Below are 56,079 nucleotides of genomic sequence, written 5' to 3' on the forward strand. Positions count from 1 at the left end.
CGCACTTCGCGGTCCTGTCCACCGGCGAGAAGATCGACTCCCCCCGGTTCCTGCGCCGGGCGGAGAAGAAGCAGAAGAAGGCCCAGCGCGAGCTGTCCCGCAAACAGAAGGGATCGAAGAACCGCGAGAAGGCCCGCCTGAAGGTCGCCCGCGCCCACGCCAAGGTCACCGACGCCCGCAAAGAGTTCCACCACCAGCTCTCCACCCGCCTGATCTCCGAGAACCAAGGGATCGCCGTGGAGAGCCTGTCGGTGGCGGGACTGGCGCGCGCGAAGCTGGCCAAGAGCGTGCACGACGCCGGCTGGTCGCAGTTCGTGAACATACTGGAGTACAAAGCCGCGCGGTACGGGCGCACCCTGATCAGGATCGGCCGGTTCGAGTCGACCTCCCAGACCTGCTCCACCTGCGGCACCGTGGACGGGCCCAAACCCCTCGACGTCCGGGAGTGGACCTGCACCGCCTGTGGCACCGTCCACGACCGGGACCACAACGCCGCACTCAATATCAAGACGGCCGCCGGACTGGCGGCATCGGCCTGCGGAGCGCCGGTAAGACCAGAACCCGTTCTGGCACAGCACGAAGAAGCAGGAAGCCATGGATTCCAGACCGGAAACCGTGCCGCGTAGCGGCACAGCAACCAGTCGGGAAGGCCAGAATCCTCGGGCTTCAGCCCGAGGTGCAAGTCAAAAGCTCAGCGTCCGCAACATCGCCAGCCCCACCGCGGCCCACATCCACATCGCCCCGAAGGGCGAGGCGGGCCCCGTCGCCGTCCAGCTCAAGACACCGCCCAAGAACGGCTCGGTCAGCGGCTGCATCCAAGCCAAGTGCGACCAGAACCCCGGCAACGCCACGACGGTGCTGACGTTCTGGGAACTCCAGGGCATCAAGCAGAACGCCTTCCTCTTCTACGCCAACGTCCACAACGCGAAGTTCCCCAACGGCGCCATCCGCGGCCAACTCGCCTAGCGAGCCGGAGCCCCCAAGACGGCCCCAGCCCAACACCAAGCCCCCTACCAACGGCGAACCCGCAGGTAGGGGGCTTACTGGTGTCGGCTTACTTCTTCTTGCCCTGGTTCTTGACCGCCTCGATGGCGGCTGCGGCGGCGTCGGGGTCGAGGTAGGTGCCGCCGGGGGTGAGGGGCTTGAAGTTGGCGTCCAGTTCGTAGGAGAGGGGGATGCCTGTGGGGATGTTGAGGCCGGCGATGTCGGCGTCGGAGATGTCGTCGAGGTGCTTGACGAGGGCGCGGAGCGAGTTCCCGTGTGCCGCGATCAGGACCGTGCGGCCGGCGAGGAGGTCGGGGACGATGCCGTCGTACCAGTACGGGAGCATGCGGGCCACGACGTCCTTCAGGCACTCCGTGCGCGGGCGGAGCTCCGGCGGGATGGTCGCGTAGCGCGCGTCGGCCGCCTGGGAGAACTCGGAGTCGTCCGCGAGCGGGGGCGGCGGGGTGTCGTACGAGCGGCGCCACAGCATGAACTGCTCCTCGCCGAACTCGGCGAGCGTCTGCGCCTTGTCCTTGCCCTGGAGGGCGCCGTAGTGGCGCTCGTTCAGGCGCCAGCTGCGGTGGACCGGGATCCAGTGGCGGTCCGCGGCCTCCAGCGCGAGCTGCGCGGTGCGGATGGCGCGCTTCTGGAGGGAGGTGTGCAGCACGTCCGGGAGCAGACCGGCGTCCTTCAGCAGCTCGCCGCCGCGCGTCGCCTCCTTCTCGCCCTTCGGAGTGAGGTTGACGTCCACCCAGCCGGTGAACAGGTTCTTCTCGTTCCACTCGCTCTCGCCGTGGCGGAGGAGGATCAGCTTGTACGGTGCGTCGGCCATGGCCCCGAGCGTAATCGACGCCCGTGAATGATCACCCGCCTGGCCGACAGGCGGACACGTCCCCCTATGTCCGCCCGTCACGGCCACCTCACAGCCACCCTCACGGCCACCCCCGGCCGTCATCACGGCCACCTCACAGCCACCCTCACGGCCACCCCCGGCCGTCATCACGGCCACCTCACGGCCGTCCTCCTGTCCGGCCCATGGCCGCCCTCGTCTCCGTCCTGGTGTCCGGCCCGATGTCGCCCCTGGCAGTTGACCGGTCTGTTAATTGGGTGGTCCGGTCGAGAGGGGGTTCGTAAGTTGTGGTCACTGTCTGAGCCGCTTACTTGCGTACGTCCATGGGGGACCCTTATGCCACTCACCGCTGCCAGACGCGCCGTCCGGGAGTCCGTCTCGGGGCTGCCCCGCGAGTTCTGGTGGCTGTGGACCAGCACGCTCGTCAATCGGCTGGGCGCGTTCGTGGCCACGTTCATGGCGCTGTACCTGACCTTGGACCGCGGGTACTCCGCCTCGTACGCCGGGCTCGTGGCCTCGTTGCACGGGCTCGGCGGCGTGATCTCCTCGCTCGGCGCCGGGGTGATGGCCGACCGGCTCGGGCGGCGGCCCACACTCCTCGTCTCGCAGGCCTCGACCGCCGTCTCCGTCGCGCTGCTCGGCTTCGTACGGGACCCGGTGGCGATCGCCGCGGTGGCGTTCCTCGTGGGGGCGACCAGCAACGCCTCCCGGCCGGCGGTGCAGGCGATGATGGCGGACATCGTGCGCCCGGAGGACCGCGTACGCGCGTTCTCCCTCAACTACTGGGCCATCAACCTCGGCTTCGCCGTCTCCTCCATGGCCGCCGGGTTCATCGCCGAGGTCAGTTATCGCGCCGGGTTCCTGATCGAGGCCGGTATGACGTTCGTCTGCGCGGTCGTCGTCTTCCTGAAGCTGCCCGAGTCACGGCCGGAACGTACGGCCGTGGAGAAGGCCGGGGAATCCGGCGAGGCCGGGGAGCCCGACGAGGTCGGGCTGGGGGCCGTTGTGCGCGACGGGCGGTTCATGGGCGTCGTCGGGTTGTCGTTCCTCGTCGCGCTGATCTTCCAGCAGGGGGCGGTGGGGCTGCCGGTCGCGATGGGCGAGGCAGGGTTCACGCCCGCCGACTACGGTCTGGCCATCGCCGTCAACGGCGTCCTGATCGTCGCCCTCCAGCTCCCCGTCACCCGTTTCATCGAACACCGGGATCCGGGACGGCTCCTCGTCATCTCCTCCATGCTCGCCGGGTACGGCTTCGGCCTCACCGCCTTCGCCGGCTCGCTCGGCGTCTTCGTCCTCACCGTCTGCGTCTGGACCCTCGCCGAGATCATCAACGCGCCGACCCAGACGGGTGTCGTCGTACGTCTTTCTCCCGTGCACGGCCGGGGGCGCTACCAGGGCATGTACACCATGTCCTGGTCCGTCGCCGCGCTCGTCGCTCCGCTCATGTCCGGCGTCGTCATCGACAGCTGGGGCGCGGAGTGGCTGTGGGGGTTGTGCGCGGTGGTGGGGACGTCGGCGGGAGTGGGGTACTGGGTGTTGATGCGGGGGATGCCGGTGGTGGAGGAGACCGCGCGGAAGTCGGTGAAGTCGGTGGAGGACCCGACCGAGGCCGAGACGGAGACGGTGGAGGACCCGACCGAGGCCGAGACGGAGACGGTGGAGGGCCCGACCGAGGCCGAGACGGAGACGAAGACGGAGACGGAGACGGAGACGGAGGCGGAGGCGGAGACGGAGGCGGAGGCGGAGATCGACGCTGAGACAGAGTCTGAGATCGAGCCCGAGGCCGACATCGAGACCAAGGCCGAGATCGAGCCCGAGATCGAGATCGAGATCAAGGCCCGCATGGGCTCGGCCTGAACGCCCCCTAGCGCATCAGTAGAGGCAGGGAGGAGGTCATCCCCGGCCATTTCCCTCCGAGTTGCCGGAGTCGCGCGTCAGGTGGCTGAACGCCTCCAGGTTGCGGGTGGACTCCCCGCGCGACACACGCCACGCGTACTCCTTGCGGATGGCGGTTGCGAAACCCAGTTCGAGGAGGGTGTTGAAGGCGCCGTCCGCTGCCTCCAGGACCTGGCCCAGGAGGGCGTCGACGGCCTCGGGGGTGACGGCGGAGAGGGGCAGCTTGGCCGTGACGTAGATGTCGCCGAGGCGGTCGACGGCGTAACTCACGCCGTACAGCTTGAGGTTGCGCTCCAGGAGCCAGCGGTGGACGCCGGCCTCGTTCTCGTCGGGGTGGCGGATGACGAAGGCGTTGAGGGAGAGGGTGTGCTTGCCGACGATCAGCGAAACGGTCGTCGAGAGTTTGCGGGTGCCGGGGAGTTTGACGACGTAGTTGCCGGGGTCCGGGCTCTCCCACTCCAGTTCGGCCTCGGTGAGGACCTGTTCGATGATCGACGCTGCGTCAGCCATGGGGCGAGGGTACCCGCCGGTAGGCGGTTGTCAGCCGTGGTGGGCGCGGAGGCCGTGGCGGCGGTGGTCGTGGGTGGCGGCCGTATAGACGTCGGCGGTGGCCCTGGCGGCCGTGTCCCAGCCGAAGGACTCGGCGTGGCGGGCGGCGGCCTCGCCCATACGGGCGGGGAGGACGGGGTCGTCGGCGAAATCGCGCAGCACGCGCGCGTACGCGACGGGATCGTGGCCCTGGACCAGGATGCCGGTCTGTCCGTCGCGCACGGCGACCGGGAGGCCGCCGACCGCGGCCGCCAGCACCGGCGTACCCGTCGCCTGCGCCTCGATGGCGACGAGCCCGAAGGACTCGCTGTACGACGGCATGACCAGCACGGACGCCGCCCGGAACCAGTCCGCGAGCTGCTCCTGGCCGACGGGCGGCCGGAAGCGTACGACGTCGGCGATGCCGAGGCGGGCGGCCAGCTTCTGCAGGCCTTCCGGCTTCGCGAGGCCGCTGCCGCTCGGTCCGCCGACCACCGGTACGACGATCCGCGACCGCAGCTCGGGGCGCTCGTCGAGGAGAACGGCCACGGCGCGCAGGAGTACGTCGGGGGCCTTGAGGGGCTGGATACGGCCGGCGAAGAGGGGGATCAGCGCGTCCTGGGGCAGTCCGAGGCGGGCACGGGCCGCCGCACGTCCGTCAGCGGGGCGGAAACGGTCGAGGTTGACGCCCGGGTGGACGACGGCGACCTTGGCACGGTCGGCGTCGTAGTGGCGTACGAGTTCGTCGGCCTCCTCCGCCGTGTTGGCTATGAGGCGGTCGGCGGCGCGTACGACCTGGGTCTCGCCGATGACGCGGGCGGCGGGCTCGGGGGTGTCGTCATCGGCGAGCGAGGCGTTCTTGACCTTGGCCATGGTGTGCATGGCGTGCACCAGGGGCACGCCCCAGCGTTCGGCGGCGAGCCAGCCGACGTGGCCGGAGAGCCAGTAGTGCGAGTGGACCAGGTCGTAGTAGCCCGGGCGGTGGCCCGCCCAGGCCTGCATCACCCCGTGCGTGAACGCGCACAGCTGCGCCGGCAGATCCTCCTTGGCCAGCCCTTCGTACGGTCCCGCGTCGACGTGCCGGACCAGTACGCCGGGGGCCAGCTCGACCGTCGGGGGGAGGGCGCCGGTCGTGGCCCGGGTGAAGATCTCCACCTCGATACCCAGTTCGGCGAGCCGCTGCGCCAGCTCCACGATGTATACGTTCATCCCGCCGGCATCGCCCGTGCCCGGCTGGTGGAGCGGTGAGGTGTGCACCGACAGCATCGCCACGCGACGCGGTTTCCTGTGCAATCTGAGCCGTGACGCGGCGGTCGAAGAGCGTCGCCCGAGCCTGCTGACGTACTGGCTCACGTGGCGTTCCTCCTTGCTCCGGGCATGCCATGGAGAGGGCCTGGGGTCCCTCTGCGGGCGTCAACACCGGAGGAGGCTGTTCCATTTCCCCTTTGCAGAATTATTACGGAGGCTCGCTCAACCGTTCGAGAGATTTCAACCGCTGGAGAGGTTGGGGCGTGAGGGGACGCCCTGTCCTTGAGCACTCACACCAACCGGCGGCCCACACCAACCGGCGGCGTCCCCTGACCCCCGGCCCACTTACCCTCATCCCATGGCCCCCCATCCCGTCGGCACCGTGACGCGCGGCACCACCAACCCCAACCGCCTGCGCCGCATGGACCGCTGGATCGCCGCCACCCATGGCGCGGAACTCCGCCGCGCCACCACACCCCTCGCCGTGGACCTCGGCTACGGCGCCGCCCCCTGGACGGCGGTCGAACTGCTCCGGCGCCTGCGCGCGACAGCGCCCCGTACCGAGGTGGTCGGCGTGGAGATCGACCCCGCGAGGGTCGCGGCGGCGCAACCGTACGAGTGCGAGGGGCTGGCCTTCCGGCACGGCGGCTTCGAGGTGCCGGTACCGGGTCGCCCGACCCTCATCCGAGCGGCGAACGTACTGCGCCAGTACGACGAGGAAGAGGTCGCCGCCGTCTGGGAACGCCTGTGCGCCCGCCTGGCACCGGCCTCGCCCCGGGCGTCCGGCGGCCTGCTGGTGGAGGGCACGTGCGACGAGGTCGGGCGGCGCCATGTCTGGGTGGCTCTCGGCCCGGAGGGCCCCCGTACGGTCACCTTCGCCACCCGGCTCGGTTCCCTGGAACGCCCCTCGGACCTCGCCGAACGTCTCCCGAAGGCCCTCATCCACCGCAATGTCCCCGGCGAACCCGTGCACGCCTTCCTCCGCGACTTCGACCGCGCCTGGGCCTCGGCCGCGCCGTACGCCTCGTACGGCGCCCGCCAGCGGTGGATCCGCACGATCCAGGACCTGACCGCCGACTGGCCGATCCTGGACGGTCCGTCGCGCTGGCGTCAGGGCGAAGTCACGGTGACCTGGGAGGCGTTGGCGCCCCGGCTGTGAGCCGAGGTTGTCTCCACCACTCATTCGCATACGTATTCCCATTCGGTGACGCAGCGCAACATTTCCGTGACGCACGGGAACGATCTCTCTGAGCCGTTCGTCACACAGTCGGTGGCGCTGCCATGCGAGAAGAAGCGAGGGGAAGCCAAGGGGGGCGAAGGGGTGGGAGTTCTTGCCCGCCTCTGTCGCAATGAGCGACGACATGGCACGATCACCCGGACGTCGGAAGTTACTGATGGTTAATCAGTTCTGTTCTGTTGGGTTTGGGGGCAAGGGGCATGGCAACCGGCAAGCGGAGCCTGGCCATGGCGGCCGTGGCCGTGGTCTGCGCGGTGACCGTACTGGGCGCACCGATGACGGCGTACGCGAGCCAGAAGCAACCGACCGAACCCACCACCCCCACGCCGACCACGACACCCTCCCCTTCCGGCACGGGTGACGCGAACGGCACGGGCGGCGAGAGCGGTGCGGACCCGACGTCCACTCCCGTGACGAACGAGGAGTTGGAGGCCGTACGGAAGAAGCTGGAAGACCTCTACCACGACGCGGCGGTCGCCACGGACGCGTACAACGCGGCCGAGGAGAAGGCCGACAAGCAGTCCGCCGAGATCGTCGATCTGGCCCACGAGATCGTCAAGGGCCAGGAGAAGCTGGACAAATTGCAGAACCTGATCGGCGCCGCGGCCCGGGCGCAGTACAGGGGCGCCGCTCTCCCGGCCGAGGTGCAGCTGTGGCTGAGTGAGAACCCCCAGGAGTTCCTGGAGGGCGCGGACCGGCTGCGGCAGGGGCAGTTGGCGACCAAGGGGCTGCTCGCCGAGATGAACAGGACGCAGCAGGACCTGAAGCAGTACTCACAGGACGCGAACGCCCGCTGGGAGAAGTTGGAGGCCAACCGCAAGGCCAAGGAGAAGGCCAAGAAGAAGATCGAGAAGCAGATCGCCGCCGCGGAGCAGTTGGAGGGCGAGCTGGAGGACGAGGAGCGGGAGCGGCTGGCGGAGTTGGAGAAGCAGGCCGCGCAGGAGTCGCAGGCGGCGTGGTTGAGCTCCGGCATCCTCGACGAGATCGACGGCAAGGCGTCCGAGCAGGGCAAGAAGGCCGTGAAGTTCGCCACGGACCAGATGGGCAAGCCGTACGAATGGGGCGCCGAGGGCCCCGACACCTACGACTGCTCCGGCCTCACCAGCCAGGCCTGGGCCGCCGCCGGCGTGACCATACCGCGCACGTCCCAGGAGCAGTGGCGGCAGCTCAAGCACATCGACATCCAGGACACGCGCCCCGGAGACCTCATCATCTACAACTCCGACGCCAGTCACGTCGCCATGTACATGGGCGACGGCTCCGTCATCCACGCCCCCCGCCCGGGACGTACGGTGACGATCGCGGGCGCGGGTTCGATGCCGATCCTCGGGGTTGTACGACCGGACGCGTGAGGCGGGGGTCGGGCGGCACGGGGCGGTGGGCCGAGAACCACGGCCTGGGAGCCGAGGCCACAAGATCGGGACCCAAGGCTGGCGGCCGGGGGCCGAGAGCTGGGGGGCCGGGCGAACCCTGGAGGCCAAAGAGCCAGGGTCCGCGAGGGGAGACCAGAGTTGAGGCGGGGCCGGGGCCGGGGCACGAGTCGGCACTGAGGCCAAGGCCGAGACTGAGGCCAAGGCCAGAGCCGGGACTGAGACCGGGGCCTGGACGAGAGGCGAGGCCGGGGCCGGGGCCAAGACCGGGACCAAAGTCGGCACTGAGGCTGAGGCCGAGGCTGACGGTGCGCCCATGTTGCTGGACGGCGCCCTCCCCCACATCCGGACGGTGGCCTCGGCGCGACGCCCCCACCTGCGGCTTCCTCGAAGGGCACCCGGCGCTTGCCGGACGTGCCGAGCGGCACCCGCGTGAGCCACCCCACGTGACTCTCGACACGTTCCTGCCGCGGCTCAACCCCGGGTGCGTGACATTCGTCATCTCAAGGGAAAGCCCTGCCATGTCCAAGTGCGGTACAGGATGCGGCATATGACGGTGGCCGATTGCCGCCCGGTGCGCTGTCAAGCATTCCGTTGCGGCGGGGCCTGACGCTAAGGTCCCCGCACCGGGCATCCCCTGCTCGACGGAAGGTGAGAGCGCGGGGACGGGTCGAGACCCTCGGCCCGCCGTGCCCTCGGGGGGAGGGAAGGAACCCAAGACGATGCCCGTACCCGTACCGCGGCAGAGACCGGTCCCGGCCGCGGAGAGTGGTCAGGCGCACGCCGTGTCCGCACCCAGCGTCCCGACCGGAGAGGGCGCCGCCATGAACACCTCGGCCAAGGCCCCCGCCCGGAGCTTCAGCAACTCCCCGCTCCCGTCCAACTCCCCAGCCCCGACCGACCCGCCCGGTTCAACCCACTTGACTGGTTCGACCGACTTGACCGACTCCATGGGCTCAGCCGACTCCAGCGACTCGGCCGGCCACACCGAAGCCGCCGACCCCAGCGACACACCCGGGCCGAGCGAACCGAACGGGCAGAACGGCCTCAACGGACTCACCGGACCCACCGGACCCACCGGACCCACCGGACCCACCGGACCCACCGGACCCACCGGACCCAGCGAATCGAACGCGGCGACCGGCCGGGATGAGCACCCCTCCCCCGCCCTCCACCCCGCCCCCACCAACCTCACCGTCCTGCTGATCGAGGACGACCCGGCGGGTGCCCTGAACGTGCCGGAGTTGCTCGACTCCGCGGGCAAGCCGATCCGTGTCCGCGCCGCCCGGAACCTCACCGAGGCCCAGCGGCTGCTGACCGACGACGTCAACTGCATCCTCCTGGACCTGGCGCTGCCGGCCCCGGGCCGCACCCCGGCCGAAGCCACCGGCCCCGGCGCGGACTCCCGCACCGGCGGCGACGAGGAACTGTCCGTCCTCAAGCACGTCCTCGAACTCGCCCCCCGCCACGCCGTACTGGCGCTCACCGACTCCGGTGACGCGGAGCGCGGCGCGGAGGCGGTGCGGGTCGGCGCGCAGGACTATCTGTTCCGCGACGAGTTGGACGGCCGTCTGCTGAGCCGCGCGATCCGCTACGCGGTGGAGCGGAAGCGGTCGGACACGGCCGAGCGCCGACTCACCGAGTCCAAGCTGCGCGCCCAGGAGAACGCCCGCCTCGAACGCGGCCTGCTGCCCACGCCCCTCCTGGAGGGCTCTTCCCTGCGGTTCGCGGCCCGTTACCGCCCGGGCCGTTCGCGCGCACTGCTCGGCGGCGACTTCTACGACACCGTCCGCACCCCCGACGGCACGGTGCACGTCATGATCGGCGACGTCTGCGGGCACGGCCCCGACGAGGCGGCGCTCGGTGTGGAGCTGCGCATCGCCTGGCGGGCACTGACGTTCGCGGGCCTGTGCGGCGACGAACTGCTCTCCACGCTCCAGCGCGTCCTGGAGCACGAGCGCGAGAGCGACGAGATCTTCGCGACGCTCTGCACGGTCGACATCGCCTCCGACGGCCGCAGCGCGGGCCTCTGCCTGGCCGGCCACCCGTCCCCGCTGATCGCCCGCCCCGGTCCGGACGGCACCACTCCGCTGGCCGAGTTGCTGCCGTACGACAACGGCGGTCCCGCCCTCGGCCTGCTTCCGGAGGCTCGTTGGCCCCGTACCCAGATCGAGCTGGGCGCCGTCTGGAGTCTGATGCTCTACACGGACGGCCTGATAGAGGGCCGGATCGGCGGCAACGGCAAGGAACGTCTCGGCCAGGACGGCATGGTGGACGTCGTCCGCCGCCAACTCGCCCGGAATCTGCGCGGCGAGGAACTGCTGTGCGCCACCATGAACGAGGTCCGCGACCTCAACGGCGGCGAACTCACCGACGACGTGGCGGTGCTCCTCCTGGACCGCAACGGCTGACCCGGGTCACATAGGACGGCCCCCGGTCACAAAGAACCTGGCACCGGGTCTCAAAGAACCTGGCACCGGGTCTCAAAGGATCTGGCACCGGGTCACAAGCACCCGGTCTCACCGACCGCCGTTGTACGGACCGTACGGACCGTCGCTGCTCGACCCGCGGCGTCCGCCGCGACCGCCCCCGCCCGAGACCTGCCTGACCGCGGGCCGCACATCCACGATGTACACGATGCTCGCGATGACACCGAGGATCGGCAGGAACGACAGGATCGAGAACAGATAGCTCACGACGAGGGCAAGTCCAAGGATGATCAGCCAGAACACCTTGGTCTGCTTGTCCGCCGCGCGGAACGCGTCCTCACGCCGGATCGCGGCGTCGAACAGCCCGAACGCGGCGAGAGCCATCAGGACGATCTTCAGCAGTCCCAAGAACCCGACGAAGCCCGTCATCAGCATGCCGCCCACCACCACCCGTTCTGTTCGCTGTTGCCGACTTCCGACACTCCTACGCGGCCACCGTACCCGTAGAACGGGCCGGCCACCCCAAAGGTGCCCGGCCCGTCCCCGTACCACGAGGTACTGCGCACTACGCACGGCCGACCGCGAACGGCCGACCACGCTCGGCCAACCGTGCACGGCCAACCGCTCACGAGGCCACCGTCGGCCCGACGGCTTGCCCGCTCGGCCTTACTTGGCCGGCGGCGTGGTCTTCTTCGCGGTGGTCGTCCGCTTCGCCGGAGCCTTCTTCGCCGCCGGCTTCTTGGCGGCGGAGGCCGACGCGTCCTCGGCGGCCGGCTTCGCGGCGGGCTCGTCCTTGACCTCGACCGGCTCGGCCTTCGGCTCGACGGCGATCGCGAGCTCCTCGATCTCCTCCGCGGCCTCGCCACGCCAGGTCTTCACGGTCTGCTCACCGTGCTCGGCGACCCGCTCGTACGTCTCCCGCGCCTTCACCGCGTACTCGGCGGCGACGCCGACACCGCGCAGCGCGAGGTCCTGGGCGGACTCGCCGAGCTTCTTCAGGTCGGTGTCCAGGGTGCCGAGGAACTCGGCGACCTTGGTCTGGATGGTCTCCTGCGTCTCCTTGACCCGAGCGGTCGCCTTCTCCTGGACGGCCTTGGGGTCGGTCTGCCGTACGGCGTCGATCCTGGCCGGCGCCTCGGCGCGCAGCTGCTCGACGAGGCCGGGCACCTTCTTCGCCTGCTGGAGCGCGAGGTCGGCGGTGCCGGCGGCGAAGTAGAGCGGGGTCGGGTCGCTGAGGGTCTTACGCAGGTCGTCAGTGATGGCCATGGTGATGGTCCTCCCGGATGGCTTTCGATTGAGGGTTTTGGGGGTCGGCCCACACTTCTGGGCGCACGGACTTATTCGGCGTACGAGCTCATGGGCCTAACGCGACGAACGGGCTCATGGGCCTTTTCGACGTACGGGCTCATGGGTGTACGGCCTACGCATCGCTGCCGCCGACCTTACGGCTGCCGGGGTCGACGGTGTCCTGAGCGCCGGGGCCGTCGGACGGACCGCTCTCCTCGCCCGCCACCACCACGGCTGCCGTGACCTCGAATCCGTTCTCCTTGCGGAAGGACTCGTAGATCTGGAGCAGCACCTGTTTCTGCCGCTCGTTCAGCGTGGGGTCGGCGAGTATGACCGCGTGGGTCTCGACCTCGTCCCGATCCCGTTCGGCGTCGAGGATGCCGGCGCGTACGTACAGCGTCTCGGCGGAGATCCGCAGCGCCTTGGCGACCTGCTGCAACACCTCCGCGCTCGGCTTGCGCAGCCCGCGCTCGATCTGGCTCAGGTAAGGATTCGACACTCCGGCGGCGTCGGCGAGCTGCCTGAGCGACAGCTGCGCGTTCCGCCGCTGTTCACGCAGGTACTCACCGAGATTGCCGACATTGAGCGATGCCATGCCTCCACCATGCCCCACCCTCGCTAACTTTTGCAAGCACCTGCTTGCAAAAGTGCGCCACGCCACTCTCGGTGAGTCCACCCACGGGCCGGGTGACCTGTCTCGCTGAAGATGGGCCAGTCTCGGTCCGTCTGGGCCATCTGGGCTTGCGTCTCAGTCAACCTTGGCCATCTGCTGATCTGTCTCGCTCTTTCTGAGCCACTGCCGCGCCCAGTTGCCTACGGTCGTTGTACGTGGTCCGCGCCGGGTAGGGGTGGCTGGTGGAGGTTGAGGACTTCTGGCTGGAGTACGTCGACGCTCGCGGTGAGCTGCATGGAGGGCCGCTTGAGGTGATGGGGGCGACGCGTTTCGAGGCGGCCGGGCAGGTGCGGGCGTTTCCGTCCTACCGGGGTCAGCGCAGTTTCCCCGGCTGGTACTGGGCTGCCACGGGTGCCGAGTTGGTGGGTTACGAGTCGTGGGTGGAGCTCGGTCAGCTGATGCGGCTGGACTCCGATCCGGGCGTGGTGGCGATGGCGTCGCAGCCGTTCCGGCTCTCGTGGCGATCTGGCGGCCGGGCGCGGCGGATCAGCCATACGCCGGACTACTTCGTACGCCGTCGGGACGGCACCGGTGTGGTGCTGGACGTGCGTCCCGACGATCGGATCGAGCCTGAGGACGCGGTGAAGTTCGAGGTCACGGCAGCGGTCTGCGCCCGGGTGGGCTGGGGCTTTGAGCGGGTTGGTGTGCTTGATCCGGTGCTGGCGGCGAATCTGCGCTGGTTGTCGGGGTACCGGCATCCGCGGGTGCGGCGAGAGCCGGTGGCGGCGAAGTTGCGGGCGGCATTCGCCCGGCCCCGGGGTCTCTTGGCGGGCGTTGGTGCGGTGGGCGATCCGATCGTCGTGCTGCCGGTGCTCTTCCATCTGCTCTGGTGCCGGGAGCTGACGGTGGATCTGGAGTCCGGTCTGCTGTCGGCGGCCACGTTGGTGCGCCCGGTTCCCGTGGTCGCGGAGGAGGTGGGCAGGGATGCCGACGCGTCCGCGGCTGCTGTCGCTGGGTGACAGGGTCCGCTACGACGGGCGGGAGCACACGGTTGCCGCCCTGCACGGCTCGTCGGTGCGGCTGGTCGATGACGCCCAGGCCGCCAGCGTCGTACTGCTGGGACACCTGCTGGCGTCCGAGGGATTCACCGTGCTCAGCACCGCGCTGAGCCGCCCGCCGCTGCCGGAGGCCGGGGTGCTGGAAGGCCTGCCGGAGGAAGCGGCACAGCGGGCTGAGTGGTGGCGGCGGCACCTGACCGAGTTGCTCACCGGGCGTCCGGACGGCGATGCCAACGTCCCGGTTCGGGCCGAGTATGACCCTGCGGTGCACTCCCTGCGGCAGCGGGAGCTGACCAAGGTGGCCGAACTGCGGAACTCCGGTGAGGAGGTGGGACTGAGCACGCTGCGCCGGATGCGGTCCCGCTTCGAGAGCAAAGGGGTGGCGGGCCTGGTGGACGGCAGGCTGCGCAAGCCCGCTACCGGCATGGGCCGGGCCGATCCCCGGGTGGTCGACGCGATCGCGAAGGTCGCGGGCAGCCGGACCGACGAGCCGACCGTCTCCGCGCAGGTGCTGCGGCGCCAGGTCGAACGGCTCCTGGTCGCCGAGCACGGTGCTGGAACAGTCCAGATGCCGTCCAGGGCAACGTTCTACCGTCTGCTGGAGGCGGTCTCGACCGGACAGCATCTCTTCGGTTCGGCTCGCACCCGCCGCTCGCTGGGCAAGCAGCCGAAGCGGATGTTCGGGCAGCTGACGGCAGCCCGGCCCGGCGAGGTGATGGAGATCGACTCCACGCCACTGGATGTCATGGTCATCCACGATGACGGAACGGTGGACCGCTGCGAGCTAACCGGGCTGATCGACCTGGCCACTCGGACCCTGGCCGCAGTGGTGCTGCGGCCGTCGACGAAGGCGGTGGACGCCGCGCTGCTGCTGGCACGCGCCATGACACCGGAACCGGTTCGTCCCGGATGGTCCGACGCTCTGCGCATGTCGCGCTCCGTGCTGCCCTACGCTTCCTTGCTGTCGCTGGACGAGCGACTGGACAAGGCCGCCGCGATCCCGGTGATCGTTCCTGAGACGGTGGTCAGCGACCACGGCAAGGCGTTTATCTCGGACAACTTCCGCAATGCCTGCCGTCACTTGGGGATCTCTTTCCAGCCCGCACACCCGGATACGCCGACCGACAAGCCGCACATCGAGCGGACTTTGGGCTCGGTGTCGACGATGTTCGCCCAGTACGTGGCCGGCTACACAGGACGCAGTGCCGAGATGCGGGGCAAGGACCCGGCCGCGCAGGCAGCCTGGTCCATCCACGAACTCCAGGGGCTTCTCCAGGAATGGATTGTCGTCTGGCAGACCAGGCCGCACGACGGTCTGCGCGACCCCTTGATGCCGGACCGGCCACTGAGCCCGAACGAGAAGTACGCCGCGCTGGTGTCAGCAGCCGGATACGTCCCCGTTGCGCTCAGCCCGGAGGAGTACATCCAGCTCATGCCCCGCGAGTGGCGGGTCATCGGCCGCAGTGGGGTGCGGATCAACAACCGCACTTACGACGCTCCCGCACTCACCCCTTTCCGGCGCCAGCCCTCGGGGGCAGGTCCGGACGGCAAGCTCTGGGAGGTCCACTACGACCCCTACGACATCTCCTGTATCTGGGTACGCAACCATCACGACACGGGCTGGATCACCGCGACCTGGCGCCACCTGCGCACCTCTCCCGTCCCGATGGGCGAGCTGGTCTTCGACCGGGCCCACCAGATTCTGACCGAACGCGGTCAGCGCAAGCCGAACGAGGATGCCATCGCACAGGCTGCGGCAGAGCTGCTGGACCGGGCCTCGGACGGAGCCGATCACGAGTCTGGCCGCCGGCCGGAGGCGAAAGGCCGCTCAGCCCGGCAACGCGACCGCAAGGTCGCCGCCCGCACCCGAGCCACCAGCGAGCCCGCCTGGCCGAGGCCAACGCCCGCCCCGGAGCCGGAACCACAGCCGGAACCGACGAGTGAAGAGGACGACGGCGAACTCGCCGACGTCGTCCCACTGGAGATCTTCGACGCACGCAAGGAGGCCGAGAAGTGGTGGTAAACGCGGCGGAGTCGGGCAGGGAGGAAGCGGGGCTGCCCGATGCCTGGACCGATCCCTCCACCCGGCTGGAGGGCTGGCGGCGTTTCGTCGATGCCGACCCGGCCGTCTTCGAGGTGCTGCCCGAGGAGCAGTGGCAGGACCTGTCCTCGCAGCTCCGGGAGACCTACGACGAGGCCCGCATCGCCTACCACTCCGAACTCCAGGTTGTCCGCACGTCCACGGTCAAGGAGATCGCCCACCAGGGGCGGCTGCTGACGCTGCTCAACCAGCGCGAGCACGGCGCCCGCCGCGGGATGATCGTCTCCGGCCAGTGGACGACAGGGAAGACCACCGCGCTCAAACAACTCGGCCGCACCCACGAGCTCCGCATCCGGCAGCGCTACCCGGGCAGCGACCGCATCCCGGTCGTCTACATCACCGCCCCGCCCAAAGGCTCACCGCGCAAACTCGCCCTGGAATTCGCCCGGTTCCTCGGCCTGCCCATGATCACCCCGCGGCACAACACCATCGACGTCACCAGCGCCGTCTGCCAGGTGATGATCGAAGCCCGCACGGAGCTCGTCCTTGTCGACGAAATCCACCTGCTCAACCACGCGACCACCGCTGGCGAAGACCTCTCCGATCACCTGAAGTATTTCACCGAACACCTGCCCGCGACGTTCGTCTATGCCGGGATCAACGTCGAGAAGTCCGGCCTGTTCACCGGGATCCGCGGCAAGCAGCTCGGGGGCCGGTGCATCCTGGTCCGCACCGGCGCCTTCCCGCCCAACACCGAGTGGCGAGCGCTGGTCGCCTCCCTGGAGACAACCCTCCGCCTCCACCGGCACCAGACCGGCACCCTGGTCAGCCTCTCGAAATACCTGCACCAGCGAACCGGCGGCATGATCGGAAGCCTCTCCCACCTGATCCGGGCCGCAGCCATCTCCGCCATCCTCGACGGCAGCGAACAGATCACCAAAACCCTCCTGCGCGGCATCCGCGTCGACCACAACAGCGAATCCGACTCCCCGCCCGAACCGCGCAGGACAGCCGGATGAGCCCACGTTTCGAGCCCGTCCTTTTCCGTCCGCTGCCGCGACCACTCAAGCCCTTCCCGCAGGAGACCAAGCAATCGTTCCTGGGCCGACTCGCAGCGGCGAACGCGATGCCCGTCCACCGCATCCAGCAGCCCTCCCGGTGGCTGCCCTCCCGCCTGGACTCAATTGACCAGCTCAGCGTCCTGAGCGGACAGCCGCGCTCATCAATCCAGCACGCGATCCCCCAGTGGGAGAAGCAGCCAGGCAACCTTCCGCAAGGACCTCTCGCTGCGACTCCCCGATGGGCCTGCCGACGCTGTGTCGCACGCAGAACCGGCACCCCGGACGAACGCGTCAAGATCTGGATGTCGAACTATCACGACCAGGTCTGCATCCCCCACCGTCTCTGGATCGGCCGGGCCGTTGAGACGCCCGCGAACCAGTTCGACCTCGCTGGCCTTCCCGAGGTCGTCAGCGCTCAACGGCGTCACTACAGGCTCCTGCGCCGCTACGGGCCTGACGTGCTCAACCCCTGCTACGTGCAGTGCTCTGGTCTCTGGCACGCTCTCCTCCGGCACGGGTACCTGCTCGGCGATCACACTCACCGACTTGCCCGACTTCGGCCCCGCTCTTCCCGCACCGTCCGGCCCTGGCACTCCGAGCGCTATGCCGTGGTCTATCCGGAGATCGTCAAGACCATGGTGCTCTACGCCGCTCCCCAGTGGCGCGGTCTGGCGACATCCAGCGACGAGGAGGGCTTCCGTGCCTTCCATGCTGAGTTCACACGACGACTTCCCATCGATACCCCTCTGCGCACAACGGCCAAGCCCTGGTTCCTCCATCAACTCCGCGTCATCGCGCACGCGATCGAGGACGCCCCACAACGGACCGCGCCCCGGCGTCCCAGCCTCCTCAAGTGAACGATCGCAGAGGAAACATCACGCTGAGTCTCGGCAGCTTGCGTGCTGCCTCGTCCTCGCGTCGCGCATCCCACCGCTCACCGAGCGGCCCGGACCCGCCCATCCACACTACGCATGAGCACAGCAGCGGGAACGTATGAACGCCTCTCGAAGATGACAGAGCGCGCGTACTTGGGGCTCGGGGAGCGGGGGACACCGAGACGGTGTTCAGTTTCCTGAACAAGGGGTTTAGGTGTCAGCGTTTGATGCGGCTGCGCATGGCGAGGACGGCCAGTGCGAGCAGGACGGGTTCGGTGAAGCGGCTAATCATCTCGGTATACGTGCCGGCGGTAGTGAGGTCTTGGCCGCTGGAGCGGAACACCACCGAGTTCAGGACCACCTGCAGGGATTTGTCGAAGCGTTCCGCGGTGAACCGGTCGCCAGCTGGCAGCGTCAGTTGCGGATCCTCTTTGTCGACGGCCAGGGTGACCCGTCCGCCGTCAGCGGGGACGGTGCCGGTGGCGACCTGCTTCGGTGACGTGTCAGGCAGGCCGAGGCCCATGATGAGCAGGACGGTGACTGCCATGGCGGTGAGCAGCCCGGCTATGGCACGGGAGGCTCGTAGGCCGTAACCGGAGAGCAGCCAATACACCCGCAGCAGTGCCCATTCACTCCGTGGGATGCCGGTGCGGTCCGCCTGCGGACTTCTGCTCCTCAACCATTGGAGGGGGGCTGGTGGCGGCGCATCTCCATCTCGCCGTAGTAGAAGTCGGCGGCGCCGGGTTCGTTCTTGCCGTCTTCGAAGGCCTTGCGGAGCTGCCGGTACAGGGCGGCCACGTCCTCGGGGTCGGGGGTGTGGTCGGGATTGGGGTGATGCGGCCCAGTGCGCCAGTGGCGGGGCGATGGATCCTGTCCTACGGGCGGAATGGGCTGGCCGGATGTATGGGCACGCCAGTGGTGTTCCTCGGCCAGGGTGCGCCGACGGCTCCACCAGTAGGGCCATATGCGGCGGCGGAAGTGAAGGCCCTGAGGGGTGAGCGCGAAGGTGCAGCGGCCTTCGAGGCGGAGCTGGTCAAGGTGGAAGGCCCCGGAGAATAGGCAGTCGCTCAGGTCGGTGTCGGTCAGCATCAGGTGCGCGGCGTCCACCCCGCGCACCGAGACCACCCGCACGCCGTCATTGTGGCCCGCCAGTGAGCTCTCCTGCACTGCCGTTGCGGCACCGGCGTTGGTGGTGAAGGGGACAGGGTGGGCAGTCACCGCCACGGGAAACGACAGCGCCGCGTGATCGAGGTTCACGCTGGCGTAGCGCAGGCGCAGAGTCGCCGTCGACTCCCAACGAGTCCTCTCACAGCGCACCTGACGCGCCGCAATCTCCAACGTCACCGGTGCCTCGAACACTGCACCAGATAGATCAACCCCCTTTGCACACACCACCGGCCCGAACGACGACATCACGGTAAACCACGCCTGACCGAACAGGGCATCGCTGGTGAACTGTGCCCCGCCGAACTCGGCAGCGTCGGAGAACTTCGCCCTCTCGAACCGGGCGGCACCGGAGAACCGTGCCCCGCCGAACCAGGCGGTGCGGGAGAACTGTGTCCGTTCGAACTGACCGTCGCCGGAGAACTGCGCCTGCTCGAAGACGGCGCCGCCGAAGAACTCCGCCTCCTGGAACTGTGCGGCGCCGGAGAACCGTGCTTGGCTGAACCAGGCGTCGCCGGAGAACTGTGTCCGGGGGAAATAGGCGGTGTCGAAGAACTGTGCGTCGCCGAACTGGCCGCCAGCGGAGAACTTTGCCTGGCCGAACCAGGCGCCGCCGGAGAACTTTACCCAGGCAAACTCGGCAGTGCGGGAGAACTCTGCCTCGCCGAAATGGGCGAGGTTGGAGAACTGCGCCCCGTTGAACTGTGCCACGCCGGAGAACTGCGCCTGCTCGAACCGGGCGGCGCCGAAGCAGGCAGTCCGGGTGGTGGGGTCGTGGAGGGCATGGAGCAAGGCGGCTAGGAGTTCTTCGGTGAAGGGGGTACCGCGGTGGTCGATGTCGGCGCCGGGGGTCAGGCTGGCGAGGTAGGCGTCGCGGTCGGTTTCGTCCAGGTGGGCGAGGCACGCGGTGTAGCTGGGGACGTGGATGCCTGGGCAACCGATGGGGTCAGTGGCAGGGGCAGCCCCATGTCCGCAGTGCGGCCAGGAAGGCGGGGATTGCGCAGGGGGCGGTGAGGTTCTCATGGCCTGGGAACTCCGGGGCTTTCGGCTCGTGACGGGCTCGTGGGTGAGGTCTGTCGGGTGCGTACGGCGACAGACTGGCGGCAGGAGTTCACGGGAGCTGCCGCGAAGTTTCGTTCCCGCTCGGCCTGCCCCAAACCACCGCGCCGCCCGCCGCTCCCGGCGGAACTTCCCCAGCCACCCGCAACACCCTGCCACCACGGATCAAGCCACCACCGAATGTTCAGAAAACTGAACTAGTGTCCCCCGCTCCGCTGCTCCCCGATCCGCTACTTCGCCAGCGTTGGCCAACGTCCCGGCACGTTCGTCGGCAAGGGTTCCATCCACATGCTGACCGGGTTCCTGACCAACTATGACCAATACGCCATCCGCCACGGTGGAAACGGTCTTGGCGGCTTGGGGTGCCGGTAAGAACGCTGTCACCAGCCGCAAACGGCGGGTGTCACGTGCGGCGACGTGCGGCGGGGTCGCGTTCCGCGACGTGTCGGCCCTGTAGTCCTACCTCGGACACCAGGGAGCAAGTAACCCGCCAGTAGGTTTCAGCGCTATCGCTGATGACCGTTGTCACCGAAGGTTGGTGACGCTCTCACGCCCCTCGAAAGCCCCCTATGCGCTCCTTCGACAGGGTGAGGCTGCTGTTAATTCCGCCCCACCCTGGAAATCGCATAGAACATGAAACTCAATCGCTATCTGAGCACTGTCGGAACGGCAGCGGTCCTGCTCACCGGTATGGGGAGCGCCCCGGCCCAGGCCCAGGCCCAGGACTACGGCTTCGGCTGCATCAATCCGGGTGGGGCCGCGATCTACACCGTCTGCGAGATGGGCATTCATCTCGGGGGCGGAGAGTCGGTCGAGGTCGATCTGCACGAGTCTGGCGGGTATCCCGTGCACGTTTGCGTCGAGCCCGCTGGAGGCGGTTGGGATCTCGGCTGCGCGTGGATGGTGCCCGGTTCTCGCGCCAAGGTCGCCACCAACACAACCGGCTACACCCGATCCGTCCAGCTCATCGTTGACACCAACGCCCTGGTGGACGTCCGTGTCGCGGGTGTGTACCGAAAAGTCGCGTAACCGACCTTCGCCGTACTTGGGCCCGGCCCTCACCAGCCCGGGCCCAAGTCATGAGCGCGAGGGCTCCACGGAGCCCCAGCGCTGCAGAACTCTCTGGCTGTAACTCACACCGCTCAATCTTCGATGGCACACGATCAGGGTTCGGTGACACAGAACAGCTGACCTGGGACGACTCCGCCAACAGATTGGCGTTGCGTGACGTCAGCGCGTCGTACCCGTCGGTACGCGTTGGTTTTTCGACGCCTTCACGTCACCGTACTGGCGGTGTCGGCGCCGGTAGGCGCGGTCTCGGCAGCGGGCGGAGCAGTAGCGGGCGTCCCGGCGGCGGGACCCGGCCGCGTAGACACCTCAGGCGGTCAACGTGTCAAGCAGCTGCGGCGAGCACGGTTGGAAAGGCCGTGTGTTCGTCGAACAGCGTGTGGTGCTGGAGGCAGTAGTAGAGCTGTCCGAGCATGCGGTTGAAGAGGTTGGGCTGGGCGGCTGCGTGCCAGTCTCCGTGGTCGTCGCGGCGTCGCCGGTAGTGGGCCTTGGCGCCGGGCGAGGCGGTGATGGAGGAGAAGGCTCAGAGGTAGCCGGCTGCGTTGAGCCGGTCGTTTTTGACCCACCGGCGGGTGATGCTCGACTTCTTGCCGGAGGCCCTGGTGATGGGCGAGGCGCCGGCGTATGCCTTCAGGCCGCGGGCGTCCGCGAAGCGGGACCGGTCGTCTCCGATCTCGGCGAGCACCCGGGCGCCGAGCTGGACGCCGAGGCCGGGGAAGCTGAGGATGATCTCAGCGTCCGGGTGCTGAGGGAAAGCCTCTTCGACCGCCTTGGTGAGGTCGTCGGCGGCGGTGCAGGCGGCCTCCAGCTGGATCAGGAGGGCCAGCATTTGCTTGCCCAGGGCGTCCTCGACGAGCTGCGGCTGGCGGGCGTAGTCGTCACGGAAGATGTCGCGGAGCCGTTCGGCCTCGGCTGTGATGCCGCGCTTGCGGCCGGCCCGCTTGAGCGCGGCCTCCAGTTGCGTGCGGGTCAGCCGCGCGGCCCTGGCCGGCGTCGGGGCCGTCTTCAAGAGCTCCCGGGCCTCCGGCCGGCACAGGCCGTTGCGCCAGGGCTCGAAGGCTGCCAGGGCGGCCGGGTAGTACTCCCGCAGCAGCGAGCGGAGCTGGTTGGACAGCTGCTGGCGGTTCCACAACGAGTCCTGCTGAGCACGGGCGAGAACGGCGATGGCCCGGCCGAGGTCGCTGTCGTTGGGCAGCGGCCGGTGGGCGTGCATGTCGGTGCGCAGGATGTTCGCCAGGACCAGGGCGTCGCCGGGGTCGGACTTCTTGCGAGAGACCGAGTGCCGGTCGCGGTAGCGGGCGGCGGCCATCGGGTTGATCGCGAACACCTGTCGCTTGCCGGTCCGCAGTACGGCCACGAGCAGGCCCCGCGAGGTCTCGATCGCGACCGGGATCGGGTTCTCCTCGCTGTCGCCGTACTCGACCAGCAGGTCCAGCAGGATCTTGTAGCCCGCGGCGTCGTCGGTGATGTGCCGCTTGGCCAGTAACTGGCCGCTGTCGTCGACCAGGGCGACGTCGTGCGTGCGCTCGGCCCAGCCCGCCAGCCGCATCACTCTGCTGACGACCGAGCACGTCGCGGACGACGGGGACAAGGTCACCCTGCGGCTCGGCCGGAAGCCCGCCGAGCTGCCCGCCCCGCTGGACGACCTGATCCGCCAGCTCGCCCGGCAGCGCCAGGGCCGGGCCGTCACCGTGCCGCTCGACGAGCCCAAGTGGCTGTTCCACGGCGCCTACCCAGGCCAGCCGCTGGCCCCGCATACCCTGTGCCACCGGCTCAAGGCGATTGGCATCCGGCCCCGCGTCGCGCGCAATACGTCGCTGATGGAGATCGCGTCCGAGCTGCCGGCCTACGTCTTCAGCCGCCTGCTCGGCTTCCACCAGAGCACCGCCGACAACTGGGACCGCGAACGCGGAGGCTTCAGCCCTGAGTACGCCGCCGAGATCAGCCGCCGCTGAGCATCCCCAGCCAAACGATCCATGGTTCTCTGAATTCAGGATTACCTGTACTGTCGAAGGGTGCTGACTCTCGCTGCCGATATCGAAGTCCTGGCGCGGTTCGGTCGCGCGCTCGCCGACCCCATCCGCTGCCGGATCCTGCTCGCCCTGCGCGAGGCCCCGGCCTACCCGGCCGACCTCGCCGAGGCTCTGCAGATCTCCCGCACCCGGCTGTCCAACCATCTGGCGTGCCTGCGCGACTGCGGCCTGGTCGTCACCGTGCCCGACGGCCGCCGCACCCGCTACGAGCTCGCCGACGAGCGCCTCGGACACGCGCTGGACGACCTGCGCGCCGCCGTGGTCGCCGTTGAGGCGGACCGCACCTGCCCGGACGCGGACGAGAAGGGGTGCTGCTGAATGACCGCGATATCCCTCGGTCCGAGCCCGGCCCGCCGCGACGCCCTGACCCGGCGCATACGCCTGCTGGTCACCGCGACCATCACCTACAACATCATCGAGGCCATCGTCGCCATCACGGCCGGCACCATCGCCTCCTCGACCGCGCTGATCGGCTTCGGGCTCGATTCCGTCATCGAGGTCTCCTCCGCCGCTGCTGTCGCCTGGCAGTTCTCCGCCCGCGACCACATCACCCGGGAAGCCCGGGAGAAGCGCACGCTGCGGATCATCGCCCTCTCCTTCTTCGCCCTCGCGCTCTACGTCACTATCGACTCCGTACGGGCACTGACCGGCACCGGCGAAGCCGACCATTCCGTCCCCGGCATCGCGCTCGCCGCCCTCTCGCTGGCGATCATGCCGTTCCTGTCCGCCGCACAGCGCAGGGCCGGCCGCGAACTCGGCTCCGCCTCCGCCGTGGCCGACTCCAAGCAGACCCTGCTGTGCACGTACCTGTCCGTCGTGCTCCTGGTTGGCCTGCTCGCCAACCTGTTGTTCGGCTGGACGTGGGCCGATCCGATCGCCGCCCTGGTCATCGCCGCGATCGCGCTGAAGGAAGGACGCGACGCTTGGCAGGGCAAGGGCTGTTGCGCGGCCCCCGCCACGGCAATGCCGCAGCCCGGTGCCGAGACCGACAGCTGCGGCTGCCGACCCGGCTGCGACTGCTGCAGCTGAGCTCTCTGCTCCACGCCTACAACACGAGATCCTGAAACGATGAACATCGAACTGCTGGTCGTGCCCAACTGTCCCAACGCCCAGCCCGCAGCCCACCTCCTGCGCACTGTGCTCGACGACATGGGTCTGCACGACGTCGCGTTCACGACCCGCGTGATCGCCGACCAGGCCGAGGCCGAATCGGCCGCCTTCACCGGCTCGCCAACCATCCTCATCGACGGCCGCGATGCGTTCGCTGAACCCGGCCGAGTGCCGGGACTGACCTGCCGGGTGTACCGGAATCCAGACGGCCTCGCTGGTGCGCCCGCCGCCGACCAGGTGCGACAGGCCCTCACCGCTGCCCTCTAGGCTGTCCGGCGAATCCGGCGCCGACCGGAGCAGAAGGAGCGAGGAGACGTGAGCGACAACGGGCAGGAGCTGGCCAACGCGCAGCGCCAGCAATGGCAGAACACCTACACCGCCCACCCAGGCATGTACGGCGAAGAGCCCTCCGCCCCTGCCGCCCACGCCGCTGAGGTCTTCCGCAAGGCCGGGGCGACGGACGTGCTGGAGCTGGGAGCCGGCCACGGCCGCGACGCCCTTTTCTTTGCCCGCGAAGGCTTCACCGTCCAGGCCACGGACTTCAGCGCCACCGGCCTGCAGCAGCTCCAGGCAGCTGCTCGCGCCCAAGGCGTCGACGAGCGTGTGACCTGTGCCGTGCACGACGTGCGCGAGCCCCTGCCGCTGCCGGACGCATCCGTGGACGCGGTCTTCGCGCACATGCTGCTGTGCATGGCCCTGTCCACAGAGGAGATCCACAACCTGGTCGACGAGGTCCGTCGCGTCCTGCGACCCGGCGGAGCCTTTGTCTACACCGTCCGTCACACCGGCGACGCCCACTACGGCGCTGGCACCGCCCACGGCGACGACATCTACGAGCACGGCGGCTTCGCCGTGCACTTCTTCCCCCGTCACCTCGTCGACTCCCTCGCCGACAACTGGAGCCTGGAGGAAGTCCACGCCTTCGAGGAAGGCGACCTGCCCCGCCGCCTGTGGCGCGTCACCCAGACCCTGCCACGATGACCCACCACCCGATACCGGCCGCGGACATCACCGTCGACGGCACCGGCCTGCTGTGCGTCACCCTCCTTCTCCGCCTGCGCACGCACATTGCGGAAGCGGAGCCGGGCACCGTCGTCCACGTCATCGCCACCGACCCGGCCGCACCTCTCGACCTGCCAGCGTGGTGCCACATGACCGGACACGACTACCTCGGCCCCGTCCCCGGCGACAAGCCGGTGTACGCACTCCGTCTGTCCGCCGACGCACGCCCCACCCGTCCGGACGCACCCTGGCACCGGGCCTCGTCCTCGTGACATCCGAAGCCAGTTCACGCACGGCGATGTCCTGCGGGTATTCCGCACGTTCTGATAGCCGGGGTTACCAATAGGGTTGACGTTCTCGGGGGTGTGATCGAGGTGGGCGGTGGTGAGGAGGACGATGCTGCCGGTGCCGTAGGCGGCCTGTCCGTTGAGGTTGGGGCAGCGGCCGGTGTGGGTGCCGCGTCCGCATTCGCCGTGGCATTCGCAGCGTCCGGCGGCGCGGACCGTGCGGATGCGGAGGCTGATCGCTTTCCAGTCGGCGGGGTAGCGGTCACGGTTCTCGGGGCGGATGGACATGGGGTCCTCTGGGTTCACCTGCGGCGGCGGGCGGCGGGGTCGTGCTCGGCGACGTGCTGGGCGACGGCGTCGACGCCGGGGCGGGCGTACCGCTCCAGCGACCGCACGGAGGCGTGGCGGGAGCGGGCCAGCAGCATCGGCGTGGACGTGCCGTCTTCCGCGTCGTGCGTCAGGGCAGAATGCCGGAGCCGGTGGAGTGTCCAGCCCTCCAGGTCGCCGACGTCGTCGGGGCTGGCGAGCGGGTTGGCCGGCAGCCGGGTGCTCTCCTCGAAGATCTCTTCCGCCCGCCGGTAGGACAGCCGGGCGCGGCCGGTCACGGGACAGGTGTCCAGGGTCGGGGTGCGGGCGGGGGCCTTGCGGTCGGTGAGGAAGAGCGGGCCGTGGGTGCGGCCGGCGATGAGCCGGGGCAGGAGCTGGGCGGTGCCGGACTGCCAGTGAATCCACTCCACGGCGCCGCCCTTGGAGGTGACCCGGCCGCGCTTGTCAGCGGGGAACAGTTCCTCGATGTTCAGGCACAGGATCTCCTCGGCCCGCGCGGCGCTCTCGTAGAGGAGCTTCCAGAACGTCTTCTCCCGCACGGATGCCTCCAGCGCCCACAGGGCGGTGATCTGGGGCTTGGAGAGCGCCTTCGTACGGTCCGGCGGTGCCGGGCGGCGCTCGATCCCGATCGTCGGGTCGGCGACGATCCAGCCCTGGCGCTGCCACCAGCCGATCGCCTTGCGTGCGATGGACAGCTCGCGGTTGACGGTGTCGGCGTCCATCTCGTCCGCCCGCGCGGCGGCGAGCTCGGCGAGCACCGGCGGCAGGCCCGGGTCGTCGATGGCCGCGAGGTCGAAGGGGTCGGGCTTGGCGCCGCGGCGGGCCGGTCCGGTCGGCGCCGGTTCGCCGCGCAGCATCCACCCCCAGGTGGTGAGCGAGATCCGGTAGATCCGTGCGGAGGACTTCGCGATGCCCGCGCCGGTGAGGTACCGCTCGATCGCTGCGGCGTACGACGGCGGTGGGGCGGACAGTGGCACGACCCGGGCGCGCGGGACACGCAGCGCGCCCCTGTTCTCCGGCACGGCCACCCGTTCGATTGCCACCTGCGCACTCCTTCCAGCTCTGTCGCAGTAAATGCGTACACCTCACCCCCGGCTCTCGTGACCATGCTCGGTCGAACACGCGAGGCCATCGGAGGGTGCCGAGGGGACCGTATCGGCACTGCCGCAGTAAATCCGGCATTTACTGCGGCAACTCCCTGACAGGCCGCCAGCGCTAGAAGTCCGATAATCCGCACGGAGGGTTCCGGTGTATCCGCAACTGATTCCCGACCGCACTCAGGGCATTTCATGGCATTTACGCTTTCAGTGGCATATCTGGCGTTTGGTGCGGCGACAATGTGACTGGGAGTCGGCTTTCGACTCACCCCTCACCGTTCGACAGGAGTAACAGGTGCGTCCCTTCCGGACTCTTGCCGCGGCCACCGCGACATGCGCCATTGCCGCTGCCGTCTCGCTCACCGCCCCCTCGCCCGCTCAAGCCGTCCCTACCCGCTGGGCCTCAGCCAGCTACAAGGCCACGAGCGTACGCAGCATCGAATGGTTCAGAGGCGACTTCCAGGGCGTCATGCCTACCATCAACCCGAGCCTGAAGGTTTACCTTGTGACTCAGTCCGGCCGGAGGATCTACGAGGAGAACCGGCACTGGATCGGCCAGCAGTACAGCGGCTGGCACCAGGTCGCTGTGAACCAGAGCTTCGGAGAGAACATTGGCAGCGCCTGCGCCGAACTGTATGAGGGCGGCATCTTCGTGGACAAGCAGTGCAACCCGATCTACCCGAACGCATAGCAAACGCGCACACCATGGAGTGCGTCCTGATGGCTTGTCTGGGCGTACTCCACCTCGTTGCGTCTGAGGCGCCGCGCGCGGCGTAGTGATGGCAGAGTCGAAAGGGTGCCCGCAGCCAGCTTCAGTAGTTGCGGGCACCCTTTGCGAACCGGGGGCTCCCACCTGGCCGGTCTCGCCCTGGCTTTCGCCCTCACGGTCGCCGTCCGGCGCTACATCGCACCCACCCGGGCCTGACACCGCACCACGAGCAGCGGCGCCCGAAGCCATAAGAGGTGGCTTTGGGCGCCGCTTCGACTGTACGGCCGCCGAAGCCGTCATGCGAGGAGCTGGAGGAGCTGGGTGAAGTTGCGGCACCGGCCGCCGTCGCAGACGAGGATGTCGGGCTCGCTCTCGTGCATCCAGCACGACAGGCACAGGCCGCTGCGGCGGACCTGGCGGTTGGTCCAGAAGGCGAGTTCGACGCCGGAGCGGTGGGCGTCACGGTCATCCTCCGGCAGACGCCACCACGCGGGAGAGGCCAGCACCGTGGCCCAGGCGCGCGCCCGGGGCACCCACATGTCGGGGTCCCTCCACGCGAGACGCCGGCGCGGTCCGCTCGCAATGCCGTACAGACGCAGGTTCATTCGTTCTCCACGGTGGATCGCACCGCCTGGTCGGCCGGGACCCGAGGGCCCGGCACGGAGGCCGCGGCGAGGTTGAGGCGGGCGCCCATGTCGAGGTTCACCTCGCCGTAGGGCCGGACGTGGGACCAGAACAACGGGGTCAGGCCACGCCGGTCCGCGGGCGTGAGGAGGTCGGCCCACTCCGGTTCGCCGAGGATGTCCTGGAGCATCAGGGTGTTCACGAAGACCAGGGCCGATTGCAGGATGCGCAGGCACAGGACGAACATCTCCTGCTCGTCGCGCCGGTTCGAGGCGATCTCCCCGCCCTTGCCGTAGGCGATCACGGAGTTCGCGCCGTTGGAGGACTCCATCACGTTCAGGCCCTCCTCGATCTCCCGCTGAAGGTCCCTCAGCCGCAGATAGCGGGCCACGAAGATGGTCTTCTGGGCGCCGCCGACCTCCAGCATCGCCGCGTAGGTGGGGTGGGAGGCGTTGCGGGTGAAGCGGCGCAGGATAGCCTCGGTGGACGCGGTGCGGGTCCGGATCGCGGTGGCGTACTTGATCATCTGGTCGTACTGCTGGGCGATGAGTTCCCAGCGGATCGGCCGGGTCAGCGCCGGGGTGGGCTGCGGGTAGGCGTCCGGTTCGCCGGCCACCGGCCGGTACAGCTTCACCTTGTTGATCCGCTTGATACGCGGCAGCAGGTCGAAGTTCAGCAGCCTCGTGATGCCGAACCCGATTTCCGACTGGCCATGACTGTCTGTGTAGTTGGCCTCGACGTCCATGGTGGTGCCATGCCGCATCGCGCCCTCGACCATCGCGGCGACCTCGGAGGCGGTGCAGTTGATCAGCTGGGAGTGGATGGCCAGGGACTTCTTCTCCACGTGCCAGTAGATGAGCACCCCGCGGCCGCCGTAGCGGGAGTGCCACTCGGTGAACAGGTTCTGGTCGTAGGCCCGCACGTGGGTGGAGTCGGAGGCGACCGCGGTCGAGCCCTGGCCCCACAAGTCGGTGCTGCGGTCGGCGAAGGTGGCGTTCGCGATCTCGATGGCGATCTGCCGGGCCGTCTCCGGGGTCAGGTACCGGCGGCGCACGTAGCGCAGTTCGTCCTCGGTGTGGCCGTGTCCGCCGGATGCGACGGCCTTGATCCCGGTGTTCGTGCCGTAGGCGTAGATGACCAGGAGCAGGCGCTCGGCGAGGACCTCCGCCGAGAGGGAGCCGCCGCCGGAGACGGAGGTGACCGCGTCCAGGCAGCCGGTGCGCAGGACGGCTTCTTTGAGCATGTCGATGAGCGGCACAATGCCCCACCGGCGCTGTACCTCGCCCTTGACCCGGCGCAGGTTCTTCGGCTCGGGCTGGGCCTCGGCCGGGGTCAGCCGGATCGCCCCGGACTTCCGCTCGGCGATGTCCAGCCAGGACAGCTTGGGCATCCGGTCGTTCAGCAGGCCCAGTTCGGTGGTCATCTGCTCGCGCAGCTCGTCGACGAAGTCGGCCGCGTCCAGCGGCTTGCGCAGCTCGCGGTAGTTCTCCTCGCGCCGCTCGGCGAAGTCCTGGGGCAGATCCTCATCGGGGTTGCGCCACTTGTCGGCGCCGACCACCCAGATCTCCTTGCACTTGAGCTGGTCGCGCAGGGCCTGGAAGGCAACGACCTCGTAGACCATCCGCACCACCCGGCGCCGGCCACGCTTGTCGGCGCGGTGGACGACCTCCGCCCAGTCCCCGCCCATCGCCTTGTGCACCGGCACCGTCTCGCCCAGCGGGTAGTACGTGGTGTTGCCCGCCGCCGCGTACCGGGCCACCAGCGCCAGCGCCTCGATCACCGGCCGGTGCGTGTGGTTGGACGAGCGGAACTCCAGCACGTCCAGCAGCCGGATCAGCCCGCGCCGGTAGTGGTTGGTGTACGACGCCTTCAGCGTGGTCTGCACCGTGCGCCGGTAGACCGGGCCACGGGTCTTGAACTCGTGCACCAGCTCCCGCAGCGTCTGCTCCCCACCGGAGACCGCCGGGTAGACGACCTCGCGGACCGTGCCCTCCGGCTCGCCGATCGACGCCTCGGCGAGCTTGAAGAGGATGTTCTCCTTGCCCGACACCTTCTTGAACGCGTTGACCAGCTGCTCGGTGACCTTCTTCTCCGCCCGTGCCCCGATCCTGTGCACCGTGGATATCAGCAGCTCGACCAGCGTGTCCGTGATCTCCCGCTCCCGCTCGTGCAGCAGCGCGGCCAGCAGCGTCACCCGCAACGGCAGCGGGTGCGTCCGCAGGTGGGAGGGGGATTCCACCGCGGCCCGCGCCCGTCACCAGGCCACCACCTTCGGCGCGACGTCGGCGAACAGGTCCGCCGGCAGCCCGACGGCCCGGACCGCGAGCAGCTTGTCGATCTCGGTGAGCATCGTCTCCAGGCTCACATTGCCCGGAGCCTCCTTGATCTTCCCCAGGACCGGCGGGCCGTCCTCGCCCTCACCTGGTGCGGCATCGTCCTCCTGGTCGGCGCCGACGACCAGGGCGACGATCCGCTCCGTGCTCTCGACCGTGAGCCGCCCGGAGATCCTCGCGGTCAGCGTCTCCTCGGCCACCCGCAGCGCGGCGCTCACGATCCGGTCGCACCGCCCCGGAGTCGGCGGCTCGATGCTCTCCGTCCGGCAGCGGGCCAGCAGTTCCACCCGTACCTGCTCCGGCCGCCGCTCCTTGCACGCGGCGTGCTCGGCGAGCCAGCCGGTCAGCTTGTCTGCGTCCGCGACGCTGCACTCCCGAAAGCCCAGGTGCCCGCGGATCTGCGCGCGGTGGTACTCGACCGTCCGGCCGCTCCACTCGTACGCGTCCAGCTCGGCGGCGGGTACCTGTACCTGCCGGGCGACGAACTCCACTGCCTCGCCCGGCAGCTCGAACCGGCCCCGGGGAAACCGCCCGTGCTGCGTGTAGAACTTCAGCAACACGGCGAAGCCCAGGCGCGTCGCACCGCGCTTGCCGGACACGAGTCCCTGCTCGTCCTTCAACAGCGTCCAGTGCTCGACCAGGTCGTCCAGGTCCAAAGGGGTACGGGCCACAGTCGTCGATCGTCCTCTCGGGGCCTCACCCCGCGCAGCTGTACGACCCCGGACTCACCCACACGGGTGACACCATCGCAAGATCACCACCGTTTGCGGCTGGTGACAGCGTTCTTACCGGCACCCCGGCTTGCACGAATGGCTCGTCGCCCGCAGCGGCCGCGACTGCAATCACGCCCGGCCCGGCCAGATCCTCCACATCGCCTTCCCGAACGGCTGGGACGGCATCTGGAACTACCTTGCGCAGGTGTACGAGCAGCATGCGATCAAGGTTCTGTCCGAGCTGCTCGACGAGTTAGCTACCGAGCGCGAGGTAGCAGGGACTCACAGACCTCAGATTGACTGAGACGCCGGGCCGCACCAGGTCTCACTCAAGATGAACCACTGCTGGTCAGGGCCTTGTCGTGGTTCACCTTCACTGAGACAGGACATGGAGTGATCTGGCTCACAGGGTGTCACAGCGGTCGGCCGCGCGGTGTCTTGAGGTCGAACCCCTTGGAACCGTTTGGAACCGCTGGGAACCGGAGGAGACACCATGAGCGGGAACACCGAAGTACTCGTGATCGGCGGCGGATACGCCGGGGTCATGGCGGCCAATCGGCTGACGCAGCGTGACGACGTGACGGTGACGCTGATCAACCCTCGGTCGACGTTCGTCGAGCGGATCCGGCTGCACCAACTGGTGGGCGGGTCCCATGCCGCTGTCGTCGACTATCGCGAGGTCCTGGGCGAGGGTGTCCGGCTGGTGGTCGACTCCGTGACCCGGATCGACGCGGCCGGGCGCAGTGTGGCGTTGGCGGGCGGCGGCACCGTCGGCTACGACTACCTGGTCTACGCCGTGGGCAGCGGGAGCGCCGATCCGCGTGTGCCCGGCGCCGCCGAGTTCGCGTATCCGATCGCCACCCTGGAGGAGGCCCAGCGGCTGCGGCCGGTCGTCGATGCCGCGCCCGCCTCGGCCGCGGTGACCGTCGTCGGAGCCGGGCCGACCGGTATCGAGACCGCCGCCGAGTTGGCGGAGGCGGGGCGTGCCGTGACCCTGGTCTGCGGTGGGGCGCTCGGCCCGTATCTGCACCCGCGGGGGCGGCGCTCGGTCGCCGGGCGGCTGGCCGAACTCGGTGTGACCGTCCTCGACGGTCCCGGCACGGGGGTGACGGCTGTGACCGGCGATGCCGTACGGCTCGCTGACGGCCGTACGCTGCCCAGCGCGGTGACCATCTGGACCGCCGGGTTCGGTGTGCCGGATCTGGCCGCGCGCAGTGGGCTGAGCACCGACGCCCTGGGCCGTCTGCTCACGGACGAGACCCTGACCAGCGTGGACGACGAGCGCATCGTCGCGGCCGGGGACTCGGCGGCGCCGTCGGACCTGCCGCTGCGGATGAGCTGCCAGGCCGCGATGCCTCTGGGCGCGCGGGCCGCCGACACCGTGCTCAGCCGGATCGCGGGTGAGCAGCCCTCGCCCCTCAACCAGACGTTCGCCGGCCAGTGCATCAGCCTGGGCCGACGCGCCGGCATCTTCCAGTTCGCCCACAGGTACGACGTCGCGGTGTGGTTCCACATCGACGGTCGCCCTGGCGCGAGGCTCAAGGAGTTCGTGTGCAAGGGCATCGTCAAGCATCTGTCCGACGAGGCGCACAAGCCCGGTGCGTACCGCTTGCACCGCGTCTCGGGAGGCGCCAAGCGCCGGCAGCTGCTCCAGGCCAAGCACGGCGGAGCGTCGGCCGTCGCGACGCCTGCGGCCACTGCGGCCACTGCGCCCCCCGCGCCCCCTGCGACGGCTGCGGCCACTGCGGAGACGGCGGCCACTGCTGAGCGCGCGGCGTAGGTCACGTACGAACGGGAGGATCCGGAGATGAAACGGGGGACGGAGCCGAACATGAGCGACCACGACACTGACACCAACGCGGCGACCGAGGCGTTCGTCGCCCATCGCAACCTGCTCTTCACCGTCGCGTACGAGATGCTCGGCTCCGCGGCCGACGCCGAGGACGTGCTGCAGGAGACCTGGCTGCGGTGGGTCGAGGTCGATCTGGAGCAGGTGCGCGACCAGCGCGCCTACCTGGTCCGGATCACCACCCGCCAGTCGCTCAACCGGCTGCGCGCCATGACGCGCCGCAAGGAGGCGTACGTCGGCCCCTGGCTGCCCGAGCCGCTGCTCACCGCGCCGGACGTGGCTCAGGACGTCGAGCTCGCCGAGAGTGTGTCGATGGCGCTGATGCTCGTGCTCGAAACGCTGTCGCCGACGGAGCGCGCCGTCTTCGTACTGCGCGAGGTCTTCGACGTCGGCTACGACGAGATCGCCGCCGCCGTCGACAAGAGCCCCGCGGCCGTACGCCAGATCGCGCACCGCGCGCGTCGGCACGTCGATGCCCGCCGCCCGCACAAGGTGGTCTCCGCGGGCGAGACCCGGGCGGCGCTGGACTCGTTCCAGCGGGCGCTCGCCACCGGGGACCTGCAGGGCTTCCTCGACGTGCTCGCCCCCGAGGTCGTCCTGGTGAGCGACGGCGGCGGCGTCAAGCAGGCCTCGCGGCGGCCGAGCATCGGCGCCGACAAGGTGGCCCGCTTCATCATCGGCGGCGCCAACAAGTGGGCGGTCGCGCTCACCAGTGACCTCACCGTGGTCAACGGCAACCCGGCACTCGTCCTCCGCCTCGACGGCGAGATCGACGGCGTCCTGGTGGTCCGTTTCGAGGACGCCCGCATCACCGGCCTCTACTACGTCCGCAACCCCGAGAAACTGACCCGCGTGGAGTCGGAGACCCCGCTCACCCTGCGCTGAAGCGGGCGGTTTGTGCGACTGGACGCAGCGGCGCCTCGGCCACGTCGAGGCGGCCGTCGCGGCTTCGACGGCTGACGGCGGCTTTCGACAGCTGGGGAATACCGGGGCCTACAGCACCGCCGGTGCGTGGAAGTCCCCGAGGCCCGAGGTCAGGTCGCGGTCCAGCCAGTAGCGGCGCGGCTCCGCGAGCATGACGTCGACGCCGACGGCGAGGATGCCGGGGATCTCGGCCAGCTCGTTGTCGATGAAGCGCGCCAGGGCGGCGCGGTCGGTGACCAGGCCGGTGGCGAGGACGGACATGTCGCTGGCGACGTGGGCGGCGAGCCGGGTCTGGGGGAGCCGGTCCATGCGGCGCATGACCTCGGGGGTCTCGCCGGGTGCGACCCGTAGGCGGAGGATGAACGGGGTCTGGAAGCCGAGCCAGTCCGACACGATCTCCAGGCGCGGTTTGACCCATCCCTCGTCGAGGACCCGGCGGACGACGCGGTGCGCGGTGGAGGTGGCGAGACCCGCGGCGCGGCCGATGCTCGCGGCGGACGCGCGGCCGTCCTGGATCAGCTGGGCGACGACGGTGCGCTCGGCCTCGCTGAGCGGTTTGGCGGGGGGTGCCGCGGTCGCCGTGCCCTCGGGACGGGCGCCGGCGAGCTTCAGCAGCTCGGCGCGTTCGGTGTCGGTGAGGAACTGGGGGTCCCAGGTGATGCCCCGGCGCAGGGTGCTGAGGGCGGGCAGGGCGTTGACGCGCCGGACGCCCGGGATGGAGAACATCCGGTCGATCGCCTCGCTGGTGGCCGCCTCGGAGGGGGCGTGGACCACGGCGTACAGCGGGTAGTCGCCCGAGATCTGCGCCAGGAGCTGCAGATGGGGCAGGTCGCGGAGCCGGTGGAGGACGGCCAGCGGGGTCTCGCCGGTGATGTCCAGGAAGACATGGACCGGCATCGCCGTGGAGTGCATGCCCCAGTCGGCCTGCCCGATCACCCGGACCATACGGGCCTCGTGCAGCCGGTCCCAACGGCGTTTGAGCGTGCTGGCGTCGGCGGCCAGGATCCCGCCGATGTCGTCCCAGGTGGCCCGGGGCACCAGATGCAGAGCGCCGATGAGGCGCCGGTCGAGCTCGTCGAGGTGGGGGCGAGTCATGATGCTCCACCTTAGACCGCCGATTAATCCCGCCGTTACGTCAATTGACTAGAGAATCTCTCATCATGATGCCATTGTTCGCAGGAACATCCCCCCAGCGCACGATGAGGTCCCGATGAGTGCCACCTCCTCCGCTCAGCCTCAGCCAGACCCACAACCTCAGCCACAGCCACAGCCGACCGAGCCGCAGTCAGGCGTCCTGCGCATCGCGTTCAGGAGCTTCGCGGCCATCGAGAAGGTCGGAAACAAACTCCCCAACCCCTTCTGGCTGTTCTGGATCCTCGCGGGGGTCGTCGCCGTCCTGAGCGCGGTGCTGGCGGCGGTCGGCGTCAGCGCCGCGCACCCCGGCACACACGAGACGATCAGGGTGGAGAACCTGCTCAGCAAGGACGGCCTGGCCATGGCCGTCGAGGGGGCCGTCGAGAACTTCGCGGCCTTCCCGCCGCTGGCGACCATCCTCACCGTGATGTTCGGCATCGCCGTCGCCGAGCGGAGCGGACTGTTCTCCGCCCTGCTGCGCCGCATGGTCGCGCGGGTGCCGGGCAGGTTCCTCACCTTCGCCCTGTCGATGACGGCCATGGTCAGCCATGTCGCCGGTGACGCCGCCTATGCCACCCTCATCCCGCTCGGCGCGCTGGTCTTCCGCGCGGCGGGCCGCAGCCCGGTGCTCGGCTGCATCGTCGCGTACGTCTCGATCTCCGCCGGTTACGACGCCTCACCGTCGCTCACCACCACCGACGTACTGCTGTCCTCGATCTCCACCGCCGCCGCCCGCACCATCGACGCCGACCATGTGGTCACCCCGGTGGCCAACTACTTCTTCGGGCTCGGCTCGTCCGTCGTCGTGGCCCTGGTGATCACCCTCGTCGTCGACAAGGTCCTCGCCCGCCGCTCGGACCTGGAGCCCGACGAGCCGGTCGCCGCGCCGAACGCCGCCGAACTGGAGGCGATCGAGGTCACCGGGCGGCAGCGCCGGGCGCTGCGCGTGACCGGGCTGGTCGCCCTCGGCTTCGTCGCGTTCCTGGTGATGGCGATGATCCCCTCGTCCTCACCGCTGCGCGGCGAGGGCGGCGGCATCGTCGACTCCCCGCTGATCGGCGGGATGGCGCTCGTCCTGGGCGTGTTCTTCGCCCTGCTCGGCACCGTCCACGGCCGGCTGACCGGCACCTTCTCCGCCGCGCGCGACATCGTCGCCGCGATGGTCGACGGCACCCGGTCGATGGCGCCGATCCTCGTCCTGTTCTTCGCGATCTCCCAGTTCCTCGCCTACTTCAAGTGGACCAACATCGGCGACATCCTCGCCGTCAAGGGCGCCGAGACGCTGCGTGACCTGGACATGGACGGCTGGACCGTACTGGTCGGCGTCGCCGTGCTGATCACCTTCATGAACCTGCTCATCACCAGCGGCTCCGCGCTGTGGGCGCTGGCCGCCCCCGTCCTCGTACCGATGCTGATGCTCGTCGGCATCGAGCCCGAGACCACGCAGGCCGTCTACCGCGTCGCCGACTCGGTGACCAACTGCGTCACCCCGATGAGCCCGTACTTCGTGATGGCCCTGGGCTTCGTCCAGCAGTACCGCAAGTCCGCCGGCATCGGCACGCTGGCCTCCTTCACGATCCCGATCGCCGCCGCCGTGTGGGTCGTCTGGGTCGCGTTCTTCGTGGCCTGGTACCTGCTGGGTATCCCTTTCGGCATCGGCTGATCCCGACTGTCGGCCACAGACGCCGCCCGCGCCTCGCTCCGACAAACGCCCCCGCCCTCCTGCCGACTGACGCCCCACAGCGTCGTACGAGAAAGGTGATCATGACCGCATCGCCCGCCCCCACGTCCCCCGCCGCCGACCTCACCGCCCGTGCCCAGGGCGTCTCGTCGGAGATCGTCGCCGACATCCTGACCCTCGTCCGCCACGAGACCAGCAGCTACGACCTGCCCCGCCTCGCGGCGGGCCTGGATCTGCTGCGCGAGCTGACCGTCCTCCGGCTCGGCCGGCCCGACCGCGAACAACGCCACCCGGGCGGCGAGTACGGCGACACCCTCACCCTGACCTACACCGGCACCGGCGCCGGGCATGTCGCGCTCGTCGGCCACTACGACACCGTGTGGCCGACCGGCACACTGGCCGGATGGGAGCAGCCGGGGGCCTTTGACGACGGGCGGGAGAGGCTCAGCGGACCGGGCATCTTCGACATGAAGACCGGCCTGGTACAGGGCGTCTGGGCGCTGAAGCTGGCCCGGGAGAGCGGCGCACCCGTGCCCACGGTCACCTTCCTCTTCAACGGCGACGAGGAGATCGGCTCCCTGTCCTCACGGCCGGTGATCGAGGAGGTCGCGCAGAAGGTCGACGCCACGCTGGTGCTGGAGCCGAGCGCCCATGGCGCGGTCAAGACCGCCCGCAAGGGCTCCGGGATCTTCCAGGTCACCGCCACCGGCGTCGAGGCGCACGCCGGGCTCGCGCCGCAGGACGGGGCGAGTGCGATCACCGCGCTGGCCGAGTTCGTGGTCGCCGCCGCGGCCGTCGCCGCGCCCGAGCGGGGTACGACGGTCAACACCGGGCTCATCGCGGGTGGCAGCGCCACCAACGTGGTCGCGGGCCGGGCGACCGCCACCATCGACATCCGGGTCAGCAGCGAGGCCGAACAGGACCGGGTGGACGCCGAGTTCGACGCCATCGAGGTCGGCGACCCCCGGGTGCGCATCGACATCGACCACGACTGGAACCGACCCCCGATGACCCTCAACGCCGCCTCCGCTCCCCTGCTCGACCTCGCCCGCGAGGTCGCCCGCGAACAGGGCCGCGGCCATCTCCCCGACGCCGCCGTCGGCGGTGCCAGCGACGCCAACTTCATCGCCGCCCTCGGCCTGCCCGTCCTGTGCGGCCTCGGCGCGATCGGCGACGGCGCGCACGCCCAGGGCGAGTTCATCCACCCCGACACGGTGCCGGCCCAGACGGCGCTGGTCGCGGGGATGCTGGGGCGGCTGGCGGAACGGTTGCCGGAGCCCTTGCCGGAACCCCTGCGGGGCTGAGCCGTGCTTCCTCGGTGGACCTATGTGGACGCCGGCCTCGGTCGCACCTCGACGGCCATCAGCGGGAGTGTCCTGCCCGCGACGACCCCGGAGGCCACCGAACCGATGCGGGTGGCGCCCATCGCGCGATAGAAGGGTTCGGCGTTCGGGTCGGCTTCGAGCGTCAGCCGTCTGAAGCCCAGGTCGCGCGCGGTGGACAGCGCGTGCTCGAACAGCAGCCGGCCGACGCCGCTGCCGATGGCGGGCGGGTCGACGAACAGCATGCCCAGCTCGCCGTCCGGCGGTTCGCCCTCCACGGTCACGAAGCCGACCACGCGGCCCTGCCGCTCCGCCACCGCGGTCCGCCGCCGTTCGACATCACCGGGCCTGAGGGTCAGCTCACCGCGGCAGCCGGCGAGGAAGTCCTCGTCGTACCCCCAGTGAGCCTTCGAGCGGACGGCCAGTTCGCTCAGCAGCCCCGCCTCGTCCGGCCGGGCGACTCTGATCAGCACGGATCCTCCGCGAGTGCTTGGGCCCGGGCGTATGCCATGCCACCAGGATCTCGCTCGTCCCCTGCCGCAAGGACCTCTCTCTCGCCCCCCGCTCGCCGACCACCGCTCGCCGGACCGGCCGTTCCCGCGCGGGGCCCGGGCCCTGAAGGGGACTGCCGTCGGGCCTCGAAGGGACTGTCAGTGGGGGGTGACAGGATGACCGTATGAGTGAGGATCTGGACGGCGTACTGGCCGATCCCGTACGGCTGTTGGCTGCCGACCGCGCGGTGGTGCGTGAGCACATCGCCGCCACGGACGGCGGGGATGACGTGGGGCGGGAGGTCTTCCTGCAGGCCGAGGCGATCTTCGGCGGCGGGGAGGTGACGCCCGCCGAGTTCGCCTCGTGGCTGCACTTCGCGGCGAAGGCGACGGGCCACGAGGAGTACGCCGAGCGGATCGCGGCGGCCGAGCCGGGGATGCCGTGGCGGACGGTGTGGGCGTGGTGGCGGCCGGCCAACTGGTTCCCGGCCCACCCGAGCCTGAACGGCGACTACTTCCAGGTCCACCGCCGTCTGTACGAGGGCCGGCAGCTCATCGAGGTGGTCGACGACCAGCGCGGCCCGCTCTGGCTCGACGCGGAGACGGGCCGGAGGGTACGGGTCCGGGACGAGCAGGCGCTGACGGAGGCACGCCTGTCGCCGGAGGCCCTTGACGCGCCCGAGCTGAACACCTGGGATCTGATGGCCCCGGAGAGCTGGGAGGGCGCCGTCGCGTTCGCCGCCGAGGGCGGCAGGATCCGCCATCTCGTCGAGAACCAGCACGGCATAGCGGTGCTGGAGACGGACGCCGAGGTGCTGCGGGACTGGCCGAGCGGTGAAGGCATCGACTCCACGTCCGCCGAAGAACCCCCGCCCGGCCCCGAACCGACACACCGCCGCCCGACCGGCCCTCTCACCGCGGCCCGCGTCGACGACGCCTTCGGGGAGCGGCATGTGATCCGCATACCCGAGAGCGACCTGCCCGAAGGGCTCGAACATCCGGGAAGCCGGCGGCACCTGCGGGACACAGGCCTGCCCATGTGGTGGACATGCCACGGCGGCCAGTACGAGACACACAAGCCCGACGCCATGCGCCCACCGGTGGACGGCGCCCTCTCCGAGAACGGCCTGCCCACCGATGTCACCGCTCCCGACTTGATCGCCTTCGGCTCCTGCGACTACGGCGACCTGTACCTCCACCGCCACAACGGCTCCGTACACATCTGGAGCCGACTGGACGGCGCCACCAACCAAACGCTGGTGCCGCTCGCCCCGGACCTCGACGCCTTCACCCGCACCCTCGAAGCCGTTTACCGCTACAGCAACGCCTGCTGGCACCCCTACCCGGTGGAGGGGGACCAGGAGGATGTGGCCCAACTGTTCCTGGACGAGCTGAACGAACTGGCCCCGGGCGTGTTCGACCCGAACACCCCCAGCGGCACGATCTGGAGCTGGCTCTACGCAGGCATCACAGAACTGGGCGTGGACGGCTTCTGACACCATCCGTACACGACCACCGACGAAGAAGGGGTCTCGCCGCATGGACGCGCAAGGGTTGATCGACGACTGGGAGTCGATCCGGGAGGGGTACTTCCCGGGGGACGGCGACGAGGCCCTGCTGGCGTGTGTGGAGGAGCTCCAGCGGGCCCGGGACGCCGAGCCCCGGGACGCGGACGCGGTGGCCTTCTTCACACTGGGGTTGGTGTGGATGTACGGCCACGTGATGTTCGGGGCGGAGCCCGCCGCGGCGGACCGGGCCGGGGCGGCGCTGTCGGCCGTGGCCTCGGACCCCGCTCTCGAACACTCGGTGTGCGTCCACGAAACCCACCCGTGTGACGGTGACCTCGACGAGCTTCTGGAGTCCTTCCCGGTGCTGCTGTCCCTTCTGGCCGGCGGCTCCGAGTACGAGTGGGCGGACGCCGCCCCGGAGTCCCACTGGCGCTGCCCGCACAACATCGCGGGCTTCGCCCGATCGGCCGCGACGGCGATCGGTCACCGTTCCAGTGGCGCGGCGATTTAGAATTCGCGACTCTGGATTCCGAACCCCGCCTTCCCCGAACCCTGAAGCCCGAAGCCCGAAGCCCGAAGTCCAAAGTCCAAAGTCCGAATATCGCGTTGCCCCACCCGGCTCCTCCCCTTACCATTACTCCCATGACTGCCGGGTCGGCCTTGGGCCGTGAGCGGATTGGTTACCCGGCCTCCGAGTGAGGCCGGGGCGGGCCAGGGGTCCGCCTGTTGAAGCGCCGCGCGCCAACCATCGTTGCCTTCCTTTCGCGCGCCTCGACTTTCTCACCGCAACGCAGCTCAACGCGTCGTAATGTGCGCACGCCTCGGCGCCGTTCACGCCATTCACGTCGTTCACGCCGTTGCGGCGATTTCCCCTGTCCGAAATCCCGCGATACGCCGTTGTCGCCATCCGCAGAAAGCAGAGAATGCCCAACCCCTTCAATCAGCAGATCATTGAAGAGTTCCGCGCCAACCACGGCGAAGTCGGCGGTTATTTCGAGGGCGCTCGGCTGATCCTCCTGACCACCACCGGCGCCCGTACGGGCAACCCGCACACCACCCCGCTCGGCTACCTCCCCGACGGCGACGGCACCATCCTGGTCATCGCGTCGGCCGGTGGCTCGCCCCGGCACCCCGACTGGTACCGGAACGTCGTCGCCAACCCTCGTGTCACCATCGAGAGCGGGGCGTTCACATACGAGGCCGACGCCGTCGTACTGGAGGGCGAGGCGCGGGACACCGCCTTCGCACGGGCGGTCGAGTCCGAACCCGGCTGGGCCGAGTATCAGGCGAAGACGGACCGTACGATCCCGGTGGTCGCCCTGCGGGAGGTCCCCGTGGCCGGTCCGCCGAACATCAACGCCGGTTCCATGGTCGAGGCCATCAAGGTCGTCCATGACGCCTTCCGCCGCGAACTCGCCCTGATCAAGAAGGAGTTGATCGCCGGCAACGGTCGCTCCACGCTCGGCGCCCAACTCCGCGTCAACTGCCTCACCTTCTGCCAAGGCCTGCACAACCACCACACCGGCGAGGACACCGCTCTGTTCCCGTTCCTGGCCGACCGCCACCCGGAACTGTCCCCGGCCCTCACCCGCCTACGAGACGAACACGAGCACATCGCCGCCCTCGTGGAGGCCCTGCGCCAGGCGGTGACGACGACCGAGAACGCCGACCCCGCGGCCGTACTCCACGAAGTCGAGCGGATCATCGTCGACCTGGAGGCCCATCTGGCCTATGAGGAAGAGCAGTTGATACCAGCCCTGGAGGCGGGAGCCTGATCAACCGGTGAGCGGCGGACGAGCCCCCTGGGGAGGGAGATCGGGCCCGCGCGTTGCGCCGCTCACCGGCCCAGCCCCACCCGTCACCACGGCAGTTCGCGCGCGTGCACCACGTCGAGGCGCGACACCGCGCGGGTGAGGACGACGTACAGCCGGTGCAATCCCCGCGTCTCGCCCTCCACGATCGCGGCCGGTTCGACGACCACGACATGGTCGTACTCCAGGCCCTTGGCCACACCCGCGCCCAACACGGCGACCCGCGCACCGAGTTCGTCCGGACCGCCCGTCGCGACCCCGGCCTCGTCGAGCGCGTCCCGCAGCTGTCGTACGGCATCCCCGTCAGCCGCGATGACCCCGATGGACCCCTCGCGTGTGAGCGCGTCGCGCACCAAGGAGACGGTCTCCGCGGCGATGTTCTCTGCGACGACGTTCTCCGCGACCACGGTTTCCGCGACGACGCCTCCCGCCTCCACCCTGCGAATCCGCACCTCCCCGTCCCTCCGCAGGGACCGAGCCGCGGGAACGTCCACCCCCAGCCGCCCCAGCAGCCGATTGGCCAGCCGTACGACGTCCTGCGGCACCCGGAAGCCGATGGTCAGGGGCACCACGGTGGCGTCCGGTTTCCCCAGGTGGGCGAGGAGTCGAGGCCAGTCGGAGGCGGCCCACGGGGTCGTGCCCTGCGCCAGGTCGCCCAGGACCGTCACCGAGCCGAAGGCCGCGCGGCGCCCGATCGCGCGGCACTCCATGGGGGAGAGGTCCTGTGCCTCGTCGACGACGACATGGCCGTACCCCTCCGGGTGTTCGAGGAGCCCGGCGACCTCGTCGAGGAGGACGAGATCGGCGGCCGACCATCGCGCCGACCGCCACGTACGCGGAGCCTTCGCCCACAGAACGGCCTTCTGTTCCTCCGCGTCGAGCACCCCGTCCGCCGTGACGGCGAGCGCGGCCGGGTCACCGAGCACCCGCGCCACCACCTCCTCCGGCCGCACCCGTGGCCACACGGCATCGACGTACGCGCCGACCGGCCGCGACCGGGAGACCCGCTGCACCCAGGCGCTCGAACAGGGCCCGGCTCGCCGTTCCGCCTGCGCCTGCAGGAGCCGCACGACCCGCGTCCGGACGCGTTCGCGCCCGATGTCGTACGGCGGTTCCTCCGCCCGCACCGTCTCGACGATCCGCCGCAGGGCGTCGACGTCCACCCGCCAGCGGTACGAACCATCCGGTACGACCAGGGGCTCGGGGTACTCGGCGGTGACGCCGGCGTACAGGGCCCGGCGAAGCACCTCCGCCATCCGGACGTCGTGCTTCACGGCGGCGGCCCGCTCGTCGTCCACCGCGCCGACCGGCTGCCGGGCGATCTCCTCCGTGACGGTCGACTGGCGGACCCCGGTCTCGCCGAGCGCCGGCAGGACCTCCGCGATATAGGACAGGAACGTCCGGTTGGGGCCGAGGATCAGCAGACCGCCGCGGCGGATGCGCTGCGGGTGCGTGTAGAGGAGGTACGCGGCGCGGTGCAGACCGACCGCCGTCTTGCCGGTGCCCGGGGCACCCTGCACACAGACCGAGGTCCCGAGATCCGCCCGCACCAGGTCGTCCTGCTCCGGCTGAATGGTGGCGGCGATGTCCCGCATGGGGCCGAGGCGGGGCCGTTCGATCTCGGCGGCGAGGAAACGGCTGGTGGGAGACGGGGCGCCGGCGAGGCCTTGGTCACCGGGGCCGAGGCCTTGGTCACCGGGGCGCGCGGCCGGGCTCAGGTGTTCGTCCTCCAACCCGGTGAGGTCGACCGAGTCCCCCCGGCTGCCGGGCGCCCACCCGAAACGCCGCCGAACCGCCACGCCACGCGGATCACGGACACTCGCCTGGTAGAAGGCACGGGACACGGGCGCCCGCCAGTCCACGACGAGCGGCGGAGCGGCCGGATGCTCACTGATACGAAGCCGCCCGATGTGATAACTCTCCCCGGCGTGATCGGCGCCGGCTCCCCCGTCCGTGGCGAAGTCGAGCCGGCCGAAGAACAACGGCCCTTCCGGCAGCTCCCGCAACTCCTTGGCATGGCTGCGGAGCCGGTACCCGAGCACCTCCGCGTCCGCTCCCGAAGCGGAGACGTCCTCCCCGATCACCACTCGCTCCCCCGCCCCGGCGACCATGGCGGCGAGGGCGGCGCGGCAGGTGTCGTGGTGAGCGCGTTCGCGGAGGAGGGCGTGCTGGAGGGCAGGGTCGGAGCCGGGCTCAGGAGACGTCATTCCACCGAGCGTACCGAAATAATGTAACCGAGTTAAATCTTTTACCGAATCTCGACGATGGCGAGCGCCCCCTCAAGCCGCCCGAACACCCGCTCGGCAGCGGCAACGGCGTCCCGTTCGACGTCCGCCACCCGCTCCCCCCGCTCGACGCGCCGCCAGTTCTCCATCGCCAGCACCCGCCGTACGGCGATGATCTGCCCGGCGGCGACACGTGCGTCCAGCCCGCCGCCCAGCGCCTCGGCGAGCGCCTCCTCGGCCCGTTCCAGATGGCCGTACGCCCGTGCGACCAGCGACGGCGTCCCGTAGAGCAGCCGATGGAACGCGAGCACCCGGGGATCGTCGTTGAGCCCGGTGACCGGGTCCCGCCGGGCCAGCCCGTCCAGGAAGTGCGCCCGCAACGCCCCCACCACGGACTCCCCCTCCGCGCGCCCCTCCACCACCCGCGCCGCCTCGGTCTCGTGATCCGCGATCCGGTACAGCACGAGGTCTTCCTTGGCCGGGAAGTACCGAAAGAGCGTCGGCTTCGAGATCTCCGCCGCCGCGGCCACCTCGGCCACGGACACCGCGTCGAACCCCTTCTCGAGAAACAGCCGGATCGCCACCTCCGACACCATCTCGTACATCCGCCGCTTCTTACGCTCCCGCAGCCCACTCTCACTCATGGGGCGAGCCTAAGCAGGGACGCCCCCGGAGAGGCACACGGACGGTGAGTGCCGGAGGGCGGCGGGCGGGTGGTCGCCGAAAGCCTCAGGAGGGTGTGGATCGTGTCGGCAGGCCGAGAGATCCCGTTGCCGCGGCGAGCGTCATCGGATACGTGTCGATGGCCCGCCGCACGTTCGGGGTGTCCAGGGCGGCCCCCGTCACCAGCCGGTCCAGGTCGACGTAGGCGGATCGGACCAGCTCGATCCACCGGTAGACCGGCTGGTCCTTGCGCCATCCCTCGACGCAGTCGGCCGGAAGGGTCCGCTCCCAGCGGTCGAGCATGCGGTTGCGGATGTCGGGGCGGGTCGGGGTCAGATGGAGGTGGCGTACGAGGTCGTAGAGGGGGTCGCCGATCATCGCCATCTCCCAGTCGATGATCGTCAGACCGCCCTCGCGGCCGTTGCGCACCAGGTTCCACGGGTTGAGGTCCCCGTGCAGGAGGACGGGGGTGCGCGCGGTCACCTTGAATCGGCCGAGGATCTGCTTGAGGCGCGGGCCGTCCGGCAGGCCGCGCAGCGAGGCCGCCTGCTTGGACTCGTCGGGGAGTTCGTCGACGAGTCGTACGAGGTTGTGGCACAGCCAGTCGTAGAAGTCCGAGCCCGCGGCCGGGTCCAGCGACAAGCCGTCCAGGTCCACCCGCGCCAACGCACCGAGTTGGTCGACGAGTTGGTCCGCCTCACGGGGCAGCAGCCCGTGCACCGGGTGCTCCGGGGAGTGGCCGGAGGGGCCTTCGTACGTGTGGATGGCGAACTGGCAGTGATGGTCGTACCCGAGTGCGAGAACCGTCGGGGCCTGGATCTTGACGGGGGAGTCCGGGCGTGGCCCGGCGGCGCCGCGCACGTTCAGTCTCTCGATGGCGTTCAGGACCGCGTGCTCGCTGAGGAACCCCCGTTCGAGGCGGGGAACGGATCCTGCCTTCCGCCTGACCACGACCGGTCGCCCGAAGTCGGGGACGGACACGACGGTGTTGAGATGGGCCGTCCCCTTGAACACGTCCTCGGCGGGGGCGGCGCCCTCCGCAATCAGAGCCAGCCGCCCCAACTCGCGGGAGAAGCCCTTCCGCTCGGGTACGCGCTCATCCCATGTCACCTGGAACGCCTTGGCCGGCAGCGTCCCGTCGTGCTGGGTGAGGCGGGCGATCTGCCATCGGCACAGGGCACGTTCGATCTCGTCGGCGGTCGGCACCTGTACGAGCCTGAGGGGGTCGGCGGCCAGCTCCAGCGAGCCGCGCAGCCGCTCCGCGGCCGACCGCAGGCCGGCTTCGTCGAAGGAGTTGCCCAGGGCACGCGTGGCCCGGACGACGTCGATGTAGGCGGCCCGTGCCCGTTCGAAGCCGACGTAGTGGAGATGGTCCCTGGCCAGCCCGCTGACGGCCATCGCCCTGATCCTCCGCATGGGGTCCGCCCATGCGTCGATCACCTCGCCCCACTGCCGCTCGGGGTACCGCGCGGACACGATGTGCCTGACCAGGCCGTACACCGGGTCCCCGTACGCGGCCGACTTCCAGGACACGCAGACGACGCCGACGCCGTCGCCCTCGGCACCGCTGTCGTCCAGGACGATCACCTTGTCCCGGCCCAGCGCGGTGTGCAGCAGACCGTACGGTCGGCGGGCCATCGAGGGGATGCGGTCGACGAACTGACGCAGGCCGTCGGCGGGGACTCCGAGCACGGCGAGCAGCCCACCGATCTCGGTCCAGTTCGCCTGCCGAAGTCGGGCTTCCGTGCGCCGCGCCAGCACCATCAGGAACGCCCGGCTGTCCTTCTCGTTGCGGGGCCAGTCGGCCGGCAACCGGGGCAGGCTCTCCTTGCGCACCTGATGCAGGCCGGCGAGGAAGCGTCCGATCCCCTGAATCACGATGGAGTCGACGGGCTTCTCACCGGGACACTGCTCAGCCAGCGACCTGCCAGGAACACAGACGTGCCCGTCCGCCCCGCTACAGGCATCCGAGCACTCCGGAATCCCACGGAACTGACTCCGGACAGCAGCGAGGACCTCCGACGCACCGTTCGGCCAGGCCCTGATCGCCATGTTGCTCCTGGACACTCACGCGGGCACCCGGGAAAGGGATGCACCGTCAAGAAAAGTGATGCACACCCTAGCCCCACGCGCCCCTTCAGGTGCCAAAAGAGCGGCTTTTCGAGGGAAGGCTGCACGAGACGTCCAACACCTGCGGTAGGTGTGCAACACCTTCAACGCCGAAGCACACGCGCCGTCACCGAGTCACTCGGCGAGAAGCTTCCCTCATCACGGTTCACTGCCGCGTCCTGACGATGTCCAGTACCGGCGCCAGGGTGTTCACGATGTGCCGGGGATCGACGTGTGCCTTCAGCAGTTCCTTGAGCTTTCTTTCGTTACGCGCGTAGCCCAGGAAGCCGATACCCGCTTCCCGGGCCGCCTGGAAGTCCGTCGGAGCGTCACCGATCATCAGTGCGAGCCTGGGGTCGGCGCCCATCGCGTTCAGGGCCTGGCGCAGGATGTACGGGTCCGGCTTCATGTGGTCGAGGTTCTGGGTGCGGCCGTAGATGTAGGGGAAGCAGTCGGTGAGGCCTCGGGTCTCTATGTAACGGGCGGCGGCGAGCGCGGAGTTGTTGGTCGTTATGGCGAAGCGGGCCCCGCTCGACCAGGTCCTGATGAGTACGTCGGCGTACACGGTCGGGTACGCCTTGGGAGACGCGATCAACTCCTGCTGGGTGAGCCACTCCTCCAGGTCGGCGATCAGATCACTGCTGGGATGACGGCCGGCGAGGCCGAGCAGCACGGCCTGGGGGTCCTCCGTGCCGAGTTCCTCCTCCTCCAGCAGCCCGCCCAGCCCCCGTCTCTCGATCATCTGGCGCAGCGCTTGTGCCACCTCGTGCGCCGGATGCCCCGCGAACAACCGGCAGATGGGCCCGTCCAGGTCCCACAAGACGTAGCGGACGGGAGTGATCAGATCTCGCAGGATCTCTGTCTCTGCTGTCACCGGTTCAGTCTGCGCTGTCTCTGGAGTCACTAGGAGAGTGTCAGGTCCGTGGTGATTGTTTCCCAGAGGGCGTTGAACCATTGCTGGGACTGGTCGACGAAGGCGGCGTCGCGTTGGCCCGTGTGTTTTTCGAAGGAGAACAGGAGGGACTGGGTGCCGAAGGCGTCGTACATCTCCAGGGTGGCGCCGTCCATCTGCTCCTCGCGCTTCATGAGCATGTAGTAGGCGATGAGGGCCTCCTCGCCGTTGAGGAGGTAGAGCTTCACCGGCGGGGTGAAGGGGAGGGCGCGGAAGGTCACGCGGACGTCGAGGTTGTGGGAGGTGCGCAGGGCCTCGAGGTTGTGGCGGAGGACGCGGATCTGGGCGTTGCGCTGGTCGAGCCAGCGCTTGTGGACGGGGTCCTCCTCGTCGTCCTCGCCCCGCCCCTCCACCGGGACCGGGAACGCCAGGTTGATCTTGCGCGAGGGGAGCAGGATGCGGACGTCGATGGACTCCGGGCGGATCGTTCCCTCATGGATGAGGCGCACCGGTTCGCCGAGGGCCAGCATCAGGGTCTCGGCGGTGAGGCAGGCCGCGTCGATCCGGACGTGCGGCGCCGAGAAGGCCTCCGCCAGACGGGGGCCCAGGCCCACCATCGTCGGCTGCGGCTCGTCCCGCGTGGTGTGTGCGGCCTCGGCGACCCTCGGCGGACTCCCCTTGGTCACATTGCTCAGCAGCCCGTCGTCCTGCAGGGCGCGCAGGGCCTGACGCACCGTGCCGCGCTCCACACCGAACTCCTCCGCCAGTTCGGCCTGGGTGGGCAGGCGTTCACCCGGCCTGAGCTCGCCGCTGCGGATGCGGTCCCGCAGGGTGTCGGCGATCTCCTGGGACGCGGGCTTTCTGCTGCCGTTCACTGCAACGTTCTCCTGGGTCACGACCAAACGCTACAACTCTCATCCATCTTTGGGGAGTTCACGGGAAGGTGGTTATGAGTTACAGCCAAGCGGGAACAACTTGTACTGAGTTGGTTACCAACTTGGCGAAGTTGGCGGAAGTTTTGCCTCCTCTCGCAGATTGTTGGCAAGTAGCCGCAGCCGACAACAACCGGCGCCGTCCCCTCGAAGGAGGTCCCCACCATGCCTGTCATCGCCCTTCTCTCCGCCATCGCCGTCGTCGCCTTCCAGAAGGTGATCGAGTGGCAGTACGGCACGATGGGAATCGTCGGCCTGCTGTTCCTCTCGATCGGGCTGAAGGCGCGCAACCACACATGCAGCTCCATCGGAGCCGTCATCCTCGCACTGGTGTTCGCCGGGCCGACCCTGTGAGGGAGTGACAGCCGTCAGCTCGTGAGCTGCAGCTCCGAGCTGATGGTGTCCCACAGGGCGTTGAACCACAGATGCGACTGCTCGACGAAGGTCGTGTCCCGCGGGGCCGCCGTCGGGCCCTGTTCGAAGGCGAACAGCATGGACTGGGTGCCCTCGGCGTCGTACATCTCCAGCTGTTCGCTGTCCACTTCGGCCTCCTTCCGCTGCACGGTGTAGTACGCGAACAGCGCCTCGGAGCCGTTGAGGAGGTACAGCTTCACGGGTGGCGTGAACGGCAGTGCGCGGAAGCTGACATGGACATCGACACCGTGCGTGGACCGTAAGGCCAGCAGGTTGTGCTTGAGAACCTGCCCCTGGGCGTTGCGCTGTGCCAGCCAGCGGCGCTGCAGCCGGCCGTCGACCGAGGCGTCGACCGGGGCCGGGAAGGCGAGCGGGATGTCGCGGCTGGGCAGCAGGACCCGGACGTCGACTCTGGCCGGTTTTATGCGCCCCGCGTGAATCTCGCGCAACGACTCACCCACGGCGAGCGTGAGGGACACGGCCGTCAGACAGAGGGCGTCGATCTCGACGTGCGGGGCGGCGAAGGCCGCGGATACGCGTGGCGCGAGTTCCACCATCGTCGGCCGCGGCGGCGCTCCCGGGCCGCCGATCGAGGCCGCGCCCAGACGTGAGGCCACAGTCGCCGGGCTTCCCTTGGAAACGTTGGTGAGCAGGTGCTCCGACTGCAGGATGCGCAGTGCCTGGCGTACGGCCCCGCGCTCCACCCCGAACTCGTCGGCGAGCTTGGCCTGCGTGGGCATGCGCTGTCCCGGTCGCAGCTCGCCGGATCTGATCCGGCCGCGCAACACGTCGGCCACCTCGTGATGTGACCTCTGGGGCCGCTGTGACGACTTCCGCCGATCGACGGCCGTGCGTTCCCGCTCCACGAACAAACACTACAACTTCGCGCCATCTTCCGGCAGTTCGTGGGTAGGTGGTTATGAGACGACTCCAAGTGGAGATAAGTTAGTTGGAGTTGGTAGCCAACTTTCACAACATGGTCACACTTTCAGGTGGTTGGTGACTCTGGCAACTGCCACACAGACCGACCGTTCGACCTCCCTTCCGGAGGGGAGCCGGGAGTTCGACCGGTCCGCACAGTCACAACTGAATGGTTCAGCCACAACTGAATGCGCAGCCACAACCACAACTGAATAGCTACGGATACGCACACACCATGGAAAGGTCCCAGGTACCAGGTTCCAGAAAAGTTCTCAGAAGAGGTCCGGGCACCAAGGGCGCCTGGACGTCCGCAGCAGGGCGTCGGCGACAGAGGCGGCGCCCTTCCGCTGTTCCCGCACCCGGCCGAGCGCGGCGAGCCGTACCGCCGACTCGTCGCCCAGCCACAGCGTGGCCAGGTCCGCGACCTCCAGCGTGAGGTCGGCGTCCTCGCTCGTCGGCACACAACTCGCGCCGTCCGGGCCGGCGTCCAGCCGGTAGCGCCCACCGGCATAGCCGTCCGGGTCGACGACATCCCACACGAGCGTCCCGGTCCCGGCGTACGACCGGGCCTCCAGCGCCCGTACGACGTCCAGGATCCGCACCCACAGCCAGTCCGCCTGCGCGGTGACGCGGGCGGCGCGCGGGTCGGGGAAGAAGTGCGGGAGGAGGTCGTCGGGGGCCCGCGAGCCCGTCTTGACCTTGGTGATCCAGTCGATCGAGCAGAGGTACTGCCACAGGGCGCGTTCGGCGGCCGGGGTGGTCGCGATCAGCCAGTTGACGTCGGCCGTGTTGTGCGGCTGCATGCCGGACCAGTTGTCGTCCGACTCGTACGAGACGATCCCCTCGACCTCGTCGGCCGCTGAACGGTACACCGCGTAGAACGGCTCGGTCCACGACGAACCCAGGCGCAGGTCACCCGTGTTGATCCGCCACCAGCGCTCGTCGCGGCTGACCGCGCCGGGCTGCGCGAGGCGGAGCCGCTCGTGGAGTTCGGGGCCGATCCGGCGTACGTCCGCGCCGTCGACGAGGTCGATACGGCCGCCGTCCGCCGGGCCCGACCAGCGGGGGTCCAGGCCGGTGCGGGGGACGTCGATGGTCCACTCGGTGATCCAGGTGGCGGAGCCGAAGCCGTAGCGGCCGTAGATCGGGTACTCGGCGGCGATCAGGGTGGCGACGACGTCGCCGCGGTCCTTCGCGGCGGTGAGGTCCTCGGCCATCATCCGGGTGAGGATGCCGCGGCGGCGGTGGGTGGGGCTGACGGTGACGTTCGAGATGGCGTCGGCGGGGACGGTGCGGCCACCGACCGCGGTCAGCTCCTGGGCGAAGGAGCGGAACGTCGCCACGACGGGGGTTCCCCGGTCTCCGCTCGCGCGCAGTCGGGAGTGGGGGACGTCGTCGTCGAACGCGGCGAGGGTGCGGGACGGGACGATGTGCGACGAGCGGTCCTTCAGCTCCTGCTCCGTCAGCGGCTCCCAGGCGCGGAGGAAGCCAGTGTTCACTGCGCGGATCCAGGACGGGATCTCTTCCTCGGTGATGGCGCGTACGGCGATGGCGGCCTGGGGAGAGCTCATGGGTTCACGCTAGGGCCCGCCCGGCCGGCCTGTCGCGGGGTTTTCCTCGCCCCCGCCGCCCCTACCCGACCCTCCCCCAGGGGTTGCACCCCTTCAACCCCGCCCACCACGAGGCTCCGCCCGGGACCCCGCCCAGGGGCGCTGCGCCCCGGACCCCGCCCAGGGGCACTGGCTTCGCCCCGGGGCCCCGTCCAGGGGTGCTGCGCCCCCTGGGACCCCGCCGGAGCTTCACGGACACGCCGGTTTTCAAGGGTGCCGCACCTATTGGGGCTGGCCGGTCTTCAGGGGTGCCGCGCCCTCTGGGGCCCGGCCGGTCTTCAGGGGTGCTGCACTTCCTGGGGCTGGCCGGCTTTCAGGCGTGCTGCGCCTCCCGGGGCCCGACCGGTCTTCAGGCGTGCTGCGCCTCCCGGGGCCCGACCGGTCTTCAGGGATGCCGCAACCTCCTGGGCCCCGGCCGGCCCTGCGGGGGGGGCCGGGGCTCGCAAACGGGGGCGAGGCCCCCTGGAGGAGCGCTGGGCTGTGTTGATCGCGGGTTCGCCGCGTGAGGGCGAGCGGACACCGGCAAGCCGCAGCCGCCCGGCGACCGCTCACACCGGGCTTCGGTCCTGTGGCGGAAGCCGGGCGGTGAAGGCGTCGGCGTTCGGGTGGTCTCAGGTGAGGAGGTCGTCCACCTGGGCCTCGCCCTCGCGGTAGCGGCGGGCGATTTCGGCGCTGCAGTCGTCGGCGGTGCGTTGGAGGCGTTGGCGGCGGCCCGAGACCTGCTGTTCGTAGCGGACGAGACGGGCGAGGCCGGCGCCGAGTTCTTCGTCGGTACGCGCCTCCAGGTCGGAGAGTTCGACCTCGGCGAGCATCTCGGCGGCCAGCCGGCGGTATTCCTCCCCGTGCGGCGTCCCCACGGTGACGTGCCGCGCCGACGAACGCTGGCGGGCGGGGGCATCGGTCAGGATCTCCGAGAGGCGGTCGACCAGCGCCGTCGTCTCCTCCGGCGCCGAGCCGCGCGAACCGTCCGAACCGTCCGAACCGCCCGAGTCGTTCGTGGACTCCGCCGCGCCGACCCGCCGCGCCAGTTCCGCCCTCAGGATGTCGATACGGCCCTGGAGCAGCCGCCGTACATAGCTGAGGTCCGTCTCGTCCTGCTGGGCCTCCCGGCGCAGGGTACGCAGCTCCGGCAGCCGCAGCCGGGACAGGTCCTGCTCGGCCGGGTCCGTCGGCGGCAGCGGGACACTGTCCGTGCGCTGCACCGGTGGCCGGCACGCGCCGCCCCCGATGCCCGCCGCACCCGGGATACCCGCCACGCCGGGGGTACCCGCCGCGCCCGCGACACCTGCCGTGCCCGAACCCGCCGTACCCGCCATGCTCGATGTGCTCATGCGCCTCAACCGTCCCCTCGACCGGTGTGTGTGAGCATGGTGCCACTCCGAGTGGCCGCTATGTGACCGAGTCGCCGCGATCCACCCCAGATGGTCGGTAATGGATCAATGAGAAAGTCCGGGCAAAGCGCTCTTCAAACTCCCGTGATCACAAACCCCCCGTAAGGAGGACCCCCTCAGGTACCGCTGATGGACGACGGCGGCATGATGGTCGGCATGCGTGCGGTGGTGCAGAGGGTCGACGGTGCGAGCGTCGTCGTGGACGGTGAGACGGTCGGGGCGATCGAGGGGGAGGGGTTGTGCGTCCTGGTCGGGGTGACGCACGACGACACCAAGGAGAAGGCGGCGCAACTGGCGCGGAAGCTGTGGTCGTTGCGGATGCTGCACGACGAGAAGTCGTGCAGTGATGTGGATGCGCCGTTGCTGGTGATCAGCCAGTTCACGTTGTACGGGGATGCGCGGAAGGGGCGGCGGCCCACGTGGAACGCCGCGGCGCCCGGGGATGTCGCCGAGCCGTTGGTGGAGGAGGTTGTCGCGCGGCTTCGGGCGTTGGGGGCGACGGTGGCGACGGGGCGGTTCGGTGCCCGGATGCGGGTGTCGCTGACGAACGACGGGCCGTTCACGGTGCTGCTGGAGATGTGAGGCACCCGGGGGCTGCTGCGGGCCAGGGGGGAGGGACGCAACCCGGCGCATACGTGCCGCTGCGCCCCTCCCTCATCACCCCAGCGGCACGATTACCCGCAGCCAAGACGGCAACGCCCCCGCCGACCACCCGTGTCTACGGCTCGACCACGACCTCCTGGGCCGCTGCCGTCGTGTCGGCCAGCAGCCTTGCCTCCAGCGGTACGTTGCGCTTGACGAGGGCCAGGGCGACCGGGCCCAGTTCGTGGTGGCGTACCGACGTCGTGATGAAGCCGATCTTGCGGCCGTCGGGGCCCTCGTCGGCCACGCGGAGGTCCGTGCCGTGGGGCGGGAGGTGGACCTCGCTGCCGTCGAGGTGGAGGAAGACGAGGCGGCGCGGGGGCTTGCCCAGGTTCTGGACGCGGGCGACCGTCTCCTGGCCGCGGTAGCAGCCCTTCTGGAGATGGACCGCGCTGCCGATCCAGCCCAGCTCGTGCGGGATGGTGCGATGGTCGGTCTCGAAGCCGAGACGGGGGCGGTGGTGCTCGACGCGCAGCGCCTCGTACGCCAGCAGTCCGGCCGCGGGGCCCGCCTTCTCGGCGTACGACTCCAGCTCCGTACGCGGGAGGAAGAGATCACGGCCGTACGGTGTCTCGCGGACGACGACGCCCTCCGGGACCTCGGTGATCGAACCGGCGGGGAGATGCACGACCGCGAACTCGGCGGTCCTGTCGGCCACTTCCACCCGGTAGAAGAACTTCATCGACTCCAGGTACGCGAGCAGCGCGTCCTGCGTGCCGGGCTCGACGTGGGCCCAGACGGTCGTGCCGTCGTCGACCAGGTACAGGGCGTGCTCGATGTGGCCGTTGGCGGAGAGGATCAGGGCCTCGGTGGCCTGGCCGGTCGGGAGTTCGCTGACGTGCTGGGTGAGCAGCAGGTGCAGCCAGCTGAGCCGGTCCTCGCCGGAGACGGTGACGACGCCCCGGTGGGAGAGGTCGACGAATCCGGTGCCGTCGGCGAGGGCGCGCTGTTCGCGGAACAGGTCGCCGTAGTGGGCGGCGACACCTTCGTCCACGCCCTCGGCGGGAACGGCGCCGGGCAGGGACAGCAGTGGGCTCTTCATACGGATAAGCCTACGACTCGGTAGTTGAAGTCTTACGGAAGCCTTACGAAGCCGGCATCCGCAGCCGCCTTACGGGGCTGCGGCTTTGCGGGTGCAGTTCTGGCACCGGCCGAAGATCGCGAAGTGCTTCAGATCCGTGTCGAAGCCGAAGGTCTCGCGCAGCTTGGCCGTGAACGCCGCCGCGACGTCCACGTCCGCCTCGATGACGTCCTCGCAGTCGCGGCACACCAGGTGGATGTGGTGGTGCCGGTCGGCGAGGTGGTACGTCGGCGCCCCGTGTCCGAGGTGGGCGTGGCTGACCAGGCCCAGCTCCTCCAGGAGCTCCAACGTCCGGTACACGGTCGAAATGTTGACCCCCGACGCCGTCTTCCTCACTTCCACGAGGATGTCGTCGGGGGTCGCGTGCTCCAGGGTGTCCACGGCTTCGAGGACAAGCTGGCGCTGCGGCGTCAGCCGATAACCGCGCTGCCTGAGGTCGCTCTTCCAGTCGGTGCCTACCACGGCGTCCAGTCTAGGGCGCCACCGCCGCACGGACGTCACCGTCCGAGGCTGTTCCCCGCACGGACGTCACCGTCCGGGGGACAGCTCACCCGTCATCAGCAGGTCGGCGAGCAGAGCACGGTACTCACCGGTCGCCCGCGCGATCTCCGTGTGGACGCGGACTTTCTCGTCGAGGGCGGCGAGGGTCTCGCCGATGTCCCTCTGTTCGCCGGGCGGGGGGAGGAGTACGGGAAGCTCGCCCATGTCACGGAGGCTGATCGAAGGGATCGTCGCACCGGCCGAGCGCCTCTTGATCCACCGCTGAGCGGCACCCGCGCTCAAGTACCCGGTGAGATACGCCGCCAGGGACAGGTCGGCCCGGGGGGCGTCGAGCCGAAGCCGGATCATCTGGGTGTACAGCCACCCGTGGTGCTCCCCGGTCACCAGGGCGCACCGGCCGACCGTGCCTGTACGGGTGACCAGCAGGTCCCCTTCCGCCAGCCGGAACCGGTCCAGGGAGCCTGCCCTGACCGGGTCCAGGAAGACGCGCTCCACCTGCGCGATCCGCTGTTGGGACAGATCCCTGGGCAGGACGATCGGCACGCCGTCACCCGCACCCATGCGCTCCTCCGACCGGATGTGCGGTCCCACCTGCAACGAGCACAGCTCCTTGAGGACAAGGCGCCGCCACCCCGCGGGCAGGGGCGCCCGGCCCTCGCTGGCGTCGCTCACAGTCCGTACCTCCTCAACCGTTCCTCCACGGCGCTGTCGGCGGCCCTCGCCCGTGCGCTCAGTCTGCCGAGTTCCTTCGACAGCCGCGCCAGCCGGTCCCTCGCGGTGGTCGCGTCCCTGTCCGCGGCTTCCATCGGCGCGTCGCCGTGCACGAGGAGGGGCGGATCCATCCGGTAGTCGAGCGCCACGATCTCCTCGGGCCGCACCGCCCTGCTGAGTCCCGGAATGCCCGCGTGGTCCCGTCCGCTGTCCCTGGCCTCGTGCCAGGACGCGTAGGCCCGGACCAGCCGGTCCACGTCGTCG

General features: G+C 69.6%; 54 protein-coding genes and 1 pseudogene (1 of these 55 only partly in view). 28 read left to right on the forward strand and 27 right to left on the reverse strand.

What is annotated here, in order from left to right; translation table 11 throughout:
* Nucleotides 1-626 (forward strand): RNA-guided endonuclease TnpB family protein (locus tag STRIP9103_RS19685; RefSeq protein WP_009315434.1); only part of this gene is annotated, 626 nt, incomplete at its 5' end.
* The gene (locus STRIP9103_RS46685; protein ID WP_009315373.1) at nt 595-966 is read left to right on the forward strand and encodes a CHRD domain-containing protein; all 372 of its coding nucleotides are present in this window, start codon (nt 595-597) and stop codon (nt 964-966) included. The genes STRIP9103_RS19685 and STRIP9103_RS46685, both read left to right, overlap by 32 nt.
* A gap of 88 nt (nt 967-1,054) precedes the next feature.
* Here STRIP9103_RS46685 and STRIP9103_RS19690 read toward each other — a convergent pair whose 3' ends face one another.
* Nucleotides 1,055-1,816 carry a phosphoglyceromutase gene (locus STRIP9103_RS19690; protein ID WP_009315423.1) on the reverse strand — a complete coding sequence of 254 codons (762 nt, stop codon included), beginning with the start codon at nt 1,814-1,816 and terminating at the stop codon, nt 1,055-1,057.
* Nucleotides 1,817-2,170: 354 nt separating this feature from the next.
* Between STRIP9103_RS19690 and STRIP9103_RS19695 the strand changes: the two genes are divergently transcribed.
* Entirely contained in the window at nt 2,171-3,691 is a 1,521-nt protein-coding gene (locus STRIP9103_RS19695) for an MDR family MFS transporter (RefSeq protein WP_009315404.1), read from the forward strand.
* A gap of 36 nt (nt 3,692-3,727) precedes the next feature.
* Here STRIP9103_RS19695 and STRIP9103_RS19700 read toward each other — a convergent pair whose 3' ends face one another.
* Both STRIP9103_RS19700 and mshA read right to left on the reverse strand, forming a co-directional pair.
* The gene (locus STRIP9103_RS19700) at nt 3,728-4,240 is read right to left on the reverse strand and encodes a type III secretion system chaperone family protein (protein ID WP_009315350.1); all 513 of its coding nucleotides are present in this window, start codon (nt 4,238-4,240) and stop codon (nt 3,728-3,730) included.
* A 30-nt stretch (nt 4,241-4,270) separates the two neighbouring features.
* A complete protein-coding gene (mshA, locus tag STRIP9103_RS19705; protein WP_009315432.1) occupies nt 4,271-5,611 on the reverse strand; it encodes a D-inositol-3-phosphate glycosyltransferase in 1,341 nt (446 codons plus the stop codon).
* A 253-nt stretch (nt 5,612-5,864) separates the two neighbouring features.
* On the opposite strand from mshA, the gene STRIP9103_RS19710 reads away from it, so the two are divergent.
* The 3 genes from STRIP9103_RS19710 (at nt 5,865) to STRIP9103_RS19720 (ending at nt 10,524) form a co-directional block, all read left to right on the forward strand.
* Complete coding sequence (locus STRIP9103_RS19710) at nt 5,865-6,665, forward strand: hypothetical protein (RefSeq protein WP_009315401.1); 801 nt, start codon at nt 5,865-5,867, stop codon at nt 6,663-6,665.
* Between the two features lie 278 nt (nt 6,666-6,943).
* Entirely contained in the window at nt 6,944-8,095 is a 1,152-nt protein-coding gene (locus tag STRIP9103_RS19715) for a C40 family peptidase (RefSeq protein WP_048820602.1), read from the forward strand.
* A 740-nt stretch (nt 8,096-8,835) separates the two neighbouring features.
* A complete protein-coding gene (locus STRIP9103_RS19720; protein WP_009315358.1) occupies nt 8,836-10,524 on the forward strand; it encodes a response regulator in 1,689 nt (562 codons plus the stop codon).
* A gap of 108 nt (nt 10,525-10,632) precedes the next feature.
* Here STRIP9103_RS19720 and STRIP9103_RS19725 read toward each other — a convergent pair whose 3' ends face one another.
* The 3 genes from STRIP9103_RS19725 to STRIP9103_RS19735 form a co-directional block, all read right to left on the reverse strand.
* A complete protein-coding gene (locus tag STRIP9103_RS19725) occupies nt 10,633-10,977 on the reverse strand; it encodes a DUF2516 family protein (protein ID WP_048820611.1) in 345 nt (114 codons plus the stop codon).
* Between the two features lie 231 nt (nt 10,978-11,208).
* A complete protein-coding gene (locus STRIP9103_RS19730) occupies nt 11,209-11,808 on the reverse strand; it encodes a hypothetical protein (RefSeq protein WP_009315376.1) in 600 nt (199 codons plus the stop codon).
* A 154-nt stretch (nt 11,809-11,962) separates the two neighbouring features.
* Entirely contained in the window at nt 11,963-12,424 is a 462-nt protein-coding gene (locus STRIP9103_RS19735; RefSeq protein ID WP_048820604.1) for a helix-turn-helix domain-containing protein, read from the reverse strand.
* Between the two features lie 260 nt (nt 12,425-12,684).
* Between STRIP9103_RS19735 and STRIP9103_RS19740 the strand changes: the two genes are divergently transcribed.
* From STRIP9103_RS19740 to STRIP9103_RS51620, 4 genes are all read left to right on the forward strand, one after another.
* A complete protein-coding gene (locus tag STRIP9103_RS19740; protein ID WP_009315386.1) occupies nt 12,685-13,461 on the forward strand; it encodes a TnsA-like heteromeric transposase endonuclease subunit in 777 nt (258 codons plus the stop codon).
* A complete protein-coding gene (locus STRIP9103_RS19745; RefSeq protein WP_009315393.1) occupies nt 13,427-15,523 on the forward strand; it encodes a Mu transposase C-terminal domain-containing protein in 2,097 nt (698 codons plus the stop codon). Before STRIP9103_RS19740 ends, STRIP9103_RS19745 begins: the two co-directional genes overlap by 35 nt.
* Nucleotides 15,514-16,560, forward strand: coding sequence for a TniB family NTP-binding protein (locus STRIP9103_RS19750; RefSeq protein WP_009315378.1), 1,047 nt, complete (start codon nt 15,514-15,516; stop codon nt 16,558-16,560). The genes STRIP9103_RS19745 and STRIP9103_RS19750 overlap by 10 nt, the downstream gene beginning before the upstream one ends.
* 650 nt (nt 16,561-17,210) lie before the next feature.
* Nucleotides 17,211-17,459, forward strand: a complete 249-nt coding sequence (locus tag STRIP9103_RS51620) for a hypothetical protein (protein WP_234022243.1) — start codon at nt 17,211-17,213, stop codon at nt 17,457-17,459.
* Between the two features lie 235 nt (nt 17,460-17,694).
* Here STRIP9103_RS51620 and STRIP9103_RS53135 read toward each other — a convergent pair whose 3' ends face one another.
* Nucleotides 17,695-18,024: a hypothetical protein gene (locus tag STRIP9103_RS53135; protein ID WP_309474740.1), complete on the reverse strand. Its 330-nt coding sequence runs from the start codon at nt 18,022-18,024 to the stop codon at nt 17,695-17,697.
* A gap of 128 nt (nt 18,025-18,152) precedes the next feature.
* Nucleotides 18,153-19,664, reverse strand: coding sequence for a pentapeptide repeat-containing protein (locus STRIP9103_RS19765; protein ID WP_009315430.1), 1,512 nt, complete (start codon nt 19,662-19,664; stop codon nt 18,153-18,155).
* Between the two features lie 669 nt (nt 19,665-20,333).
* Between STRIP9103_RS19765 and STRIP9103_RS19770 the strand changes: the two genes are divergently transcribed.
* The gene (locus STRIP9103_RS19770; RefSeq protein ID WP_048820605.1) at nt 20,334-20,729 is read left to right on the forward strand and encodes a hypothetical protein; all 396 of its coding nucleotides are present in this window, start codon (nt 20,334-20,336) and stop codon (nt 20,727-20,729) included.
* A 364-nt stretch (nt 20,730-21,093) separates the two neighbouring features.
* Here STRIP9103_RS19770 and STRIP9103_RS19775 read toward each other — a convergent pair.
* A pseudogene (locus STRIP9103_RS19775) lies at nt 21,094-22,317 on the reverse strand (IS110 family RNA-guided transposase).
* On the opposite strand from STRIP9103_RS19775, the gene STRIP9103_RS19780 reads away from it, so the two are divergent.
* Genes STRIP9103_RS19780 through STRIP9103_RS19805 form a run of 6 tightly spaced genes read left to right on the forward strand, consistent with a single transcriptional unit; the run spans nt 22,289 to nt 25,185 of the window.
* Nucleotides 22,289-22,723, forward strand: a complete 435-nt coding sequence (locus tag STRIP9103_RS19780) for a hypothetical protein (RefSeq protein WP_009315369.1) — start codon at nt 22,289-22,291, stop codon at nt 22,721-22,723. The pseudogene STRIP9103_RS19775 and the gene STRIP9103_RS19780 sit on opposite strands and share 29 nt — an antisense overlap.
* A 60-nt stretch (nt 22,724-22,783) precedes the next feature.
* Nucleotides 22,784-23,119 carry an ArsR/SmtB family transcription factor gene (locus STRIP9103_RS19785; protein ID WP_009315364.1) on the forward strand — a complete coding sequence of 112 codons (336 nt, stop codon included), beginning with the start codon at nt 22,784-22,786 and terminating at the stop codon, nt 23,117-23,119.
* Nucleotides 23,120-23,830, forward strand: a complete 711-nt coding sequence (locus STRIP9103_RS19790; protein ID WP_009315405.1) for a cation transporter — start codon at nt 23,120-23,122, stop codon at nt 23,828-23,830. It abuts the gene before it with no gap.
* A 39-nt stretch (nt 23,831-23,869) separates the two neighbouring features.
* Entirely contained in the window at nt 23,870-24,178 is a 309-nt protein-coding gene (locus tag STRIP9103_RS19795; RefSeq protein WP_009315413.1) for a hypothetical protein, read from the forward strand.
* A 48-nt stretch (nt 24,179-24,226) separates the two neighbouring features.
* Nucleotides 24,227-24,892 (forward strand): class I SAM-dependent methyltransferase, encoded by a 666-nt coding sequence (locus STRIP9103_RS19800; RefSeq protein ID WP_009315356.1) that lies wholly within the window; start codon nt 24,227-24,229, stop codon nt 24,890-24,892.
* Nucleotides 24,889-25,185: a sulfurtransferase TusA family protein gene (locus STRIP9103_RS19805; protein ID WP_009315402.1), complete on the forward strand. Its 297-nt coding sequence runs from the start codon at nt 24,889-24,891 to the stop codon at nt 25,183-25,185. The genes STRIP9103_RS19800 and STRIP9103_RS19805 overlap by 4 nt, the downstream gene beginning before the upstream one ends.
* A gap of 317 nt (nt 25,186-25,502) precedes the next feature.
* Here the strand turns inward: STRIP9103_RS19805 and STRIP9103_RS51625 are convergent, their stop codons facing one another.
* Nucleotides 25,503-26,570 carry a tyrosine-type recombinase/integrase gene (locus STRIP9103_RS51625; protein ID WP_009315412.1) on the reverse strand — a complete coding sequence of 356 codons (1,068 nt, stop codon included), beginning with the start codon at nt 26,568-26,570 and terminating at the stop codon, nt 25,503-25,505.
* A gap of 349 nt (nt 26,571-26,919) precedes the next feature.
* Between STRIP9103_RS51625 and STRIP9103_RS19815 the strand changes: the two genes are divergently transcribed.
* On the forward strand, nt 26,920-27,315 hold the full coding sequence (locus STRIP9103_RS19815) for a hypothetical protein (protein WP_048820606.1): 396 nt from the start codon (nt 26,920-26,922) through the stop codon (nt 27,313-27,315).
* 314 nt (nt 27,316-27,629) lie between these two features.
* On the opposite strand, the gene STRIP9103_RS19820 is transcribed toward STRIP9103_RS19815, so the two are convergent.
* Genes STRIP9103_RS19820 through STRIP9103_RS50695 form a run of 3 tightly spaced genes read right to left on the reverse strand, consistent with a single transcriptional unit; the run spans nt 27,630 to nt 30,961 of the window.
* Complete coding sequence (locus tag STRIP9103_RS19820; RefSeq protein ID WP_048820607.1) at nt 27,630-27,938, reverse strand: hypothetical protein; 309 nt, start codon at nt 27,936-27,938, stop codon at nt 27,630-27,632.
* Nucleotides 27,935-30,196: a Tn3 family transposase gene (locus STRIP9103_RS19825; RefSeq protein ID WP_009315355.1), complete on the reverse strand. Its 2,262-nt coding sequence runs from the start codon at nt 30,194-30,196 to the stop codon at nt 27,935-27,937. The genes STRIP9103_RS19820 and STRIP9103_RS19825 overlap by 4 nt, the downstream gene beginning before the upstream one ends.
* A gap of 15 nt (nt 30,197-30,211) precedes the next feature.
* The gene (locus STRIP9103_RS50695; RefSeq protein ID WP_009315392.1) at nt 30,212-30,961 is read right to left on the reverse strand and encodes a DUF4158 domain-containing protein; all 750 of its coding nucleotides are present in this window, start codon (nt 30,959-30,961) and stop codon (nt 30,212-30,214) included.
* Nucleotides 30,962-31,091: 130 nt separating this feature from the next.
* Between STRIP9103_RS50695 and STRIP9103_RS19835 the strand changes: the two genes are divergently transcribed.
* From STRIP9103_RS19835 to STRIP9103_RS19845, 3 genes are all read left to right on the forward strand, one after another.
* Nucleotides 31,092-31,307 (forward strand): hypothetical protein, encoded by a 216-nt coding sequence (locus STRIP9103_RS19835; protein WP_052315580.1) that lies wholly within the window; start codon nt 31,092-31,094, stop codon nt 31,305-31,307.
* Between the two features lie 189 nt (nt 31,308-31,496).
* The gene (locus tag STRIP9103_RS19840; RefSeq protein ID WP_009315424.1) at nt 31,497-32,783 is read left to right on the forward strand and encodes an NAD(P)/FAD-dependent oxidoreductase; all 1,287 of its coding nucleotides are present in this window, start codon (nt 31,497-31,499) and stop codon (nt 32,781-32,783) included.
* A 51-nt stretch (nt 32,784-32,834) separates the two neighbouring features.
* Complete coding sequence (locus STRIP9103_RS19845) at nt 32,835-33,737, forward strand: RNA polymerase sigma-70 factor (protein WP_009315361.1); 903 nt, start codon at nt 32,835-32,837, stop codon at nt 33,735-33,737.
* A 108-nt stretch (nt 33,738-33,845) separates the two neighbouring features.
* Here the strand turns inward: STRIP9103_RS19845 and STRIP9103_RS19850 are convergent, their stop codons facing one another.
* Entirely contained in the window at nt 33,846-34,871 is a 1,026-nt protein-coding gene (locus tag STRIP9103_RS19850) for an Lrp/AsnC family transcriptional regulator (RefSeq protein ID WP_009315382.1), read from the reverse strand.
* A gap of 115 nt (nt 34,872-34,986) precedes the next feature.
* Here STRIP9103_RS19850 and STRIP9103_RS19855 point away from each other — a divergent pair, with 115 nt between their 5' ends.
* Together STRIP9103_RS19855 and STRIP9103_RS19860 are read left to right on the forward strand one after the other, a co-directional pair.
* Nucleotides 34,987-36,573 (forward strand): AbgT family transporter, encoded by a 1,587-nt coding sequence (locus STRIP9103_RS19855; protein ID WP_009315400.1) that lies wholly within the window; start codon nt 34,987-34,989, stop codon nt 36,571-36,573.
* A 101-nt stretch (nt 36,574-36,674) separates the two neighbouring features.
* Nucleotides 36,675-37,895: a M20 family metallopeptidase gene (locus STRIP9103_RS19860; protein ID WP_009315367.1), complete on the forward strand. Its 1,221-nt coding sequence runs from the start codon at nt 36,675-36,677 to the stop codon at nt 37,893-37,895.
* A gap of 20 nt (nt 37,896-37,915) precedes the next feature.
* Here the strand turns inward: STRIP9103_RS19860 and STRIP9103_RS19865 are convergent, their stop codons facing one another.
* Nucleotides 37,916-38,386 (reverse strand): GNAT family N-acetyltransferase, encoded by a 471-nt coding sequence (locus tag STRIP9103_RS19865; RefSeq protein WP_009315403.1) that lies wholly within the window; start codon nt 38,384-38,386, stop codon nt 37,916-37,918.
* 203 nt (nt 38,387-38,589) lie between these two features.
* On the opposite strand from STRIP9103_RS19865, the gene STRIP9103_RS19870 reads away from it, so the two are divergent.
* The 3 genes from STRIP9103_RS19870 (at nt 38,590) to STRIP9103_RS19880 (ending at nt 41,687) form a co-directional block, all read left to right on the forward strand.
* Nucleotides 38,590-39,900 (forward strand): SUKH-4 family immunity protein, encoded by a 1,311-nt coding sequence (locus STRIP9103_RS19870; RefSeq protein ID WP_009315408.1) that lies wholly within the window; start codon nt 38,590-38,592, stop codon nt 39,898-39,900.
* A gap of 43 nt (nt 39,901-39,943) precedes the next feature.
* Nucleotides 39,944-40,423, forward strand: coding sequence for a hypothetical protein (locus tag STRIP9103_RS19875; protein WP_009315352.1), 480 nt, complete (start codon nt 39,944-39,946; stop codon nt 40,421-40,423).
* Between the two features lie 412 nt (nt 40,424-40,835).
* The gene (locus STRIP9103_RS19880) at nt 40,836-41,687 is read left to right on the forward strand and encodes a nitroreductase/quinone reductase family protein (RefSeq protein WP_009315426.1); all 852 of its coding nucleotides are present in this window, start codon (nt 40,836-40,838) and stop codon (nt 41,685-41,687) included.
* An 83-nt stretch (nt 41,688-41,770) separates the two neighbouring features.
* Here the strand turns inward: STRIP9103_RS19880 and STRIP9103_RS19885 are convergent, their stop codons facing one another.
* The 5 genes from STRIP9103_RS19885 to STRIP9103_RS19905 form a co-directional block, all read right to left on the reverse strand.
* Nucleotides 41,771-43,930 (reverse strand): HelD family protein, encoded by a 2,160-nt coding sequence (locus STRIP9103_RS19885; protein WP_009315425.1) that lies wholly within the window; start codon nt 43,928-43,930, stop codon nt 41,771-41,773.
* Nucleotides 43,931-43,971: 41 nt separating this feature from the next.
* Nucleotides 43,972-44,592, reverse strand: coding sequence for a TetR family transcriptional regulator (locus tag STRIP9103_RS19890; RefSeq protein ID WP_009315396.1), 621 nt, complete (start codon nt 44,590-44,592; stop codon nt 43,972-43,974).
* 85 nt (nt 44,593-44,677) lie between these two features.
* Nucleotides 44,678-46,489 carry a phosphotransferase family protein gene (locus tag STRIP9103_RS19895; RefSeq protein ID WP_009315407.1) on the reverse strand — a complete coding sequence of 604 codons (1,812 nt, stop codon included), beginning with the start codon at nt 46,487-46,489 and terminating at the stop codon, nt 44,678-44,680.
* Nucleotides 46,490-46,886: 397 nt separating this feature from the next.
* The gene (locus STRIP9103_RS19900; RefSeq protein ID WP_009315360.1) at nt 46,887-47,594 is read right to left on the reverse strand and encodes an HAD family hydrolase; all 708 of its coding nucleotides are present in this window, start codon (nt 47,592-47,594) and stop codon (nt 46,887-46,889) included.
* A gap of 29 nt (nt 47,595-47,623) precedes the next feature.
* On the reverse strand, nt 47,624-48,514 hold the full coding sequence (locus STRIP9103_RS19905; RefSeq protein WP_048820609.1) for a GntR family transcriptional regulator: 891 nt from the start codon (nt 48,512-48,514) through the stop codon (nt 47,624-47,626).
* Between the two features lie 195 nt (nt 48,515-48,709).
* Between STRIP9103_RS19905 and STRIP9103_RS19910 the strand changes: the two genes are divergently transcribed.
* Nucleotides 48,710-48,898, forward strand: coding sequence for a hypothetical protein (locus tag STRIP9103_RS19910; RefSeq protein ID WP_009315372.1), 189 nt, complete (start codon nt 48,710-48,712; stop codon nt 48,896-48,898).
* A 14-nt stretch (nt 48,899-48,912) separates the two neighbouring features.
* Here STRIP9103_RS19910 and STRIP9103_RS19915 read toward each other — a convergent pair whose 3' ends face one another.
* The 3 genes from STRIP9103_RS19915 to STRIP9103_RS19925 form a co-directional block, all read right to left on the reverse strand.
* Nucleotides 48,913-49,755 (reverse strand): winged helix-turn-helix domain-containing protein, encoded by an 843-nt coding sequence (locus STRIP9103_RS19915; RefSeq protein WP_048820615.1) that lies wholly within the window; start codon nt 49,753-49,755, stop codon nt 48,913-48,915.
* Nucleotides 49,756-50,151: 396 nt separating this feature from the next.
* Nucleotides 50,152-51,450 carry a GNAT family N-acetyltransferase gene (locus STRIP9103_RS19920; RefSeq protein ID WP_009315387.1) on the reverse strand — a complete coding sequence of 433 codons (1,299 nt, stop codon included), beginning with the start codon at nt 51,448-51,450 and terminating at the stop codon, nt 50,152-50,154.
* A gap of 650 nt (nt 51,451-52,100) precedes the next feature.
* A complete protein-coding gene (locus STRIP9103_RS19925) occupies nt 52,101-52,820 on the reverse strand; it encodes an RsiG family protein (protein ID WP_234022244.1) in 720 nt (239 codons plus the stop codon).
* Between the two features lie 216 nt (nt 52,821-53,036).
* Between STRIP9103_RS19925 and dtd the strand changes: the two genes are divergently transcribed.
* Nucleotides 53,037-53,462: a D-aminoacyl-tRNA deacylase gene (gene dtd, locus STRIP9103_RS19930; RefSeq protein WP_048820616.1), complete on the forward strand. Its 426-nt coding sequence runs from the start codon at nt 53,037-53,039 to the stop codon at nt 53,460-53,462.
* A gap of 136 nt (nt 53,463-53,598) precedes the next feature.
* On the opposite strand, the gene ygfZ is transcribed toward dtd, so the two are convergent.
* From ygfZ to STRIP9103_RS19950, 4 genes are all read right to left on the reverse strand, one after another.
* The gene (gene ygfZ / locus STRIP9103_RS19935; RefSeq protein ID WP_009315428.1) at nt 53,599-54,564 is read right to left on the reverse strand and encodes a CAF17-like 4Fe-4S cluster assembly/insertion protein YgfZ; all 966 of its coding nucleotides are present in this window, start codon (nt 54,562-54,564) and stop codon (nt 53,599-53,601) included.
* A 69-nt stretch (nt 54,565-54,633) separates the two neighbouring features.
* A complete protein-coding gene (locus STRIP9103_RS19940) occupies nt 54,634-55,065 on the reverse strand; it encodes a Fur family transcriptional regulator (RefSeq protein WP_009315371.1) in 432 nt (143 codons plus the stop codon).
* 66 nt (nt 55,066-55,131) lie between these two features.
* Entirely contained in the window at nt 55,132-55,776 is a 645-nt protein-coding gene (locus STRIP9103_RS19945; RefSeq protein ID WP_009315368.1) for a restriction endonuclease subunit S, read from the reverse strand.
* A protein-coding gene (locus tag STRIP9103_RS19950; protein WP_009315377.1) for an N-6 DNA methylase crosses the window boundary here: on the reverse strand, nt 55,773-56,079 show its 3' portion. The gene runs 1,310 nt beyond the window's last position; the window shows 307 of its 1,617 coding nt (coding positions 1,311-1,617); its start codon lies off the right edge, out of view; it ends in the stop codon at nt 55,773-55,775. Before STRIP9103_RS19950 ends, STRIP9103_RS19945 begins: the two co-directional genes overlap by 4 nt.

The sequence above is a fragment of the Streptomyces ipomoeae 91-03 genome (assembly GCF_000317595.1).
Classification (GTDB): Bacteria; Actinomycetota; Actinomycetes; order Streptomycetales; family Streptomycetaceae; genus Streptomyces; species Streptomyces ipomoeae.

Bases quoted from the DNA above. Each gene is read 5' to 3' on its own strand.
- STRIP9103_RS19700 (WP_009315350.1), bottom strand. From the start codon at position 4,240: ATGGCTGACGCAGCGTCGATCATCGAACAGGTCCTCACCGAGGCCGAA.
- STRIP9103_RS19805 (WP_009315402.1), top strand. From the start codon at position 24,889: ATGACCCACCACCCGATACCGGCCGCGGACATCACCGTCGACGGCACC.
- STRIP9103_RS19925 (WP_234022244.1), bottom strand. From the start codon at position 52,820: ATGAGCACATCGAGCATGGCGGGTACGGCGGGTTCGGGCACGGCAGGT.
- STRIP9103_RS19790 (WP_009315405.1), top strand. From the start codon at position 23,120: ATGACCGCGATATCCCTCGGTCCGAGCCCGGCCCGCCGCGACGCCCTG.
- STRIP9103_RS19695 (WP_009315404.1), top strand. From the start codon at position 2,171: ATGCCACTCACCGCTGCCAGACGCGCCGTCCGGGAGTCCGTCTCGGGG.
- STRIP9103_RS19770 (WP_048820605.1), top strand. From the start codon at position 20,334: ATGAAACTCAATCGCTATCTGAGCACTGTCGGAACGGCAGCGGTCCTG.
- STRIP9103_RS53135 (WP_309474740.1), bottom strand. From the start codon at position 18,024: ATGGCAGTCACCGTCCTGCTCATCATGGGCCTCGGCCTGCCTGACACG.
- STRIP9103_RS19820 (WP_048820607.1), bottom strand. From the start codon at position 27,938: ATGAACCTGCGTCTGTACGGCATTGCGAGCGGACCGCGCCGGCGTCTC.
- STRIP9103_RS19855 (WP_009315400.1), top strand. From the start codon at position 34,987: ATGAGTGCCACCTCCTCCGCTCAGCCTCAGCCAGACCCACAACCTCAG.
- STRIP9103_RS19735 (WP_048820604.1), bottom strand. From the start codon at position 12,424: ATGGCATCGCTCAATGTCGGCAATCTCGGTGAGTACCTGCGTGAACAG.
- STRIP9103_RS19880 (WP_009315426.1), top strand. From the start codon at position 40,836: ATGCCCAACCCCTTCAATCAGCAGATCATTGAAGAGTTCCGCGCCAAC.
- STRIP9103_RS19730 (WP_009315376.1), bottom strand. From the start codon at position 11,808: ATGGCCATCACTGACGACCTGCGTAAGACCCTCAGCGACCCGACCCCG.
- STRIP9103_RS19840 (WP_009315424.1), top strand. From the start codon at position 31,497: ATGAGCGGGAACACCGAAGTACTCGTGATCGGCGGCGGATACGCCGGG.
- STRIP9103_RS19860 (WP_009315367.1), top strand. From the start codon at position 36,675: ATGACCGCATCGCCCGCCCCCACGTCCCCCGCCGCCGACCTCACCGCC.
- STRIP9103_RS19845 (WP_009315361.1), top strand. From the start codon at position 32,835: ATGAGCGACCACGACACTGACACCAACGCGGCGACCGAGGCGTTCGTC.
- STRIP9103_RS19715 (WP_048820602.1), top strand. From the start codon at position 6,944: ATGGCAACCGGCAAGCGGAGCCTGGCCATGGCGGCCGTGGCCGTGGTC.
- STRIP9103_RS19920 (WP_009315387.1), bottom strand. From the start codon at position 51,450: ATGAGCTCTCCCCAGGCCGCCATCGCCGTACGCGCCATCACCGAGGAA.
- STRIP9103_RS19795 (WP_009315413.1), top strand. From the start codon at position 23,870: ATGAACATCGAACTGCTGGTCGTGCCCAACTGTCCCAACGCCCAGCCC.
- STRIP9103_RS46685 (WP_009315373.1), top strand. From the start codon at position 595: ATGGATTCCAGACCGGAAACCGTGCCGCGTAGCGGCACAGCAACCAGT.
- STRIP9103_RS19690 (WP_009315423.1), bottom strand. From the start codon at position 1,816: ATGGCCGACGCACCGTACAAGCTGATCCTCCTCCGCCACGGCGAGAGC.
- STRIP9103_RS19875 (WP_009315352.1), top strand. From the start codon at position 39,944: ATGGACGCGCAAGGGTTGATCGACGACTGGGAGTCGATCCGGGAGGGG.
- STRIP9103_RS19885 (WP_009315425.1), bottom strand. From the start codon at position 43,930: ATGACGTCTCCTGAGCCCGGCTCCGACCCTGCCCTCCAGCACGCCCTC.
- dtd (WP_048820616.1), top strand. From the start codon at position 53,037: ATGCGTGCGGTGGTGCAGAGGGTCGACGGTGCGAGCGTCGTCGTGGAC.
- STRIP9103_RS19910 (WP_009315372.1), top strand. From the start codon at position 48,710: ATGCCTGTCATCGCCCTTCTCTCCGCCATCGCCGTCGTCGCCTTCCAG.
- STRIP9103_RS19890 (WP_009315396.1), bottom strand. From the start codon at position 44,592: ATGAGTGAGAGTGGGCTGCGGGAGCGTAAGAAGCGGCGGATGTACGAG.
- STRIP9103_RS19710 (WP_009315401.1), top strand. From the start codon at position 5,865: ATGGCCCCCCATCCCGTCGGCACCGTGACGCGCGGCACCACCAACCCC.
- ygfZ (WP_009315428.1), bottom strand. From the start codon at position 54,564: ATGAAGAGCCCACTGCTGTCCCTGCCCGGCGCCGTTCCCGCCGAGGGC.
- STRIP9103_RS19745 (WP_009315393.1), top strand. From the start codon at position 13,427: ATGCCGACGCGTCCGCGGCTGCTGTCGCTGGGTGACAGGGTCCGCTAC.
- STRIP9103_RS19725 (WP_048820611.1), bottom strand. From the start codon at position 10,977: ATGCTGATGACGGGCTTCGTCGGGTTCTTGGGACTGCTGAAGATCGTC.
- STRIP9103_RS19850 (WP_009315382.1), bottom strand. From the start codon at position 34,871: ATGACTCGCCCCCACCTCGACGAGCTCGACCGGCGCCTCATCGGCGCT.
- STRIP9103_RS19720 (WP_009315358.1), top strand. From the start codon at position 8,836: ATGCCCGTACCCGTACCGCGGCAGAGACCGGTCCCGGCCGCGGAGAGT.
- STRIP9103_RS19870 (WP_009315408.1), top strand. From the start codon at position 38,590: ATGAGTGAGGATCTGGACGGCGTACTGGCCGATCCCGTACGGCTGTTG.
- STRIP9103_RS19765 (WP_009315430.1), bottom strand. From the start codon at position 19,664: ATGAGAACCTCACCGCCCCCTGCGCAATCCCCGCCTTCCTGGCCGCAC.